The organism is Actinoplanes hulinensis (assembly GCF_019429605.1).
GTDB lineage: Bacteria > Actinomycetota > Actinomycetes > Mycobacteriales > Micromonosporaceae > Actinoplanes > Actinoplanes campanulatus.
Genome location: NZ_JAHXZI010000027.1, coordinates 71,142 through 116,785 on the forward strand (window position 1 = coordinate 71,142; position 45,644 = coordinate 116,785).

43 protein-coding genes and 1 tRNA gene are annotated in these 45,644 nt (G+C 71.7%); 18 read left to right on the plus strand and 26 right to left on the minus strand.

What is annotated here, in order from left to right; genetic code table 11:
* Positions 1 to 224: 224 nt before the first annotated feature.
* From KZ829_RS37365 to KZ829_RS37405, 9 genes are all read right to left on the minus strand, one after another.
* Complete coding sequence (locus KZ829_RS37365; RefSeq protein WP_220148555.1) at positions 225 to 2,993, minus strand: DUF5682 family protein; 2,769 nt, start codon at positions 2,991 to 2,993, stop codon at positions 225 to 227.
* A complete protein-coding gene (locus KZ829_RS37370; protein WP_220148556.1) occupies positions 2,990 to 4,102 on the minus strand; it encodes an ATP-binding protein in 1,113 nt (370 codons plus the stop codon). Before KZ829_RS37370 ends, KZ829_RS37365 begins: the two co-directional genes overlap by 4 nt.
* Positions 4,103 to 4,119: 17 nt before the next feature.
* Complete coding sequence (locus KZ829_RS37375) at positions 4,120 to 5,451, minus strand: VWA domain-containing protein (RefSeq protein WP_220148557.1); 1,332 nt, start codon at positions 5,449 to 5,451, stop codon at positions 4,120 to 4,122.
* A 73-nt stretch (positions 5,452 to 5,524) separates the two neighbouring features.
* Positions 5,525 to 6,895 carry a hypothetical protein gene (locus tag KZ829_RS37380; RefSeq protein ID WP_220148558.1) on the minus strand — a complete coding sequence of 457 codons (1,371 nt, stop codon included), beginning with the start codon at positions 6,893 to 6,895 and terminating at the stop codon, positions 5,525 to 5,527.
* The gene (locus KZ829_RS37385) at positions 6,895 to 7,395 is read right to left on the minus strand and encodes a hypothetical protein (protein ID WP_220148559.1); all 501 of its coding nucleotides are present in this window, start codon (positions 7,393 to 7,395) and stop codon (positions 6,895 to 6,897) included. Before KZ829_RS37385 ends, KZ829_RS37380 begins: the two co-directional genes overlap by 1 nt.
* A 93-nt stretch (positions 7,396 to 7,488) precedes the next feature.
* Positions 7,489 to 7,788, minus strand: a complete 300-nt coding sequence (locus KZ829_RS37390) for a hypothetical protein (protein ID WP_220148560.1) — start codon at positions 7,786 to 7,788, stop codon at positions 7,489 to 7,491.
* 14 nt (positions 7,789 to 7,802) lie between these two features.
* Positions 7,803 to 8,960, minus strand: coding sequence for a WXG100-like domain-containing protein (locus KZ829_RS44735; RefSeq protein WP_308285825.1), 1,158 nt, complete (start codon positions 8,958 to 8,960; stop codon positions 7,803 to 7,805).
* On the minus strand, positions 8,957 to 9,280 hold the full coding sequence (locus tag KZ829_RS37400; RefSeq protein ID WP_220148561.1) for a type VII secretion target: 324 nt from the start codon (positions 9,278 to 9,280) through the stop codon (positions 8,957 to 8,959). Before KZ829_RS37400 ends, KZ829_RS44735 begins: the two co-directional genes overlap by 4 nt.
* A 135-nt stretch (positions 9,281 to 9,415) precedes the next feature.
* Positions 9,416 to 10,939: a histidine kinase N-terminal 7TM domain-containing diguanylate cyclase gene (locus tag KZ829_RS37405; protein WP_220148562.1), complete on the minus strand. Its 1,524-nt coding sequence runs from the start codon at positions 10,937 to 10,939 to the stop codon at positions 9,416 to 9,418.
* A gap of 235 nt (positions 10,940 to 11,174) precedes the next feature.
* Between KZ829_RS37405 and KZ829_RS37410 the strand changes: the two genes are divergently transcribed.
* Complete coding sequence (locus KZ829_RS37410) at positions 11,175 to 11,906, plus strand: response regulator transcription factor (RefSeq protein WP_220148563.1); 732 nt, start codon at positions 11,175 to 11,177, stop codon at positions 11,904 to 11,906.
* The gene (locus KZ829_RS37415) at positions 11,903 to 13,354 is read left to right on the plus strand and encodes a sensor histidine kinase (protein WP_220148564.1); all 1,452 of its coding nucleotides are present in this window, start codon (positions 11,903 to 11,905) and stop codon (positions 13,352 to 13,354) included. Before KZ829_RS37410 ends, KZ829_RS37415 begins: the two co-directional genes overlap by 4 nt.
* Before the next feature lie 73 nt (positions 13,355 to 13,427).
* Here KZ829_RS37415 and KZ829_RS37420 read toward each other — a convergent pair whose 3' ends face one another.
* Entirely contained in the window at positions 13,428 to 15,572 is a 2,145-nt protein-coding gene (locus KZ829_RS37420) for an MMPL family transporter (RefSeq protein WP_220148565.1), read from the minus strand.
* 287 nt (positions 15,573 to 15,859) lie between these two features.
* Here KZ829_RS37420 and KZ829_RS37425 point away from each other — a divergent pair, with 287 nt between their 5' ends.
* Positions 15,860 to 17,023, plus strand: coding sequence for a monooxygenase (locus KZ829_RS37425; protein ID WP_220148593.1), 1,164 nt, complete (start codon positions 15,860 to 15,862; stop codon positions 17,021 to 17,023).
* A gap of 112 nt (positions 17,024 to 17,135) precedes the next feature.
* Here the strand turns inward: KZ829_RS37425 and KZ829_RS37430 are convergent, their stop codons facing one another.
* From KZ829_RS37430 to KZ829_RS37440, 3 genes are all read right to left on the minus strand, one after another.
* Positions 17,136 to 17,840, minus strand: coding sequence for a response regulator (locus KZ829_RS37430; protein WP_220148566.1), 705 nt, complete (start codon positions 17,838 to 17,840; stop codon positions 17,136 to 17,138).
* Positions 17,841 to 18,221: 381 nt separating this feature from the next.
* Positions 18,222 to 18,293, minus strand: a tRNA-Val gene (locus tag KZ829_RS37435).
* A gap of 52 nt (positions 18,294 to 18,345) precedes the next feature.
* Positions 18,346 to 18,720, minus strand: coding sequence for a TIGR02611 family protein (locus KZ829_RS37440; RefSeq protein WP_220148567.1), 375 nt, complete (start codon positions 18,718 to 18,720; stop codon positions 18,346 to 18,348).
* A gap of 309 nt (positions 18,721 to 19,029) precedes the next feature.
* On the opposite strand from KZ829_RS37440, the gene KZ829_RS37445 reads away from it, so the two are divergent.
* The 4 genes from KZ829_RS37445 (at position 19,030) to KZ829_RS37460 (ending at position 21,296) form a co-directional block, all read left to right on the plus strand.
* Positions 19,030 to 19,461 carry an SsgA family sporulation/cell division regulator gene (locus KZ829_RS37445; protein ID WP_014446635.1) on the plus strand — a complete coding sequence of 144 codons (432 nt, stop codon included), beginning with the start codon at positions 19,030 to 19,032 and terminating at the stop codon, positions 19,459 to 19,461.
* Between the two features lie 190 nt (positions 19,462 to 19,651).
* Complete coding sequence (locus KZ829_RS37450; RefSeq protein ID WP_220148568.1) at positions 19,652 to 20,536, plus strand: AraC family transcriptional regulator; 885 nt, start codon at positions 19,652 to 19,654, stop codon at positions 20,534 to 20,536.
* A gap of 66 nt (positions 20,537 to 20,602) precedes the next feature.
* Entirely contained in the window at positions 20,603 to 21,058 is a 456-nt protein-coding gene (locus KZ829_RS37455; RefSeq protein WP_183215729.1) for an RrF2 family transcriptional regulator, read from the plus strand.
* Positions 21,059 to 21,113: 55 nt separating this feature from the next.
* Positions 21,114 to 21,296: a DUF4236 domain-containing protein gene (locus KZ829_RS37460; protein WP_220148569.1), complete on the plus strand. Its 183-nt coding sequence runs from the start codon at positions 21,114 to 21,116 to the stop codon at positions 21,294 to 21,296.
* Here the strand turns inward: KZ829_RS37460 and KZ829_RS37465 are convergent.
* Positions 21,293 to 22,183, minus strand: coding sequence for a hypothetical protein (locus tag KZ829_RS37465; RefSeq protein ID WP_308285827.1), 891 nt, complete (start codon positions 22,181 to 22,183; stop codon positions 21,293 to 21,295). The genes KZ829_RS37460 and KZ829_RS37465 overlap by 4 nt on opposite strands.
* Positions 22,184 to 22,258: 75 nt before the next feature.
* Between KZ829_RS37465 and KZ829_RS37470 the strand changes: the two genes are divergently transcribed.
* The 3 genes from KZ829_RS37470 (at position 22,259) to KZ829_RS37480 (ending at position 26,450) form a co-directional block, all read left to right on the plus strand.
* A complete protein-coding gene (locus tag KZ829_RS37470) occupies positions 22,259 to 23,830 on the plus strand; it encodes a fibronectin type III domain-containing protein (protein ID WP_246636917.1) in 1,572 nt (523 codons plus the stop codon).
* A 93-nt stretch (positions 23,831 to 23,923) separates the two neighbouring features.
* Positions 23,924 to 25,498 (plus strand): GGDEF domain-containing protein, encoded by a 1,575-nt coding sequence (locus tag KZ829_RS37475; protein ID WP_220148571.1) that lies wholly within the window; start codon positions 23,924 to 23,926, stop codon positions 25,496 to 25,498.
* Between the two features lie 430 nt (positions 25,499 to 25,928).
* Complete coding sequence (locus KZ829_RS37480; protein WP_220148572.1) at positions 25,929 to 26,450, plus strand: mycothiol transferase; 522 nt, start codon at positions 25,929 to 25,931, stop codon at positions 26,448 to 26,450.
* A 135-nt stretch (positions 26,451 to 26,585) separates the two neighbouring features.
* On the opposite strand, the gene KZ829_RS37485 is transcribed toward KZ829_RS37480, so the two are convergent.
* From KZ829_RS37485 to KZ829_RS37500, 4 genes are read right to left on the minus strand one after another with little or no spacing between them, the layout of a single operon-like run.
* Entirely contained in the window at positions 26,586 to 27,428 is an 843-nt protein-coding gene (locus tag KZ829_RS37485) for an endonuclease/exonuclease/phosphatase family protein (RefSeq protein ID WP_220148573.1), read from the minus strand.
* Between the two features lie 43 nt (positions 27,429 to 27,471).
* Positions 27,472 to 28,944: a phosphatase PAP2 family protein gene (locus KZ829_RS37490; protein ID WP_220148595.1), complete on the minus strand. Its 1,473-nt coding sequence runs from the start codon at positions 28,942 to 28,944 to the stop codon at positions 27,472 to 27,474.
* Positions 28,945 to 28,980: 36 nt separating this feature from the next.
* Positions 28,981 to 30,045: a YihY/virulence factor BrkB family protein gene (locus KZ829_RS37495; RefSeq protein ID WP_220148574.1), complete on the minus strand. Its 1,065-nt coding sequence runs from the start codon at positions 30,043 to 30,045 to the stop codon at positions 28,981 to 28,983.
* Positions 30,042 to 31,013, minus strand: a complete 972-nt coding sequence (locus tag KZ829_RS37500; RefSeq protein WP_220148575.1) for a diacylglycerol/lipid kinase family protein — start codon at positions 31,011 to 31,013, stop codon at positions 30,042 to 30,044. The genes KZ829_RS37495 and KZ829_RS37500 overlap by 4 nt, the downstream gene beginning before the upstream one ends.
* 87 nt (positions 31,014 to 31,100) lie before the next feature.
* On the opposite strand from KZ829_RS37500, the gene KZ829_RS37505 reads away from it, so the two are divergent.
* The 3 genes from KZ829_RS37505 to KZ829_RS37515 are packed head-to-tail and all read left to right on the plus strand — an operon-like array spanning position 31,101 to position 32,961.
* On the plus strand, positions 31,101 to 31,601 hold the full coding sequence (locus KZ829_RS37505; RefSeq protein WP_308285828.1) for a DUF1990 domain-containing protein: 501 nt from the start codon (positions 31,101 to 31,103) through the stop codon (positions 31,599 to 31,601).
* Positions 31,598 to 32,374 (plus strand): MBL fold metallo-hydrolase, encoded by a 777-nt coding sequence (locus KZ829_RS37510; RefSeq protein WP_220148577.1) that lies wholly within the window; start codon positions 31,598 to 31,600, stop codon positions 32,372 to 32,374. Before KZ829_RS37505 ends, KZ829_RS37510 begins: the two co-directional genes overlap by 4 nt.
* Positions 32,371 to 32,961 (plus strand): DedA family protein, encoded by a 591-nt coding sequence (locus tag KZ829_RS37515; protein WP_220148578.1) that lies wholly within the window; start codon positions 32,371 to 32,373, stop codon positions 32,959 to 32,961. The genes KZ829_RS37510 and KZ829_RS37515 overlap by 4 nt, the downstream gene beginning before the upstream one ends.
* Here the strand turns inward: KZ829_RS37515 and KZ829_RS37520 are convergent.
* Positions 32,939 to 33,853: a serine hydrolase gene (locus tag KZ829_RS37520; protein WP_308285829.1), complete on the minus strand. Its 915-nt coding sequence runs from the start codon at positions 33,851 to 33,853 to the stop codon at positions 32,939 to 32,941. The genes KZ829_RS37515 and KZ829_RS37520 overlap by 23 nt on opposite strands.
* 134 nt (positions 33,854 to 33,987) lie before the next feature.
* On the opposite strand from KZ829_RS37520, the gene KZ829_RS37525 reads away from it, so the two are divergent.
* A complete protein-coding gene (locus KZ829_RS37525; RefSeq protein ID WP_220148579.1) occupies positions 33,988 to 34,701 on the plus strand; it encodes a hypothetical protein in 714 nt (237 codons plus the stop codon).
* Positions 34,702 to 34,709: 8 nt separating this feature from the next.
* Here the strand turns inward: KZ829_RS37525 and KZ829_RS37530 are convergent, their stop codons facing one another.
* The 3 genes from KZ829_RS37530 to KZ829_RS37540 all read right to left on the minus strand — a co-directional run bounded on the left by KZ829_RS37530 (position 34,710) and on the right by KZ829_RS37540 (position 37,756).
* The gene (locus tag KZ829_RS37530; RefSeq protein ID WP_220148580.1) at positions 34,710 to 35,858 is read right to left on the minus strand and encodes a cytochrome P450; all 1,149 of its coding nucleotides are present in this window, start codon (positions 35,856 to 35,858) and stop codon (positions 34,710 to 34,712) included.
* Positions 35,859 to 35,971: 113 nt separating this feature from the next.
* Positions 35,972 to 37,012, minus strand: coding sequence for a S1 family peptidase (locus KZ829_RS37535; protein ID WP_220148581.1), 1,041 nt, complete (start codon positions 37,010 to 37,012; stop codon positions 35,972 to 35,974).
* Positions 37,013 to 37,231: 219 nt separating this feature from the next.
* Positions 37,232 to 37,756, minus strand: a complete 525-nt coding sequence (locus KZ829_RS37540) for a winged helix-turn-helix domain-containing protein (RefSeq protein ID WP_220148582.1) — start codon at positions 37,754 to 37,756, stop codon at positions 37,232 to 37,234.
* Between the two features lie 192 nt (positions 37,757 to 37,948).
* Here KZ829_RS37540 and KZ829_RS37545 point away from each other — a divergent pair, with 192 nt between their 5' ends.
* The gene (locus KZ829_RS37545) at positions 37,949 to 38,431 is read left to right on the plus strand and encodes an NADPH-dependent FMN reductase (RefSeq protein ID WP_220148583.1); all 483 of its coding nucleotides are present in this window, start codon (positions 37,949 to 37,951) and stop codon (positions 38,429 to 38,431) included.
* A 4-nt stretch (positions 38,432 to 38,435) separates the two neighbouring features.
* Here KZ829_RS37545 and KZ829_RS37550 read toward each other — a convergent pair whose 3' ends face one another.
* From KZ829_RS37550 to KZ829_RS37565, 4 genes are read right to left on the minus strand one after another with little or no spacing between them, the layout of a single operon-like run.
* Positions 38,436 to 39,065, minus strand: a complete 630-nt coding sequence (locus KZ829_RS37550; RefSeq protein ID WP_220148584.1) for a response regulator transcription factor — start codon at positions 39,063 to 39,065, stop codon at positions 38,436 to 38,438.
* Positions 39,062 to 40,216, minus strand: a complete 1,155-nt coding sequence (locus KZ829_RS37555) for a sensor histidine kinase (RefSeq protein WP_220148585.1) — start codon at positions 40,214 to 40,216, stop codon at positions 39,062 to 39,064. The genes KZ829_RS37550 and KZ829_RS37555 overlap by 4 nt, the downstream gene beginning before the upstream one ends.
* A 5-nt stretch (positions 40,217 to 40,221) precedes the next feature.
* Positions 40,222 to 40,647: an ABA4-like family protein gene (locus tag KZ829_RS37560; RefSeq protein WP_220148586.1), complete on the minus strand. Its 426-nt coding sequence runs from the start codon at positions 40,645 to 40,647 to the stop codon at positions 40,222 to 40,224.
* Complete coding sequence (locus KZ829_RS37565) at positions 40,644 to 41,543, minus strand: hypothetical protein (RefSeq protein ID WP_220148587.1); 900 nt, start codon at positions 41,541 to 41,543, stop codon at positions 40,644 to 40,646. The genes KZ829_RS37560 and KZ829_RS37565 overlap by 4 nt, the downstream gene beginning before the upstream one ends.
* Before the next feature lie 111 nt (positions 41,544 to 41,654).
* Between KZ829_RS37565 and KZ829_RS37570 the strand changes: the two genes are divergently transcribed.
* The 3 genes from KZ829_RS37570 (at position 41,655) to KZ829_RS37580 (ending at position 44,621) form a co-directional block, all read left to right on the plus strand.
* On the plus strand, positions 41,655 to 43,082 hold the full coding sequence (locus tag KZ829_RS37570; protein WP_308285831.1) for a hypothetical protein: 1,428 nt from the start codon (positions 41,655 to 41,657) through the stop codon (positions 43,080 to 43,082).
* Positions 43,079 to 43,624, plus strand: coding sequence for a nucleotidyltransferase family protein (locus KZ829_RS37575; protein ID WP_308285832.1), 546 nt, complete (start codon positions 43,079 to 43,081; stop codon positions 43,622 to 43,624). The genes KZ829_RS37570 and KZ829_RS37575 overlap by 4 nt, the downstream gene beginning before the upstream one ends.
* Before the next feature lie 193 nt (positions 43,625 to 43,817).
* On the plus strand, positions 43,818 to 44,621 hold the full coding sequence (locus KZ829_RS37580) for a pectate lyase (protein WP_308285833.1): 804 nt from the start codon (positions 43,818 to 43,820) through the stop codon (positions 44,619 to 44,621).
* Positions 44,622 to 45,644 lie beyond the last annotated feature (1,023 nt).

Genomic DNA, 45,644 nt, shown 5'->3' on the forward strand with positions numbered 1-45,644 from the left:
GGCCCCGCCCCCCGCCCCCGCCGGCCCCCCCCCCGGCGGCCGCGCCCCGGTTCCCCCCCCCGCCGCCTGACCGGCATTCGCCGGTCAGGCGGCTCTCCGCAGCTACGCCGGCCCGATGGTCGGCCGCTCTTTCGCGGGTGCGCCGGCCCGATGGCCGGCCGCTCTTTCGCGGGTGCGCCGACCCGATGGCCGGCCGCTCTTTCGCGGGTGCGCCGGCCCGATGGTCAGGCGCCGACCAGGTCGGCGACGGCGTTCGCCGCTTCGGGGTACGCCGTGAGCAGCGCCGCCGCCACCGCTTCCTCCCCGCCCGCCCCGGAGAACGACTCCGCCGCGACCGGTGTCCACTCCCCCTCGCAGCCGAGAAGGGCCGCCACCGCGTCCACCGACGGCCGGCCGGCCGCCCGGAGGACCGCGGCGGCGCTCGCCGGGCCCGCCGACACGACGGCGGGCCGGGCACGGGCCGGCGCCTTCCACGGCGGGATCCACGAGTCGAGAGCCGCGAGTGTGCCCGGGAAGGTGCGGCCCGCCTCCCTGGTCAGCACCGGCACCAGCTCGGCGGCCTGCTGCCGCAATGTCATGATCAGATTGGGCAGCCAGGGCAGCAGCACCGGGTCGGGCAGTTGCCCGAATGCCCGGGACAGGGTCTCCACCACGAACGGCGCCAGCCTCGGCACCGGTTCGAGAGCCTGCACGAAGCCGCTCACGTACTGCGGGACGGCCGGCACCACCAGCGGGTTGCCGAGCAGCTCACCGACCCGGGCCCGCAGGTCGGCCAGCGGCAGTGCGCCCAGCTGGTGCAGCGCCGCCCAGAGCAGGGCCACCTTCGCCGGGGACTCCGGGTGCGACTGCCGGACCGCGATCTCCAGCTGGGTGCGGTCGCAGCCCAGCGACAGCGCGAGGCTCTCCATGCTGAACAGGAACCCGAGCATCGCCCCGACCTGCCGCACCCCGGTCGCCTCGTCGACGAAGGCGGTCGGCAGCAGGGTGCAGTAGTGCGCGTACCCCGTGGTCACGAAGCGCTCGCACCACGCCGGAAGCACCGGCGCGGTGGCGCGGTAGTGGCCTAGCAGCCGGCGGATCCGGCGGAGCACCGCGGGCGCGTCGTCGACCGTGCGCTCCGCCGACAGCAGCTCGATGGCGCGGGTGCCGAGTTCGTCGGTCAGCCGTGGGCTCTCCAGGAACAGCAGGGAGTCCTCCACGGCCTTGAGCGCGATGGCCGCGGTCGCCTTCGGGTCCCAGGCCTCCCGGCGCAACCGCTGTTCGAGGACCTGCTCGACGGTGACACCCTCGTAGCCCAGCTCGATGACGGCACGCTGGTGGCGGCCGAGGTCGAGGTCCCAGCTCTCCTGGAAGTGCTTCTCGCCGAGCCGGCGGCTGCCCATGATCGGGCGGATCGCCTGGCCGGGCAGCAGGTACCGCAGCATCCAGAGCAGCTGGGAGCAGGCGGCCAGCTCGGGACGGGCGTTCAGATCGAGCAGCGCCCGCTGGATGCTGCGCTGCTCCAGGTTGAGGCCGAGCGGTTCGAGCCGGTCGAACACGTCCCGGGCCAGCGGGGGCATCGCCTCGTAGCCGACCCGGCCGATCCGGTCGCCACCGAGCAGGATCTCGCAGAGCCGCCGCACGTCGCGCCGGCCCGGCACAGTGTCCTTCTCGATGCAGGTGACCGCGGCGTCCTGGAAGTCGTACGGCGTCGGCCGCGCCCGCCCCCGCATACCGGCCAGCAGGATGGACGTCTCGAAGACCGCGATCGCGTCGGCGGTGCTGGCGAGATAGCCGTTGCGGCGGGCCAGCCGGACGATGTCGACGCACCAGCCCCGCAGCTCCTCCTCGTCCAGCCCGTCCAGCACGGGCGGGCCGGCGAGGTAGCCGCTGAGGTGGTCGGTCACCGGGCCGGGCGCCGCCGCCGGAATGGGTAGCGCCTTCTTCCGGCCGCTTCTCTGACCCTCCAGTTTGAAGGGGGTGAGCCGGTGCTTCGTGAGCTGCTTCTGCCAGGTCGCGGCCGCGATCGACACCGAGCCGGGCGCCAGCCCGAACTGCGCCTCGATCGCCGAGTGGCTGGACGGGATCAGGCCGTAGAGCCAGGTGGTGCCGGTCCGCGGGCTGATCGCGAAATCCGGTGTGCCCGGGGCGGAGCCCGCCTCCGGGACCCGGCTGGCCGCGTGGAAGGCGCCGCAGATGTAGAGGCAGTCGGCCGGGTCGGCGCCGGTGGCGGCGAGATGCTCGCGGATCCGGGTCCACATGTAGCGTTCCCGGTCCTCGTCGCTCGCGTAGCGCCGGGTGTCGTGCGGGGCCAACCGCCGGAACAGGCTGCCGACCAGCACCATCACCTGCCGGTAGGTCTCGTGGTCGGCGCCGGCCAGGGGCTGCTCGACATACTGGTCCCACCACTCGGACCAGTGCCGGACCCGGCCGTGGTGCAGCAGGTGCTCCTCCAGCTCGGCGAAACGGGGCCGCAGGTCACCGATCTCCACACCGACCGCGTCGCCGTGCAGCGCCTCCTCCGGCTCACCCGAGCCGGCCGGGGTCACGTCGGGTTCCCACTGGAAGACGTGGTCGGTGGACCGGTCCACCAGGACCAGCTCCACCCCCGGCGTCTCCAGCGCGTAGGAGACGGCCTGGTACTCGGCTGACGCCTCGGTGATCGGCGCGATCACCGACAGCGGCGCCGACTCCTTCGGGAAGCCGTCGAGCTCGGAGGCGAAAGCCTGCAACGCCACCGGAAGCCGGCAGTTGCGCAGCTCGGTGAGCAGCGGCTGGAGGTCCTCGCACAGCTCCAGGTAGACGACTTTGGGCTGCTTCTCCCGCAGCCGCCGGAGCATGGCCAGAGCGGAGGCCGGCGAGTGGTGGCAGACCGGGAAGATCTCCAGCGGCTCCCGCAGCGCGTGGTCGACGTCGTCGACGATCCCGGTGAGGATCTCCGGAAGCGCCGCCGGCCCGCCGCCGAGCGCCTCGGCGGCGGAGATCAGCTGTTCACGCAGCGAATCGAAGGTCACGACAGGGTCGCAATCGCCTGGCGGCCGCCCTCCAGGAACCCGGTCCACTCGCCGCTCTGCTCACGGCTGCGCGGCTCGATCACGCCGTGCCAGTACTTGTTGAGAATGGCCAGATCCTCCGGGCTGCGCCGGGCCAGCGAACCGACCAGCGACCCGGCCAGCGCCTCCGCGGTCAGCGCGCTGGCGCCGAAGAAGGTGCTGTGCAGGATGGCGTCCTCCAGGACGCCGATCTGCTCGGCGGTGGAGAGCGCCGACTCCAGCCGCTCGTCGTCGCCGGAGGCCGCGGCGGAGGCGGCGCGCAGGTCGGCGAAGCTCTGCAGCAGCACGTCGAGCAGGGTGGGCGGGACCTCCAGCTCGATGTTGTGCCGGCGCAGCAGCTCCTCGGTCCGGAAGCGGACGATCTCCGCCTCGCTCTTCCGGTTCGTCACCACCGGGATGCGGACGAAGTTGAAACGCCGCTTGAGCGCCGACGACAGATCGTTGACGCCGCGGTCCCGGCTGTTCGCGGTGGCGATGACGCTGAACCCGGGCTTGGCGAAGACGATGTTGTCGTCCTCCAGCTCCGGAATCGACACATACTTCTCGGAGAGGATGGAGATCAGCGCGTCCTGGACGTCGCTGGTGGACCGGGTCAGCTCCTCGAAGCGGCCGATCACGCCGCCCTCCATGGCCGTCATGATCGGCGACGGGATCATCGAGGCGCGGGACTGGCCCTTCGCGATGACCATCGAGACGTTCCACGAGTACTTGATGTGGTCCTCGGTGGTGCCGGCGGTGCCCTGCACGACCAGGGTGGAGTTGCGGCTGATGGCGGCGGCGAGCAACTCGGCGAGCCAGCTCTTGCCGGTGCCCGGGTCGCCGATCAGCAGCAGCCCCCGGTCCGAGGCGAGGGTGACGATCGAGCGCTCGACGAAGCTGCGGTCGCCGAACCACTTCGGTGCGATCTCCCGGTCCAGGCCGTCGGCCCGCTCCGAGCCGAGGATGAACAGTCGCACCATCTTCGGGCTGAGGCGCCACGAGAACGGCTTGGGGCCGTCGTCGACGGACTCCAGCCAGTCCAGCTCCTCCGCGTACTTGACCTCGGCCGGGGCACGCAGCATGTCAGACATCGAGAAAGTCCTTAACTTTAGGCGACGAAGTTTTTGAGCTCGGTGACGAGCTTGCGGATGTGACCGGAGATCACCGGCGTGCCCAGGTCCTTGAAGCGCTGCCGGAACCAGGGGTTGACGCTCTCGGTGCCGGAGCTGTTGACCGAGCCGACCGGGATGAACTTGACCCCGGAACGGTGCACCGCCTCGATCCCCTCGAACAGCGGCTGGGACCGGTCGAACTCGTAGAAGTCGGAGATCCAGACCAGCACGGTGTTCCGCGGATCGGCGATCTTGGGCCGGGCCAGGGCCATCGCGACCGGCCCGTCGTTGCCGCCCCCGAGGTTGGTGCGCAGCAGCACCTCGAACGGGTCGTGCACCCACGGGGTGAGGTCGAGCGCCCGGGTGTCGTAGGCGATGAGGTGCACGTCGACCTTGGGCAGGCCCGCGAAGATCGAGGCGAGAATGGTGCAGTTGACCATCGAGTCGACCATCGACCCGGACTGGTCCACCACCACGATGAGGCGGGCCGGCTCGATCCGTTTCGCGGTCTGCCGGTAATAGAGCCGGTCGACGTAGAGCCGCTCGTCCTCCGGGCTCCAGTTCGGCAGGTTCTTCCAGATCGTGCGGTCCAGGTCGAGATTGCGGTAGACCCGTTTCGGCGGGACGGACCGGTCGATCGTGCCGGCGCTGGTTTGGGCGACCTGGGTGCGCAGCACCGCGGCCACCTCGTCGACGAACCGGCGGATCAGCGCCTTGGCGTTGGCCAGCGCCGTGCCGTCCAGATTGTCCTTGTCGCGCAGCAGCTGCTCGATCAGCGACATGCTCGGGGTGAGCTGCCGGGCCAGCCGGTTGTCGGCCAGCACCTCACGCAGCCGCATCCGGCTGACCAGGTCGCCCTCGATACCGGCCAGCGCCGCGCCGAGACCGGAGTCGTCGCCCGCGGCCCGCCCGCGAAGCTGCCCGGGCTCACAGCCCATCGCCCGCTCGAACCGGCCGGCGTCGGCCTGCCAGCGCTGCAACTGCTCGGCGGTGACGTTGCCGGCGCCGGTCCCGAAGACGTTGAGCAGCAGTTTCGACACCAGGGCGGCGCGCCGGACCTCGCCGTCGCGGTCGTCGCCGGGGTCGCTCATCAGCCCGTCGAACTCCGGCTCCAGCGCCGGAAACCGCTGAATCACGGTGTCCACCGAGACGGCCGGATCGAGCAGCGCGGCCGGCAACCCCAGGTCGCCGACGATCGCCATGCTCGCCGACTCCAGAGCGGTCTGCTCCTCCGGGTCGAACAGGCGGGACAGCAGCCGCCAGTAGAGGATCTGACGACGGCTCTCCTCCGTGGGCGCGCCCGATGATTCGCTCGCAAGCTCCCTCATGCCGTCACCTCCGCTTCGCTCCGGCGCCGCCATGAGTTCAAGACTGAGCCCGATGATTCGCTCGCAAGCTCGCTCATTTCCGCAGCAGCCTTCCCGCGCGCTCGCGCAGGACGTCGACCGCGGTGCCGGCGGCGGCCTCGGCCTTTGCCGCCCTGGCGTCGGTGGGGCCGAGCGCCCAGTCGGCGGTGTGGGCGGTGACCGGCTTCTTCCGGACCACCGCCTGGACCGCGAGCGGCTGCACCGCCCAGCGGCCGGCATCCCACCGGAGCAGGCCCAGGCAGGCGGTCGAGGCGGCGACCAGCGCCGGGGTCAGCGGACCGGCTTCGGGCAGCCGGTCCACATCGACGGCGAGGGTGACGCCACCGGCCAGCTCGAACGACTCCGCACCGGCCGTGTAGCCCTCCAGCAGCACCGGCTCGGCGATGACGGCCGGATGGCGGTCCAACGGGGACACCGGCGCGGCGGTCGCCTCGCCCAGGCGGACCCGGGCCGTCGCGAACGGGTCGGCCGGCTCGCCCAGGACGGCCCGTGACTCGTCCCAGAGCAGATCGCCGGACGGGGTGAGCGGCATGCCGGCGATCTCGACCACGCGGTGCCCGGCCAGGGCGGCCCGGAACACCGGGAACGCGGTGAGCATGCGCCACGCGGACGGGCCGCTGATCGTGTCGACCTTGGCGGCCGCCACGCTCGCCCGGACCAGCCGCACCTGCCCGCCGGGCGTCTCCAGCAGGCCGTGGGCCTGGACGCGGAACACCGTGGGGTGCTCGTGCAGGTCGGCGCCGAGCAGCAGGAACCGGCCGTCGACCGGGGTGGCCGGCTGTTCGGGGAAACCGTCCTGGGACAGGAGCACGGACCTGGTCCACAGGTCCGCCCAGCGGCGCACCGGGACCCGGTCGAGGGTGGCGACCGGCGCGGCGCCGCGCAGCTCGGCGGCGAAACCGTCGAGCAGGACGGCGAGCCGCCGGGTGGCCGGGTCGGCGAGCAGCGCCTGCACGGTCTGGGCGGCGCCGCCGGCCAGCTCGTGGTCGACCCCGCGCCAGCCGGCGATGGCCAGCTCGCGAAGCCAGGACCGGCCGCCGGCGAGCAGGCCACCGGACGGCGACGAGCCGCCGGGGGCGGCCCACCGCTCACGGGACCGGCCGAGCGCCTCGTCGAGCCCGGCGAGCAGCGCGTCGTGTGCGGCGCCGAGCAGAGCGGCGCGGGCCCCGGCCAGCACGGCCAGATGCTCGTCGGCGACCGCACCGGCGATGATCTTGCCAACCGAATCGGCGACCCGGTCGGCGAGCGGCGAGCCGGCGAACGCGGCGGCGAAGGCCTCGCACGCGGCGGCCCGCTCCTCGTCGATCCGGGCGAGGCCGTGCACCAGGGCGTCGTCGAGGCCGTCGATGAGGCCGAGCGCCTCGGTGAGGCCGGCCGGGACCGCCCGCAGGGCGTCAGCGAGCATCAGCGCACCGCCCCGGCAGCGGGGAACCACTGCAACTCGGGCAGCGGATCGGTGCTCGGGGGCACCTCCAGATACGCCAGGTGGCGCAGGAAACCGCTGAACACCTCGGCGGCGCGGTTGGGCGCGGTCGTCGTGTGCAGCCCGGCCCACAGGTCCTCGGTGTCCTCCGGCAGCGTCACCTTCAGATAGCGGGCGACGCGGGCCAGACCGTACTGTGCGACGGCGGCGTCGGCGAGAGCACGCAGGTGGTTGCAGGCACGCGACCCGCCGGACAGGCCACCGCACGGCCGGTTGTTGTTGGTGTTGCAGCTCAGGCCGTGGTCGCCGGCGGTGATGGACGAGACGTAGACACGCTCCACATCCGACCCGCTGGAGACCACCCCCTGGAGCCGGCCGTCGGCCAGCTCCACGAACGGCACCTTGGCCAGCTTGCGCGGCCGGGCGGGCGCGATGACGGGCGCTGCGCTGCGCCGCTCATGGACGGCACCCCCGTTGGTCACAACCAGACCTCCTCAGAAACAGGTGCCGAAGTTGTATCCCACGGGTACGACAAAACCGGATCGCCGCAGCGAGGCGCCCGGTCGCCGGGGTCGTCAGCCGAGCCGGCCGGCCATCTCGGCCAGCTCGCGGAGCCGGTCGAGCACCGCCGCCTTCCCCTCCCCACCGGGCAGGTCCCGGTCGCCGGCCGGCACCAGCTGGTCGCGCAGCAGCTCGACGGCTTGGGCACGGGCGCCCGGGGGCAGCTCGGCCAGCCACAGCGACCCGAGGTTCTCCCGGGAGATCTCCCGCAGGTAGGCGGCCGCCTCCGGGTCGGACAGCCGGTCGGCCAGGAAGTCGACGGTCCAGTAGAACAATCCGCCGCCGGCGCTCCAGTCCAGATCCGGTCTCAGCACCAGTAGTCCCGCCATCACTTCCCCACCAAGAAGACGCGCGGGCCCAGCCCTCGCTGCTCGATGAACCGCTCCACCATGGCCTTCTGTTCCGGCGTAAACCTTGACACATCGACCGGCACCAGGTGGGCTTTGCCCAGATGCCGTTCGATCTGGAACTGCAGTTGGGGCCACTGCCGCTCGAAGTAGCGGCTGTCGAAGTTGCCGACCGCGTCGTACGTCTTCCCGCTCTCGTCGACCCAGTCGGCGGACGAGCCCTTCTCGGCGCGGGTGAGCCGGACGCCGGTCTCCGCCTCGATCCGCTGAGCGCTCTCCGACTCTTCCGGACGATGTCTGCCGACGGCCGGATCGTCACCGAGGTCGTGGATCCGCTTGTCCTCACCGTCCTTCCCCGGCCGCGGCGGCGGGTCGGCGCCGCCGTCCGGCAGCCGGTTGAGCTTGCGCAGTTCCCCGATCAGGTCGTCGAGACGCCGCACCCTGGGCAGAAGGTTTCGCAGGCTGGCAATGAGGTCGTGCACCCAGCGGGCGATCCGCGCGGCCCAGGAGGCGACAAGCGTGCCGACCTGCTCGACCACCAGCGGCGTCGCCGCGCCGAAGGTGGCGGCCACCTCGGCGGCGTAGGTGACAAGCCGGGACACCAGGGTGGCGATCGCGTCCCGGACCAGCTCGCGGACCCCGGCGACGAGCAGGCCGGCGCCCTCGGTGAGCGCGGCCATCGTGCCGGACGCCGCGGCCAGGGCGGTCAGTGTGCCGTGCTGCTCCCGGGCGGTCGCGCGGTAGGCCTCCCCGGCCGAACCGGCCCAGCCGGCCACGTCCCCCCGGACCGCGTGGTCGAGCCGGCCGGCCTCCTCCTCGAGAGCCTCGGCAATGTTGCGCCAGGTCCGCGCATACGCCGTGATCTGCGCGGGATCACCGGCGAGCCGGTCGAGGGTGTCCCGCAGCGGCTCGACGTGCTCGATGATCCAGGAGACGCCGTACTGCAGGAGCACCCCGATCGGGTCGGAGACCAGGGCCAGACTGTCGAGACCGGCGCTGACCCCGCCGAGGCCGGCCTCCACCCAGTCCCGGCCGCGGACGCCGGCGGCGATCATCTCGATGTCCTCGACGATCCACACCCCGGCCCACGGGTCGGGCGGCTGGTCGACCCGCTCGGCGACGAGTGTGCCGTCACTCACGACCCGGCCCGCCGGGCGGCGGCCACGTCGGCGGCCGCGTAGCGCTCGCCGGTGGCGCGCACCCGCGCGGCCGATCCGAGCAGTGACTCCTCGGCCACCCGGATCCCGTCGGCGAGGGCGTCGTGCAGCCCGTTCAGCATTCCTGGGACCAGGGCGCACAATTCGCCGTACGCCTGAGCGCCGAGCCGCACCGCCTCGGACGCCTGCCCCACGTCACCGAGCACGTCGGCGATCACACCGATGTGCCCGGCGTGGCTGATCAGATCCGCGGGCGTCACCGACACCGCGTCGTTTCCCCGGTCGACCACAGCTTCCCCCATCCGCACCTATGACATCTAGGAAGCTAGATGCCTCGGACGGCCCTCTTCAACGCCCTTCTGAAACCTGTGGATAACTCAGGTTTCAGCAGCTCAGAGGGGTGCGGGAGCGGGAGGCAAGACCGGCGACGGCCCGAGCTACCCGATGATCGACAGCGTGGGCTCGGCGGCCAGGACCTGGTTGCGGCCGGCCCGTTTGGCCCGGTACAACGCCTCGTCGGCGAGGCTCAGCAGATGTCCGGGGCCGCCGGTGGCGGTCAACTGCGCCACGCCGGCGCTGAACGTGACGTTCAGGGTGCCGAATGGTGTGTCGACCGCCCGGGCGGCGCACTGCCGGCGCCACCAGTCGGCGCGTTCCGCCGCGGCCTGCGCGCCGATTCCCGGCAGCACCACCACGAACTCCTCGCCGCCGTAGCGGGCCACCATGTCGCACTCCCGGACCGAGCCGGTCAACTGCCTGGCCACGTCGACGAGCACCTGGTCGCCGACTGCGTGCCCGTACCGGTCGTTGATGGTTTTGAAGTGATCCACGTCGATCATCACGATCGACAGCGGCTGGCCGTCGGTGGCGGCGCGGGCCTGTGCCTCCAGCACGGCGGTCAGGTGCCGGCGGTTGTGCACCCCGGTGAGGCCGTCACGCGTGGCCTGCTCGGTCAGTTCGGCGCGGAGCCGCTCCAGCTCGGTGATGTCCCGGATCACGACGACGGTGCCGGGACAGCTGCCGTCGGCCGACTCGATCTTGACGACCCGGAAGTCGTACACGTCGCCCGAGGCGCCGTGGATGGTGGTCTGACCGGCGTCGGCGACCATGGTGGTGAAGTGCGGGCCGGCGATCTCCTGCCACCGCTTGCCGATCACGTTGCCGCCCGCCGGGTTCACCGCGGCGAGAAGTCTGGTCGCCGCCGGGTTGACGTCGAGGAACCGGCCGTGGGAGTCCAGCACCATCACGGCGTCGCTGAGCGCCGCGATGACCTGCGCATAGGTGACCGGCACCCGTTCGGAGTTCACGCCGGAGCGGTCGGTCCACCACCAGACGACACCGGAGACCAGGAACAGCACCGGGGTCAGATCGAACCCCTGCATGTCCACGACGATGAACACGGTCACCAGGTTGCCCACCGTCGGCGCGAGCGCGCCGACCAGGAACCACCGGTACACCCGCCGCTGGCCACGGACCGCCCGGCGCATCGCCCGGATCACCAGCACCGTGCCGAAGCCCATCATGGCGTAGCCGTACACGACGTGGGCCCAGTACGCCGGGCCGTGCTGCACGGCGATCCCGAGGGCGGCCACCTCGGCCTGCCGGTAGAAGAGGTGATGCCACGGATCGGTGGCGGTGACGGCCACGAGCAGCACCGGGTGGATCAGCATCAGCGGGATCCGCGGCGGCCGGCGCCCCGCGGAGACCGTGGTGTGCCAGAAGAAGCCCACGATGACCAGCGCCACGCCGGGGAAGATCGCATAGTTGAGACCGAGCGCCAGCCCGCGCGTCGGCGCCACGAGGACGCCGGCGTTGGCCAGCGCCCATTCCGCCGCGCCGCCCATGACGAGGCTGAGCGGAAGGGCCAAGGGTGTCTCGGACCGCCGCCGGTACGTCAGTACGGCGTACAGCAGTGCAATCAGGCCGGCTCCGGTGTAAACGGCGACCATTGCGAGCGGCATCCTCCGCTCCCTCCCACGGTTGGCACCGGTACGAATCGGTACCGCCATGGGTGAGTTGAGGAGTCGCCCGCCGTGGGTGCGAAACAGGAACGGCCCGTCACCAACCTACTTCCGGAATGCCAGGCCTCGCCGTCCCGTCGGTGGTCAGACCTGAGCTCAGGCATCCGCAAGAGAACGGCTCGTGGGCAGCACAGAGGCGACGGCTCTAATCCTGGCTTCAGGTTGACCGGGGAGAATGAGCGGCAAAGCATCGACTGGAAGGGGGCGGGCCGGCGTGCGGATCCTGATCGCGGATGATGACGCGGCCATCCGTGAGTCGCTGGAGCGGGTGCTCCAGGTCGAGGGCTACGACACCAGCACCGTCGCCAACGGTCTCGCCGTGCTCGACGGGGTCGATGGGGCGGCCGGTGACACGCTGGATCTGCTGATCCTCGACGTGATGATGCCCCGCCTCGGCGGGTTGGAGACCTGCCGGCGGTTGCGGGCCGCGGGCCGGGATCTGCCGGTGCTGATGCTGACCGCCCGTGATCAGGTCTCCGACCGGGTCACGGGGCTGGACGCGGGCGCCGACGACTACCTGCCCAAGCCGTTCGCCACCGAGGAGTTGCTGGCCCGGGTGCGGGCCCTGCTGCGCCGACGCACGACCGCCGACGGGGAGTCGCAGATCCTGTCGTTCGCCGACGTCCGGCTCGATCCCGACAGGTTCGAGGCGTGGCGTGGCGGGCGGCCGCTGCGCCTGACCCGGACCGAGTTCTCCCTCCTGCAAGTTCTCTTGCGCAACGCCACCCGGATCTTGACCCGCGAGGCGCTGTTCGAGGCGATATGGGGCTTCGACATGAGCACCACCGCCAACAACCTCCAGGTATACGTGAGCTACCTGCGCCGCAAGATGGAGGCCGAGGGTGAGCCGCGATTGATCTACACGCTGCGCGGCCTGGGATACACGTTGCGGGAGACTCCTCCGTGAGCAGGCACCCCCGCCGGGAACCGCGCCGGCTGACCCGATGGTGGCGCCGGCGGTCCCTGCGGACCAGGATGACGGTGATCGCGGCGACGGCCATCGCGGTCAGCGTGTTCGCGGCCTTCCAGGTGGCCAGCGAGCTACTGGACTGGGAGCTGCGGGACACCGCCGAGAATCAGCTACGCGCCGACTCCCGCGTCCTGGCGACGAACGCGCAGCGCGCCGGTCTGGCGCGGGTTCAGCTACCGCCGTATCCGGGATCCGGTCGGCTGGTGCGGGTCATCCTGCCCGACGGCTCGACCCGGACGCCGGCCGGCCAACCCGAGCTGCCCCCGGTCAGCGAGCACGCCGGGCGCGTGGCGCGGGGCGCGTCAGCCGACCTGATGGAGTCGATGGACAGCGACGACGACGGCTACCGCATCTACACGCTGCGGGCGGGCGACGGCGCGGTACAGGTGGCCCACGTCCTCGACGACAGCCCGATCAACCGGTTCGGGTTGGGCATGCTGCTGATCGGGCTGTTCTGCGTGGTCGGCGGCGCCCTTGTCGGGCGGACCGTGGCGCGGACCGGACTGGCACCGATCGACCGGCTGACCGCCGCCGCCGTACGTGTCGCGAACACCCAGGATCTCGACGCCGACATCCCGGATGAGGGCGGTGGAGAGATCCGGCGGCTGATCCAGGCGATCAACGACATGCTCGCCGCGCTCCGGGACTCCCGGCGGGCCCAGCGGCTGCTCGCCGAGGACGCCGCCCACGAACTCAAGACCCCGCTCACCAGCCTGCGCCTCAACATCGAGCTGCTGGTCCGGCTCGACCGGCGCGGCACCCTCGACACCGCTCTCTCGGCGGAGAGCCGGACCCGGCTGCTCAACGATCTCGGCGCCCAGGTGGCCGAGTTGAGCACCCTCGCCGCCGAGCTGACCGACCTGGCGCGCGGCGACGCAAGCGACGAGAGCACCGAGCTGCTCGACCTCGCCGACGTGGTGGTGGCCGCCGCGGCCCAGGCGCGTTCCCGCGTGCCCGACCTCGAGGTCGCGCTCGACGTGACCTCCGTGTGGGTGAGCGGGCGTCCCGCTGCGCTCCAGCGAGCGGTCCTCAACCTCGTCGACAACGCCGGCAAGTGGTCCCCCGCGGACCAGCCGGTCCAGGTCCGGCTCCGTGCCGAGGGCGCGTCGGCGGTGCTCGAGGTCGACGACGCCGGGCCGGGCATCGACGCCGCCGACGTACCGCGGGTGTTCGACCGGTTCTACCGTGCCGACAGCGCCCGGGCGTTGCCGGGATCCGGTCTCGGGCTGTCGATCGTGCAGCGGGTCGTCCACGCCCACGGCGGCCGGGCCACCGTCGCCCGCTCCGCACGCGGTGGCGCGCTGCTTCGGGTCGACCTTCCGGCCGCGGCACCGACCGCACCGATCGCGCGGCTCACCCCCGGGGAGGACACCGCGGTGCGCTGACCCCCGGCGCCTGGCGCAGGAGATCCGGGACGGGCCTGGGTCCCCGTCCCGGATCTCCTCCGTGCCGCCGCGCTCACCGTTGCAGCGCGAGCTCCTCTTCGTCGGCGAGCGGCTGTGGCCCGTTCGGCGGCTCCGCCCTCGGCCGGGACAGCCGACTCGGCCACCAGATCCGCCGACCGATCAGCAGGGTGACGGCGGGCACCAGGACCGACCGCACCAGCAGGGCGTCGAGCAGCACGCCGAAGGCGACCAGGAACCCGACCTCGATCAGCATCACCAGCGGAAGTGTGGTGAGGACCGCGAACGTGGCCGCCAGGACCACGCCTGCCGAGGTGATGACGCCACCGGTGGCGGAGAGGGCTTTGAGCATGCCCTGTCCGGTGCCGAGACGCACGGTCTCCTCCCGGGCCCGGCTGGCCAGGAAGATGTTGTAGTCGACGCCGAGCGCCACCAGGAACAGGAATGCCAGCAGCGGCACCGAGTAGTCGATGCCCTTGAACCCGAGGATCGTGTCGAAGATGAACACGCTGCCGCCGAAGGCCGCGGCGAATGAGACGATCACGGTGGCCATCAGGATCAGCGGGGCCACGATCGCGCGCAGCAGCAGCCCGAGAACGATCAGGACGACGGCGAGCACCAGCGGGATCACCAACTTCTCGTCGCGGCTGGTGGTGACCTCGGTGTCGAGGTTCTCCGCACTCGGCCCGCCGACGATCGCCTGCGCCCCGCTCACCGCGTGGACGGCGGTGCGTACCCGCTTGATCGTGTCGTACTCCGCGACGGTGTCCGGCGCGTCCGTCGGGAACACGGAGATGTCGGCCCAGCCACCGACGGTCTGACCCGGGATGGCCACGGCCACACCCGGAGTGCCCTTGACGATGTCGAGCACCCGCTCCTGGTACGCCGGCCGCGTGAAGACCGTCATCGGCTGGCCGCCGAGTTCCGGGAAGTGCTGCCGGAGAACGGTGAAGCCGGTGACCGACTCCGGCGCCGACAGGAACTGGTCCTGCTCCCGCAGGGCGCCGGTGTTGCCGACCAGCCCGATGGCGAGCACGCCGAGGATTCCGAACGAGCCGAGCGTCGCCACCCATCGACGGCGGCTGATGGCGATGCCGAGCCGTCCCCACAGCCCCGGCTTCTCCTCCACGGCGGTACTGAACCGGGGGATGGCCGGCCAGAAGATCCGCCGGCCGAGCACCACGAGCACCGCCGGGAACAGCGTCAGCATGGCCACCAGCGCGCACAGGATGCCGGCTGCACCGATCGGGCCCAACCCGCTGGTGCTGTTCAGGTCCGCGACGAGCAGGCAGAGCAGGCCGGCGACCACGGTGGCCGCGGACGCGACGATGGCCGGCGCCGCGCCGCGTAGCGCGTGGACCATCGCGACCCGGACGTTCTCGTGGTGGTGCAGCGTCTCCCGATATCGAGCGATGAGCAGCAGCGCGTAGTCCGTGCCGACGCCGAACACCAGAATCGTCAGCAGCGCCGAGTTCTGGTCGTTGACCACGATGCCGAAGCCCTTGACGAGCAGGTAGACGGTCGCCATCGCAGTCAGTGCGGCCGCGCCGACGACCACGAGCGGGATGAACCACAACACCGGGCTGCGGTAGGTGAGGATGAGCAGGACCGTGACGACGACGACGGTGGTGAGGAAGACCTGCAGGTCGATGCCGTCGAAGACGGCGTCCATGTCGCCGTCGACCGCGGCCGGGCCGGTCACCTCGAGTTCCAGGCCGGCGGGTCGGTCTTTCGCGGCGTCACGCAACGGGCCGACGATGGTTTCCGGTCCGCCATAGGTCGTGCTCACGTCGAGGGTGAACATCATCGCCTTGCCGTCGGTGGAGAGTCTCGTCGGTGGGCCGTCGTCGTCCTCGCCGGCCGCCGCCTTCGGCGGGTACCGCCTGGCAAGGGTGTCGTAATGGCGCTCGACCGTCGCGCGGTCGGCGTCGGTCATCCCGCCGGCGCGGTGGTAGACGAAGACGAACGTGTTGTCCTCGCCGCCGGGAAGACTGTCCTCCAGGACCGCCACCTTGGTGGACTCGGCACTGGCCGGCAGGGTGTCCACGGCTCTGTCGGTGGTTACCGAGCTCAACTTTCCGCTCAACGGCACCATGACGGCCGCCAGCGCCACCCACAAGCCGATCACCAACCACGGCACCCACCGGCCTGCCAGCCGACCGGGCGGCGCTTCCCTGGACGGCACTGCGTCGACTGCCATCAATAGCCTCCTACATACGCGTTACGTCGCTCGTCTGAGGCCGACTTCTTACCGAGCGAATCTGAGACGACCGTTAAAGCGGCGCTCAGCCCGGGTGTTCTGCAGTAGGCGCGCCCAGCCGCGTACCACGGCGCGGGTGCCGAACGGCGCTCCGGAGAGTAGTACCGCGGTACCGCCCCTCTCACGAGAATGAGGACCGCAGTACGACGAAACGGGACGGCATCGGACCTAGCTTTCGAGCCATGACGAAACCTGATAGGCCACGGTGGAGATTAGGGGCGGGCACCATGGTGCTGGTGACGGCGTTCGCTGTCGTCGCCGCCTGCGGGTCGGACACCGGCAACAGTGCGGCGCCCGCCGCGACCGGCCCGCACAGCGCGCACGCGGGCGGGTCGTCGGCTCCACCACAGCCGCTGCGCGCCGGCGAGCGGTTCGTCGACCTGAGGATGGCCGAGGCCTACACGCCCGCGCCGCCGGAGGGCGGCGGCTCGGACGAGTACCGGTGCCAGATGATCGATCCGGGCCTGAACAGGACCGCCTTCCTGACCGGGACCCAATTCGCACCGGAGAACGTCGCCATCGCGCACCACGCCATCGTGTACGCGGTGCCACCGGGCGGCGCTGCCGCGGTGCGCAAGCAGGACGCGAAGACCCCTGGTCTCGGCTGGCAGTGTTTCGGCGGGACCGGCGTGGCCGGCGCCGAGGTCGAAGAGGGGGACGCGGCGTGGGTGGACACCTGGGCGCCGGGCGCCACGGAGACGCTGCTCGACCAGGACGCCGGCTACAAGCTGGAGCCGGGCAGCCTGCTCGTCCTCCAGATCCACTACAACCTTCTCGCGACCGACGGCAGGCCGACCGGGTCGGACCGTTCGGCGGTGCGGCTGCGGCTGACGGACGGCACGCCGCAGACCCGGGAACTCGAGACGTGGTCGGTCGACGCGCCGACCGACCTGCCCTGCGCCGCCGACGAGTCGGGTCCGCTCTGTGACCGGGCGGCCTCGATCGCGGACGTGACGAAGCGGTTCGGGCCGGACGTCGGCGAAATGGCGGACCGTCAGGTGGAGGAGTGCGGCCGGGGCGTGCCGAAGCCCGGTAACACCCAGACCTGCGACCACAAGGTGGAGGCGCCGATGACGCTGTTCGCCGGTTTCGGCCACATGCACATGCTCGGGCGGGCCTTGAAGGTCGAACTCAACCCGGGCACGCCGAAGGCCGAGGTCGTCCTGGACGTGCCGCAGTTCGACTTCGACAACCAGCGGCTGGTGAAACTGCCGTCGCCGGTGGAGGTCGGTCCGGGGGACACGCTGCGGGTGACGTGTACACACGACGCAGGGCTGCGCAAACAGGTGCCGCAGCTGAAGAAGCTGCCGCCCCGCTACGTGGTGTGGGGCGACGGCACCAGCGACGAGATGTGTACGGGCATCATGACGGTCTCCCTCCGCAAGTCCTGAGAAAGCGTCGAACGTGTGTGAGCTCGCTGAGGTCAACCGAGCCGAAAAGCAGCTACGGGCTCACACACGTCGACACTGAACGGGCAGTGACGTGGGCCCGGAGCGGCTGAAACTACGGTCGCGCCCTCGACGGACGCGCGAGATGAGGTGCTGGACCGGGCCGGGTGAGTCTCAGCTCGTAGGCGAGGATGACGGCCTGGATCCGGTCCCGTGCACCGATCTTGGCGAGGACCCGCCCGACATGGGTCTTCACCGTCGACTCCGACAGCGTGAACCGTTGCGCGATCTCGCCGTTGGTGAGGCCATGGCCGATGGCGACGAGGATCTCGCGCTCACGGTCGGTCAGGAAGTTCAGCCGGGGATCCTCCCGCACGGGCCCGCAAAAATCATCGTCGAGCCGGTCGGCGAAAGCGTCGAGCAGCCGCCGAGTCAGCGCCGGCGCGATCACCGCGTCCCCGGCGGCGACGGCCCGGATGCCGGCGAGCAACTCCTCCGGGCGGATGTCCTTGAGCAGGAAACCGCTCGCCCCGGCCCGCAGTGCGGCGAAGGCGTACCGTTCCACGTCGAACGTCGTCAGCACCAGGATCCGCGAACGCCCACCGGCTGCGACGATGCGCCGGGTGGCCTCGATCCCGTCGACGCCCGGCATGCGGATGTCCATCAGCACCACGTCGGGACGCAGCTCGGTGATCCGCCGAACGGCCTCGGCGCCGTTCGCGGCCTCGCCGACGATCTCGGTGTCGGGGGCGCTCTCCAGCAGCATGCGAAACCCGAAGCGCTGCAGCGGCTGGGCGTCCACCACGAGCACAGAGATCATGAATGGCTGCCTTTCAGGGTCGGATGGACGGTCCAATAACCGTCCGGTGGGGGCCGACGCTGACCCGGCCGCCGTATACCGCGGCGCGTTCGGCCATGCCGGTGAGGCCGGGACCCGCGTCACCCGGCGATGCCCTTCATACCGAGCGAACCTGAAACGACCGTTAGAACGGCGCTCAGGCCGGCTGGCCGCCGGCGCGTGTCCGTCGGCAAGTGGGCCGCTGTCCCGCACGACGATATGGATCTGGCAGGAGTCGACCGCCAGGCCCAGAGCGAACGATTCTGATCTCGGAGTGGTCAGCCGACCTGCTCCCAGAATTACGACGAAAGGCCCACCGCAATGAATCATCGCGGCAGGCCTTTTCGCATCTCAACGTACTCGTGGGCGATACTGGGATCGAACCAGTGACCTCTCCGGTGTGAACGGAGCGCTCTCCCGCTGAGCTAATCGCCCTCAACGAGATGGAACTCTACTAGACGGCGCCCGAGCAGCGCGACTCAGGGGGTCACCGCCACCCGACGAAGTCGAGTGACCAGGTGAACAGATTGAGGTCGAAGCTGAGCAGGACGCTGAGCCAGACCACGAAGCTGATGAAGATCATGCCGACCAGGCCGATCAGCGCGCGCACGCCGAGCGTCTGCCGGCCGACCCAGTGGGTCCAGCTCTGCACGTGCCGCTTGGTGAAGGCGAGCAGCCCTCGAGCCCAGTGGAACTCGACGGCGAGAATCGCCAGCCCGAGGATCACGATCGCCCAGCCGGGGCCGGGGAACGGGATCAGAACGATCCCGACGGCGACCACCAGGCCGCCGAGCGCACCGATGCCGATCTTCAGAGCGAGCCGACCGGTGGAGTTGGAACGGATACGGTCAAGCACACGCACGTCTGAGAACCCCGTCGTCCGGTTTTACACCCATTTCATCCCCCAGTGTCCGGGAGCCCCGTCACTACCCGGGAGGAATGGACGTTACCGGAGTAAGTCAACCGCTGGACCACTGACGCCGGGCGGAACCGAGTACTCAGGCAGAACAGGACAAGATATCGCTTCTCGTCCTGCGCGGAAGGGTTTTCGGAACCGTCTTCCCACTACTGGGTGAGATCAGCGTATGGCGGAGCGTAATGACAGGGATCACCTGAGTATGGGAAACGCGGGGTTCACCAGCCTCGCAGCGGTGCCGGGGGGAGTTCGTCCATGAGTACCATTCGTCCAACGACCGTCGAGGTCGAAACCTCGCTGCGGCTCGTAGCGCCTGACGCGACGGCACTGCCCGTGCGCGCCAGCCTGCGTTACGACCCAGCCGACCCGTACGCGGTCCACGTGTTGTTCCACGCAGAATCAGCCGGTGGGGAAGCCGTGAGCTGGTCCTTCGCGCGAGAGCTGCTCGTGACCGGGCTCGACGAGCCGGCCGGGATCGGCGACGTCCGGGTGTGGCCGTGGGCCACGCCGCGTGGCGACTTCGTCGCCCTGGCCCTGTCGTCGCCCGACGGCAACGCGCTGTTCGAGGTGCCGCGCAGCGTCCTTGTCCGCTTCCTGCGGCGCACCTACGTGGTGGTGCCCCGCGGCCGGGAGTCGGACCACCTGGACGTGGACGCCGCGGTCAACCGACTACTGGCGGGCCGATAAGCGATAACAGGGAGACCCGTGCGGACACTGCCGGTCCGCGCGGGTCTCCCTTTGTCCGATAAATTAATGGATCTCCGAAAAGAAATCGGAATCGGACGTATAGCGAATACCGAGCTGGAAATCGGACATAAACCTCAGTCGGTGCGCTAGTGGATGCGCGGGCACGCATCGACGACTACCGTCAGGCGCGATGCCAGCACTCATTCATCACACCGAGCCGGCGCCCACCTGTCTTCCACCGGACTGGTCGGGTATCGGTGGCTGCGTCCTGCCGGTGGCCGCCGGCGCTGCCACCGGCCTGCTGAGGTGTCACGCCCTCGTCCTCACCACGACCGGCCCGCTGCTCGCCGAGATCGACTTCGCCGAGCATCTGTGCGGCCCGGGCACCCTGCTCTGGATCCGTCCGGGACAGGCTGCCCGCTTCTCCCGCCCCGGAGACGGCGACGATCCACTGACGATCGTTTTCCGACCAGGGTTGTTCGGCCCGGAGGAACTGCCGGGGCTGAGTCCCGACGATCCGTCCGGCCCGGCCCGGGAGCCACTCACCCCGCCCGGCCCGGCGGTCTTCCGGGACGTCTTCGCCCACCTGGCCGCCGACGCGGCCGGCCCGCCCGGCCCGGTCGCCGCAGCGCTGCTGCGGCACGAGCTGGCGGCCCTGCTGCTGCGGATCGCCACCCTCGATCCGGGCTCGGCGCTGCGGGCACACGTCGAGAGCCGGACGTTCGAACGGTTCCGGCGCCGCCTCGAGGAGCGCTTTCCGCACACCCGCCGGGTCGAGGACTACGCGGCCGAGCTGGGCTGCTCGGTGCGTACCCTGACCCGGGCCAGCCTGGCGCTCACCGGGCGCACCGCGAAGCAGGTGGTCGACGACCGGGTCGCCCTTCAGGCCCGGCGGATGCTCGCGGCGACCTCGATGTCGGTCGCCGAGGTGGGCCGCGGCCTGGGTTTCGGCGAGCCGACGAACTTCGGGCGCTTCTTCCACCGGGAGACCGGCCTGAGCCCGGGGCAGTTCCGCGGGCGGTTCATCACCGGCCAGCCGGCCGCCATCCCGGGGCAGAGATCACCAGCCGATTGACCCCTAATTCCCACAATCCCCTGGGGTATGTGCATCCGGGATGCGGGGCCGGGGCATGATAGTCAGGTGCAGATCTCCGCGCGCGGCGACTACGCGGTCCGGGCCGCCCTCAGTTTGGCGCAGGCCTACCCCGCACTGATGTCCGCTCAGGCCATTGCCCAAGACCAGAACATGCCACGCAAGTTCCTCGAAGCGGTCCTAGCCGACCTGCGCCGTGCCGGTGTGGTGCGGGCGCAACGGGGCGCCGAGGGCGGCTACACGCTGTCGCACCCCCCGCGGGACGTGACCATCGGTCAGATCCTGCGGGCGGTCGACGGACCGCTCGCCGGCGTGCGCGGCCTTCGCCCGGAGGAGACTCAGTACACGGGCGCCGCCGAGAACCTGCCGAACCTGTGGGTGGCGGTGCGCGCGGCGGTCCGTGAGGTGGTCGACGAGGTCAGCCTCGCCGAGCTGATCAGCGGGCGGATGCCGGCTCACGTGCGCAAGCTGACCACCCGCCCGGATGCCTGGCAGCCACGCTGACGTTTGTGAATCCGGCCGATCGGGAACCGATGCGCCATCAGAAAGGAGCTTTCCGATGGGCATCGTCTACCGCAGCCGGAAGAAGATCGGTCCGCTGGTCCTGAACTTCACCGAGAACGGCTACTCGTCCTGGAGCCTCAAGATCGGGCGCTGGTCGTGGAACTCCAGGACCCGCGCGCACCGCGTCGACCTGCCCGGCCCGCTGTCGTGGAAGCAGGACAAGAGCCGCTCCCGCTAGGACGGTTCCCGCTCGATCACCACGTCGCCACCGAGCCGTCCGTGCGCGGGTTCCCGGGTGACCGTGCCCGCGTCGATCATCGAGTGCAGCACCCGGGTCGCGTCGGCGGCGCGGTAGACGGTCTCGGTGAGGGCGAAGGTGCGCAACTCGGTCACGGTCGCCCGGCCCACCTCGCCGAGGTGGGCCAGCAGTTCACGGCGCAGCGGTCCGGGATCGGGACGGAGCGCGATGTCGATCAGGTGGCGCTCCGGATCGGCGGGATCGCGTAGGCGTACCCCGGCGAATTCGTCGACCGCCCAGAGCGCCTCCTTGAAGCTCTCCAGGCTCTTCGCGGAGGTGGTGGCGAAAGCCACCACCTCTCCGGGCTCCGGCCCGGTGGCCAGCTCGGCCGCCGTCACCAGCGGAAATCCCAGGCCCCGATAGGGGTCGACCGGGCTGCCGGGCGGCAGCGCCAGCAGCACCTCGGCCGGTTTACCCGCCGCGATCGCGCCGACGGTGGTCACCGCGGGCGGTTCACCCACGGCCGTCGCGTCGAGAAACCCCAGCAGCGGTACGCGCACCGCGCCGGCCGCACGCAACGCCACCGGCAGCCGCTCGTCCGTCCCGCCGCCCACCGGAAGCACCGTGAGCCCGGCCCCCGCGCCGGCGTCCCGTTGCGCCGTGGTGAGCCGCTCCCCCACCCCCGTGATGTCGGCGCCCACCGCCACCATGGACAGTTCCCGCCCGCGGGACAGGCCGGGCAGGTCGGCCAGGACCCGGACCGCCGCCTCGGCGGCCACCCCACCGTCCGCGTCGGCGTAGCCGTGCACATAGGTCGCCCGGCGGGCGTGATGAAGCGCACCCGCGGCCCATGCCTGCAGGTGGCGGACGAGTAGTTCACGTTTCACAGCGCCGATTGGGGACATACCGCAGTTTCTACCCTGTCCACTTAGCTACCGGAAACTTGTACCCAGGGTGTTCGCATGAGCACTATGGGATACATGTCCCCTCCGCTCGCGGAACTGACCGCCCAGGCGCAGACGCTCACGTCCGCCGGCGACCTCATGGGCGCCCGGGCCGTCCTCGACGACGTCCTCCGCGGCGCCGACGCCGATCCCCGCCGTGCCACCGCCGACCTCGCGGTGGCCGCCGCCCTGCACGCCCGGGTCCTGATCGCCCTCGGCGACCCCGAGTCGGCCCGGTTGTGGGCCGCCTTCGCGCACTCCGCCGAGGAGCGGCTGCACGGCCCGCGCGACGAGCGCACCATCGCGGCCGCCGCCATGCACGCCGCGGTCCTCCAGCGGATCGGCCAGCACGGCCGGGCCGCCTCCGTCTACCACGACCTGATCGGCGAGCTGGCCCTGATGGACGGCCCCGACTCGCCGCGGGTGCTGGCCGCCGAGGCCGACCTGGCCACCGCCGAGCACGCGGCCGGCCACTGCGGCACGGCCCGGGCCCGGCTGGCCCGGGCCTGGCGGCGGCACAGCCGGGTGCACGGCGACGCCGCACCGGCCGGCATCAAGATGCTGGCCCGGCTGGGCGCCATGGAGCGCGAGTGCGGCCGCGACGAGGAGGCCCGTGGGCATCTGGAGCTGGCCGGCGAGCTGAGCGCCCGCCATCTGCCGGCCGACCACCCGCTGGCCCGGCAGGCGGCCGCGCTGGTCAGCGGCGCGGCATCCGGCCGGCACACCTGCGGCACCCGGGACTCCTCCGGCGGGCGCCCGTTCCGGCCGTTCCCGCGCCGGCCCACGGTGCCCGACACGACCGGGGCCCGGCCGTCGGTGTTCCCGGCCGAGGCGCCCGGCCAGCCGCCGCCCGACGACCGGCCCACCGATCCCAACGGCACGGTCTACCCGGTTGCGGCCGACGAGCTCTACGACGACATGCCACCGGCGGACAACCGCGAGACCGATCCCAACGGCACCGTCTACCAGCAGCCGCTCTATCTCAGCGACGTGCACCGGCTGCCCGGCGATCTGACCGGCCGGCACGCCCGGGCCGACACGCCGCCGCCGCTGCCCGGCAACCGTGCGCCCGACTACGGCGACGACGGCCGTCCCCTGCCGGTCGGCACCGCGCCGACCGGCACCCGCAGCGATCCGCCGAACTCACGGCGCCTCCCGGTCCGTGCCGACCGGCCGGCCGGATCCCGCGTCGCCCACCCGCTGCTGCTGGCCACGGTGCTCGCCGCCGGGGTGGCGGCGGCCGCCGTCGTGGTCATCCTGACCCTCCCCGGAGCGGACGGTGCCACCCAGCCGACCACCCGGCCGGCCGTCCAGGAGCCGGTGAAACCCTCCACCGTGCCGGGGGCCCCACAGAACGTGCGGTTGCGCGACAACGGCGACAGCGTCTCCCTCCAGTGGGTCTACCCCCGCGACGCCACGGAGGCGGTGCTGATCACCGGAGGCCGGGCCGGGCAGCCACCCGTCAAGATCGCGGACCTGCCGGCCGGGGCCGCCGACTACGTCGTCTACAGCCTCAACGAGAAGCCGGACTACTGCTTCACCGTCGCGGTGGGCGACGCGGCAGCCGCGCCGGTCTGCACCCGCCGTTGACACCGCACCCGTTTCGCAACCGATCGGGATCCTTTCTGCCACCGTGGCACCGGACCGTGATCTGTCACGGGGCGACTACAGGAAGTAGGGACAGTGACGACGGAAACGGCGAGCCGGGTTCCCACCGAGCCTCATGACGAGCTCGGCGCCCTCGAATCCACCCTGGCGGAACTCGAGTCCCGGCCCCCGTCCCAGTTCCGGTCGCTCTGGGAGCCCGCCATCGAACTGCGCCGGCGGGCCACCGAACTCGGTGCCGAGGAGATCGCCCAGCGCGCCGCCCTGATCCAGGCCGGGGTGCTGCTCCGCAAGGGGCGCACCGGCGAGGGCGGACAGCTCGCCCACCAGGTCCGGGCCTGGGCCGAGCAGCACGACGAGCGGTACCTCCTGGCCCGCGCGCACCGCGAGCTGGCCGTGTTCTACCGGCACGTGGGCGACTATTCGGACGGGCTGACCCACGCCGTGCAGAGCGTCGCCTTCCTCACCGACGACGTGCCGCCCCACCTGCGCGCCCGGCACCTGATGACGCTCGCGGTCTCGCTGGACGACACCGGCGCCCACGAGGACGGCAAACGCCGCTCCCAGGAGGCCCTCGCGCTGTCCGCGGCGGCCGGCGACCACGAGATGATGATGTCGCTGCTCAACAACATGGCGTACACCGCTGTGGAGGTCGGCGACGAGCCGGAGGCCCGGATGCTGGTCGGGCAGATGCGCGAGATCCAGGACCGGACCGGGGTCCGGTTCACCGCCAACGAGCTGGACACCATGGCCCAGGTCGAGCTGATGGGCGGCTGCTACGCCGCCGTCGAGGAGCTGCTCTCCCCGGTGCTCGCCGACCTGGTCGCCGCCACCGAGGGCGACGCGGTGGCCGAGTGCCATCTCACCCTGGCCCAGACCCGCCGCCTGGCCGGCCGGCACGACGACGCGCAGGCCGCCCTGGACGCGACCCGCCGCCTCTGCGCCGAACGGGGCCTGGCCGCCATCGGCGCCCGGGTCCGGCAGGAGCAGGCCGCACTCTTCGCCGGCGCCGGACGGTTCGCCGAGGCGTACGAGGAGCATCGCGCCTTCCACGCCGCGGCCACCGCCCTCCAGTCGGTGCAGCGCGACGCCCGGGCGCGGGCGTTGCAGGCCGTCTTCGAGGCCGACGAGGCCCGCCGCGACAGCGAACACTTCCGCGAAATGGCCCACCGGGACGCCCTGACCGGCCTCCACAACCGCCGCTACGTCAACGAGCGAGTGCCGGCCCTGCTGCTGGAGGCGGCCGCCCGCCAGTTGCCACTGTCGATGGCCATAATCGACCTGGACCACTTCAAACGCATCAACGACACCCTCTCGCACACCACCGGCGACATGGTCCTCCAGCACGTCGCCGAGCTGCTGGAGGAGTCCGCCCCCGGCCCGGCCGTCGCCGCACGCATGGGCGGCGAGGAATTCCTGCTGGTCCTGCCGGGCGTCGACGCCGAGGAGGCCGCGATCCGCTGCGAGCGCCTCCGCCTGCGCATCCGCGCCCATGGCTGGGAACCCATCACCGGCACCCTCCAGGTCACCACCAGCATCGGCGTCACCACGACCGCCGAAGGCCGCGACACCTTCTCCGCGCTGCTCTCCATCGCCGACCGCAACCTCTACACCGCCAAGCGAGACGGCCGCGACCGCGTCGTCGCGGACTGACGCACTGCCGGTGGTCACCCTTTCCCTTTTCCGGTACGAGCGGCGACCGGTCCCCTGGGTACCACGCGAGCCAGGCGCCGGGTCACGGCCGTAACGCGCCCACCGGCGCGTGGCGCGGCGAGACCTCACCCCCCTCCGGGGCCGTCCCTGCGCCTTCCATCAGCAGGCACACCCAACGGCGCCGCCCTCACCCACCGCCGGCCACCCACCAGCGCCTGGCCGCGCACGCCCCACCGCCCGCACACGGCCGCCGCGCGCGGGCAGACGCGCGCGCGGGCAGACGCGCACGCGGGCAGACGCGCACGCGGGCAGACGCGCACGCGGGCAGACGCGCACGCGGGCAGACGCGCGCGCGGGCAGACGCCGGCGGGCACCAAGCGCGGGCAGGCGGACGCCGAAAAGTGTCAGAGGGTGCTGACATCATCGGGGCATGCTCGATGACGCGCCGATCGTCTTTCCGTCGCCCACCATCCCGGCCGCGGGGCGGGCCGAGGTCTTCGTCCGCTACCTGGACTATTTCCGGGAGAGTCTGCTGGCCAAGACGTTTGCGCTGCCCGAGGCCGAGCTGCGCTCCAGCCGCCTGCCCAGCGGGTGGACACCGTTGGAGCTGGTCAAGCACCTGCGCTTCGTCGAGCTCCGCTGGATCGAGTGGGGCTTCCAGGGCCGTGACGTCGGCGATCCGTGGGGCGACCGACGCGACGACCGCTGGCATGTCGGCCCATCGGAGACCCTGGCCGACCTGGCGGCGGCGCTGCGTGCCCAGGGCGAGCACACGACTGCCGTGATCACCGGCAGCGATCTGACCGCGGTCGGGCAACCGGGCCCCCGTTGGGGCGGCGCCGACCCAGCCAACCTGGAGCGGGTCCTCTTCCACCTGCTCCAGGAGTATGCGCGCCATCTCGGCCACCTCGACATCGTCGCCGAGATCGCCGGCGGCCCCACCGGCGAGTAGCCAACGTCTGACGCATGCTCTGGCAGCGCGGGCGATCGCGATCTTGGACGATGGGCCACCGAATTCGGTGGGGAAACGTCCAACATCGCGAGGGGTTGGGGTGTGGGCTGTTGGGCGTGCGGTGAGGGGTGCGGGTCAGAGGCCGAAGTCGGCCTGGAGCGGGTAGTGGTCGGAGGCGTGGGCGGTCAGGTCGTCGCGGATCACCTGGAGGCGCCGGGCCCGGGCGGCCAGTGGTGGGCTGGCCAGGAGGTAGTCGAGGCGGACGGGGGCGAATTCGTGGCCCGCGTAGGCGGTGGGGACAGTGTGGCCGTCGCCGGCACCGGCGGTGCGGCCGTCGCCGGTGCTCACGGTGCGGCCGTCGCCGGTGCTCACGGTGCGGCCGCCACCGGTGCCGACGGTGTGCCACAGGTCGGTGAAGCCCTCCTCGTGGAAAGCCGCCAGGGCCCTCGTGTCGGGACGGCCGCCGGGGGTCAGGTGCCGTCTGCGGTAGAGGGCGGGCAGGGTGGCCAGCGCCGCCGTGTGGTCGCCGGCCGGGTCCAGGCCGTTCATGTCTCCGGCGATGAGGGTCAGGCCGTTCGGGGTGGCGTAGCGGGCGGCCAGCCAGCGGGCCTCGCGCATCCGGCGGTAGGGCGAGAACGGGTTGAGATGGACGCTGACGACCGTCAACGGGCCGGCCGGGGTGGGCACCACCGCCACGGCCGCGGCGTGATGCAACCGCCAGCTGATCCGGGTGCGCCGCACGATCCGCAGCGGCTCGCGGACCAGGACGGCGACCGGCTGGGCGAGGACGGAGGGGGACAGGTGGGCGGTCATGTCCAGGGCGGTGGCGAGTTCCCGGAGGCGGCGCCCGCCGTACCTGTGGAAGCCTTGAAGTTCCTGGAGGGTGACCACGTCGGGGCGCGCCTGGTCGATCACCTTGATGATCGATGGCAGGCGGTCGCCGCCGCCGTTCTTGATGTTCCAGGTCAGCACTCTCATCCGGCCGCCTCCAGACGGTCGCCGCCATTCCAGGTCAGCGCCCTCATCCGACCGCCTCCAGGCGGCGGCCGTCGATGGCCTGGGCGGCCTCCTCGGCGGCCTCGGCGGCGGTCTCGGCGTGCGCGTTGGGACGGACCGTCCACCAGAGCACGGTGATCCAGGCGGCGGTGAGCAGCAGGGCGCCGAGGAAGTCGGTGGGGTGGTGCATGCCGCGGTACATGCGGGAGAGCGCCACGCCGAGCGGCATGATCACGGCGAGGGCCGGGAAGATCCAGCGCCACGGCTTGCGGACCCGGGCCATCACGATGATCGCGATGACGGCCCAGAGGCACATGGTGGCGGCGATGTGACCGGACGGGAACGACGAGGTCGGCATCTGGCCGTCGAGCTGTTCGACGGGCGGGCGCGGGCGATCGACGGCGGCGGCCGCGCAGAGGAAGAGGGTCAGTTCGCCGATCATGGTGAGGGCCAGGAAGAGCACCGGCCGCCACTGCCGCCAGAGGGCCAGCGCGATCGGGCAGAAGATCAGCGAGATGATCAGGATGGCGTGCGTGTCGCCGGCCTTGCTCCACATCCAGCTCAGGTGGTCCAGGGACGGGGTACGGAAGCTCTGCAGCCACGCGGGGACGGCCTCGTCGAAGGCGGGGGTCCAGCGGGTGACGGTGTAACCGGTCAGGTAGAGCAGGCCGAAGACGAAGACCCAGCCGACCAGGATCTCGGCGCCCTTGGCCCACGGGTGTGGCAGCACGGCGCCCTCGGCGGGGGCCGGGCGCAGGTCGGGGCCGGACTCCGGTTCCAGACCGTCGGTGATCGGCGGGGTGGGGCGGCCGGCTTCGCGGCGCCATATCCGGAAGGCGTAGGCGGTCACGCTGATCCAGGCGAGCCCGAGCATCCAGCCGCCGAGCACGTCGGAGAGGAAGTGCACGCCGAGGGCGATCCGGGTGAAGCCGACCGCGGCGACCAGCACCGCGGCCAGGCCGATGAACCAGGGCCTCCACCGGCGGCGGACGGCGGGCAGGAGGACCAGCACGATCATGCCGTAGACGACCATCGAGCCGAGCGCGTGGCCGCTCGGGAAGCTGTTGCCGGGGGCCGAGGCGACCGGCACCTCGACGACCGGGCGCAGCCGCCCGATCAGCGCTTTCAGCGACGGGTCGAGGATCAGCGCCCCGGCGCCGGTGACCAGCAGGTAGATCGCCGGGCGGGGGCGGCGGCGGACCAGCAGCAGCGCGGCCAGCAGCACGACGAGCGGCACCAGCACGCCGCGCCCGCCGAACGAGGAGACCTGTTCCAGGACCGCGACCACGGCGTCCGAACCGGAGGCCCACCGGTTCAGCCCGTCGGCGACGGCCCGGTCCAGGTCCTGCAACGGCTGCCAGTGGAACCGGACGAGCAGCAGCAGGACACCGAAGGTCAGGCCGATCGCGGCCACCACCAGCAGGCCGAGCACGCTGCGCTCGGCGAAGCGACGGACCGGCGCCCAGCCGGAGCGTTCCACCACACGGTTGTCATCGATCACGGCGTACTCCAACGAATCGGGGTGCGCCGTTCCTTACCCGGACGGCTCGGCCGTCACACCGGGCTTCCGCTGGGTGGGCACCCGTGGTGCCGGGTCCTCCGCGGCCGGGTCGGTCTCCGGGAAGCCGGTGACCGGCTCCTCCGGCGCCGGCTCCCAGCGGTCCTCCAGTGCGGGGCGGTGCACGCCGACCCGGCGGGCCTCCAACTGGGCGGCGAAGGCGAGGCCGAGGAAGAGGGCGATGCCGGTCAGGTTCGCCCACAGCAGCAGCGCCATGATCGCGGTGAGCGGCCCGTACGTCGCCCCGAACCCGTCGCTGACCCGGATGTACCCGGCCAGCAGCAGGCTCGCCAGCCACCACAGCACGGTCGACACGACGGCGCCGAACAGCAGCCAGGACAGGGCCGGCTGGTTGCGGCGGACCGAATGCCGGAAGAGCAGGCCGACCGCGAAGACGATGAGCGCCAGGCTGAGCGGCCAGCGGATCACGTCCCAGGCCACCCGGGGCGCGTGCGCCAGCCCGAAATGTCGTTCCGCCGACTCGCCGGCCGCCCGCCCGGCCGCCAGCAGCAGGAAGCCGAAGAGCGCGGGCAGCCCGGCGACGAGTGCCAGGATCGCGGCCCGCAGGTATTTGCCCAGCGCCGGACGGTCGCGTTCGACCCCGTAGATGCGGTTGGCGCCCCGCTCGATCTGGGCCATGGCGCTGGTCAGCGCGAACAGGCCGGTGATCATGCCGAGGGCCAGCGCCAGCTCGCCGGCCTCCTCGGTCCGGTCGTCGGCCTTCAGCAGTTCGGTGACCAGCGGCTCGCTGGCGCCCGGGGTGAGGGCGATGACGGTGTCCGCGACCACCTGGCCGCCGTCCTCGACGCCGAGGTCGGTGGCGAGCCCGGAGAGGGCGATCAGGAACGGCACGATGGCGAGGCAGAGCTGGAAGGCGAACGCCCGGGAGTGGCTGAACCCGTCGCCGTACCGGAACCGGACGAACGCGTCGTGCAGCAGCGGCCAGCGGCCATAGTGCCGCAGGGCCAGGAACGCGTCGTCGGCCGACAGCTTGTCACCCGGCATCATCCGGGTCTCCGGTACGGGTTCGGTGCTGCTCAAGCCTTCTCCTCCGCCGCTTCCCGCACCGGTTCGGCACGGCGCGCGGCCGCGCCGGCGTCGTACGCCAGGTCCGGGTCGGCGTCGGGCTGCGGCACACAGAGCAGCAGAGCCTTCGGCCGGACCTGGATCTTCATGACCTTGCCGGGTGCGATGGTGTCACCGTCGAGCTGACGGGCCCGCGCCCGGTTGCTGTAGATCTCCACCCGCTGTGCGGTATAGGTCTCCATGAGCGGCACCCGCTCGCGCCGGCTGAGCACCGCCCAGACGAGCGCCGCCCAGTGGGCCAGGTTGGTGGGGCTGAGGATGGCCACGTTGAGCTTGCCGTCGTCCGGTTCGGCCTTGCTGAGCAGTCGCACCCCGCCCTGGAGGCGGCCCACGTTGCCGACGATCACGGCGGCCGAGCGGCGCGGCATGGGCGGGCCCCCGTCCAGCCGGATCCGGACCCGCATCGGCCGGTCCAGCAGGTGCTTGGCGGCGCCGCCGAGGTACGCCAGCCAGCCGATCCGCTTCTTCGCCTTCTCCGAGGTGTCCTCGAGCATCTGGGCGTCGAAGCCCATCCCGGCCATCACCACGAAGCACCGGTCGTCGATGGCGCCGACGTCGATGCGCCGCCGGCCGCCCTCGAGCGCCACCTCCAGCCCGGTGGCCGGGTCGTTGCCCAGCCCCAGGTTGGCGGCGAGCAGGTTGCCGGTGCCGGCGGGCAGCACGGCCAGGGCCACGCCGGTGCCGGCCAGCGCGGTGACCACCGCCGTGACGGTGCCGTCGCCGCCGCACGCGAAGACCAGCTCGGCCCCGTCGGCGACGGCACGTCTCGCCTGGCCGCGGCCGGGGTCCTCGGGCGTCGTCTCGTACCAGGTGGGTTGCGGCCAGCCGGCCCGGCGCAGGCCCTCGTGGAGGGTGCGCCGAAGGTGATCGGGATCGGCCACCTTGGTGGGGTTCACCACGACCGCGGAGCGGGGTCCAGTCACGTCGCTCAGTGTGCCGGAGTCATGTCACGGCGGCGACTCGACGGCCACTCCGGGCCACGGAAGGCCGAGGAAGGGCACACTGCACGGGTGACCGAACTGACCTACCCGCATGTCGGGTTCACCCGGACCGGGCGCCTCCCGTCCGGCTACCGGCATCTGCGCTACCGCACCCGGATCGGGACCGGCGAGGAGGTGCTGCGCCGGGCCGGTGAGGCGATCCTGAGCTTCCGCATGCACCGGGCCATCGGGACGCGGATCACGGCGGAGGTGGACCGGGCCGCCACCGGGGTGCCGCTGACCGTCGGGATCGGGCCGCTGCGGGCGCCCTGCGAGGTGGTCTGGACGGTCGAGGAGGACGATCGGATCGGGTTCGCCTACGGCACCCGGCCCGGGCATCCGGCGACCGGCGAGGAGGCGTTCCTGGCCGAACTGGACGAGCACGGCGAGGTGTGGTTCACGGTGACCGCGTTCTCCCGTCCGGCGAGCACGTTCATGCGGCTGGCCGGGCCGTTCGCGGTGGGATTCCAGCACGCCTACGCGCGGCTGTGCGGCTCGGCGGTGCGCCGCCTGGGTACCGTAGGGCGGTGAGCACGACCGAGGTCACCTGGTGGGGGCACAGCACGGTGTGGCTCGCCGATTCCGGCACGACCCTGCTGACCGATCCGGTGCTCACCGGCCGCCTCGCCCATCTGCGGCGGATGGCCGGCCCGTCGCCGCGACTGCCCGGCGCGCCGGACGCGGTCCTGCTCTCCCACCTGCACGCCGATCACTTCCACGTCGGATCGCTCCGCGCCGTACCGGGAAAGCCGCTCCTGATCGTGCCCCGCGGAGCCGCCGCCTTCACGGCGAGGGTGATGGGCGCGGAGGCCGGGAATCGGTGTGTCGAGCTGGCGCCCGGTGAGTCGACCGTGGTCGGCGGCGTGCGGGTCCGGGCCGTTCCGGCGCGGCACGACGGCGGCCGTGGCCCGTGGTCGAGGGACCGGGCGATCGCGATCGGCTTCGTCGTGGAGGGCGCCGCGCGGACGTGGTTCGCGGGCGACACCGGCCTGTTCGACGGGATGCACGAGCTGGGCCCGCTGGATCTGGCGCTGGTCCCGGTCGGCGGCTGGGGTCCGACCCTGGGCTCGCACGGGCATCTGGACGCGGCCGACGGTGCCGAGGCGCTGCGCCGGGTGAAGGCGTCGTGGGCGGTGCCGGTGCACTACGGCACGCTGTGGCCGATCGGGATGGGCCGGGTGCGGCGGCACATGTTCGACGGGCCGGGCGAGAGGTTCGCCGAGCACGCCGCCCGGGTGGCGCCGGAGAGCCGGGTCCGGGTGCTGGCCCACGGCGAGAGTCTCAGCCTGGAGCCGGCCACGTGATCAACACGCTGGGAGCGCTCGGCTGGCTGTTCCTGGTGGTCGCGTTCGGGGCGATCGTGCCCGTGGTGCCGACCGGGGCGGCGGTCAGCAGCGCCGCGGCGTACGCGTTGCACGAGTACCCGTACGCCATCGGTCTGGTGGTCGCGGCCGGCGCCGCCGGCGCCTACACCGGCGACCTGGTGATGTACGCGATGTGCCGGTACGGCGGCGAGCAGCTGGCCCGCCGGCTGCACTGGCTCAACGACGAGGAGCGGCTCAACGCGGTCCGGGCCCGGTTGCAGCGCAGGCAGGTCACGGTGCTGCTGGTGTCCCGGCTGATCCCGGGCGGGCGGGTGCCGGTGCTGCTGGCGGCCGCCTTCGCCGGGGTGTCGTGGCGCACCTTCGTGATCGCCAACCTGCCCGCCTGCGTGCTGTGGTCGCTGGTCTACTCCACGATCGGGCTGCTCGGGGCGTCGATCTTCCCCGAGCCATGGCAGGGTGTGCTCGCCGCGATCGTGGTGATCCTGGTGGTGAACCAGTCGATCACCTGGATCTCGCGGTGGTGGGGGCGGCGGGCGGCGCGCGCTAGTACTTCAAGTACGTCCTAGTCATCTTGCCGACCTTCTCGACCAGCGCCATCCCGCCGTTCATGGTCTTGTTGGTGTGCGACAGGACGGCGATCGACACGTCGGTCTCGTCCCCGGTGACCTGGCCGACGGTGTTGATGATCCACAGGTTGCTCTCGGTGGAACGCGGGAGCCAGCCGTTCTTGACGGTGGCGTCCTCGCCGGTCTTCGCCACCGCGGGCACACCCCAGTCCTGGTCCGGGGAGACCGTGCTCATCAGCTTGTGCGCGTAGGTGCGGGACGCCTCGGACAGCTCGCTCTCGTCGTCGACCAGTTGGTCCAGCAGTTTCACCTGGTCCTTGACGGTGGTCCGGGTGAGGCCCCAGGAGCTGTTGACCTTGGTCTGGGTGAGGCCGAGACGCTTGTTGCAGGCGGTCAGCCCGGTGTACCGCCCGATCTTGCCGAACAGCGAGGTGGTGGACGCGTTGTCGCTGTACCGGATCATCTTGTCGGCCAGTGACTTCTCGCTGGTGGTCAGCTTGCGGCCGTCGTCCTGGGCGGTGAGCAGCAGGCAGGCGAGCACCTGCACCTTCACCACGCTGGCGGTCTCGTACTTCTCCTCGCCGCGGAACGCGTACGTCTGCCCGGTCTTGCGGTCGAAGACGGCGACCGAGAACTCCGGTTTGCCGGAGGCATACGCCTTGAGGGCAGCGTCGAGCGCTTTGACCCGTTTGGCCCGCTCGATGGCGGCCAGTTCCTCGGGGGTGGGGCCGGTCGGCGTGGGCGAAGCCTTCGGGGCGTCCTGGAACGAGCCGGCGAGCGGGCCGGTCCCGCCGCCCTCGCCGTCGCCCAGCATGCCCTTCGCCACCAGGACGGATCCCCCCAGAATGCCGGCGGCGGCCACCATCAGAATCAGATTTCGGGTACGTCGCACCCATGCATACTGCCGTGCCGGTGCCCTCTGTGGCTCACCGGAATCCTGTGGATTCCCGACTTTCGACGCTCGGCTTCCATACCGGTACAGTCCGTCACGGTTTAGCGGGTGCGCCCGCGGCGCACAATGGAGGCATGGTCTCTCTCGTGTCCTCCGCCGTCCAGGCGACCGTGGCAGCCGCCGGCAAAGTGATCGAGACAGCGGCCACGGCCGCGACCATCCCGGTGCGGGCGATCGGTCTGATCGGCCAGACCGAGCTGTTGATCAACCGGATGACCCTGGCCGTCGCCCAGGCCGAGGACCTGATCAAGCGGGTGACCGCGGTGGCCGCCGCGGCCGAGCAGACGGTGGCCGAGGCGCGGGCCCTCACCACCGCGGCGACCCTGGCCGTGGACGAGGCGGCGACGGTCGCGACCACCGCCGGCGACCTGATCCGGCGAGTGTCGGTGACCGCCGAGGCGGCGGGCATGGTGGTCGGCGACGCGGCCACCGCCCTGGGCGAGGTCAGCGCCATCGCGACCCGGGCGAAGTCCGTCGCGGGCGAGGTCGAGGTGCTCGTCGGCGACTACTCCCCCACGCTGCGTGACGCCGCCCCGCTGGCCGCCCATTTCGTCGCCGAGCTGACGCCGGACGAGGTGACCGCCGCGATCCGGATGATCGACGAGTTCCCGGCCCTCCAACGGCACCTGGTCCACGACGTGATGCCGCTGCTCGGCAAGCTCGACCAGGTCGGGCCGGACCTGCACAAGCTGCTCGAGGTGACCGAGGACCTGCACCTCGCCATCGCCGGGCTGCCCGGCCTCAAGATGCTGCGCCGCCGCGGCGAGGAGCGGGCCCACGACGCCTAGAAACCGGTCTACACAGCCAGGATCATTCCCTTCAATTCATAGGAGGCGATGTCCGGCCGGATCGCCACGGTCGGCTCCTGGATCATCCGCAGGCCCGGCATGGCGAAGAGCTTGCTGAGGAAGATGTCGGTCTCCTGGATGGCGATGTGGGCGCCGGGGCACTTGTGGGCGCCGTCGCCGAAGGAGAGACCGGCCCCGATCTGCCGTCCCGGGCACACCGCGCCCGGCTGCTCACCGGCCTCGGTGGCGTCCAGGTTCGCCGCGGCCACGCCGACGTCGACGCGCGCCCCGGACGGGATGGTGACGCCGCCGACCTCGACGTCGGCCGTGGTCCACCGCAGCAGGTCGGCGACCACCGGTTCGAGCCGGAGGATCTCGTGCAGGATCGCGGCCCGCTCGTTCTGGTCGCCGGTGGTGTAGCGCTCGCGCAGCGTCTCGTCGGTGAGCAGGTGCCAGGCCGCGACGGTGATGAACTCGCGGGTGGTGACCATGCCGGCGGCCGCGAAGGTGACGCACTCGCCGAGGATCTCGGCGGTGTTGCAGCCCTCGTCGATCAGGTGCGAGATGAGGTCGTCGCGGCGGGACCTGCGGCGGGCGGCGACGGCCGGGCGGACGTCGCGCCAGAGGAACGACATCAGGACGAAGTTGTTGAAGGCCTTCTGCCGGACGGCGGACAGCCCGCGCGCGTTCGGGTCGGGGATGGCGAAGAACCGGTCGAGCCGCTGGGGCATCCCGGGCGGGCTCTCGGTGAGGCCGACGACCTCGGCGGCGACGGCGACGGCGAGCTGGAAGGAGAGCGCCGACAGGTCGGCGGCGCCGCGCCGCCGAAGCACCTCGCACTGTTGGTCGGCGAGACGGTGCATCAGATCCCGGTACGCCGACTCGACCCGTTTCGGGGTGAAGTACCGGGCGGTCTGCCGGCGCTGTTCCCGGTGTTCCGGCCCGTCCCGGTAAAGCATCGGAAGCCGCATCCGGCCGGCGTGACGCAGCGCGTTCTCGATGCCGAGCCCCGCCTGCCGGGTGTCGGTGTGCCGCAGGAACGCCCGGGCCGTGGGGTAGTCCTGGATGTGCCAGACGCCGTCGGCGCCGGCCCGAACCGGACAGCCCGGCGCCCGGTCGCCCCGGTCCACCTTGCGGTTGTTGTCGACTGTGGTCATCCATGAATTGTGATACATGACACCCGCCCCCGATCAGGTGATCGGAGGCGGGCGCCCGTTCCGGCCCGGCTCTGTTCGGAGAGCGAACGGTCGCTTCACGCCGGGCCGTGGGATCAGAAGACCGAGACCCCGTACGCGCTGAGGGCCTCGACCACCGGCTGGAAGTAGGTCACGCCACCGCTGGTGCAGTTGCCACTGCCGCCCGAGGTGAGACCGTGCGCGGTGGAGCCGGAGTACAGCGAGCCACCACTGTCACCGGGCTGCGCGCAGACGGTGGTGCGGATGAGCCCGGACACCGAGCCCTCGGCGTAGTTCACCGTGCTGTTGAGCGCGGTGACCCGGCCGGAGCGGGTGCCGGTGGTGGAGCCACGGCGGTAGACGGTGGCGCCGACCGCCGGGGTGGCGGCCGAGGTGATGTCGATCGAGGTGCCGACGCCGCCGGTCTTGGTGATCGTCGTGTTGGTGTAGCGGACGATGCCGTAGTCGTTGCCGGGGAAGCTGCTGCCGGCGGTGGTGCCGAGCGTCACCGAGCCGTTGTTCCAGGACGTCGTGCCACGGGTGCAGTGGCCGGCGGTGAGGAAGTAGTTCGTGCCGGCGCTGTTGCGCACGTTGAATCCGAGCGAGCAGCGGCCGCCGCCGGAGTAGATGGCGTCGCCACCGGAGATCTTGATGGTCATCTTGCCCGGGACGGACTCGATGCGGGCGGCGTCACCGAGCTTCGCGACGGTGGCCTGGACGGCGGCCAGCTTGGCGCCGGTAACCGTCTCGTCGATGCTGACGATGACCTGGTTGCTGACCGGGTCGATGGCGAACGCCGTACCGGGGGTCTTGAGGTTGACTTTCAGGCTCTCGTCGGCGGCCGCCAGGGTGGCGCCGCTGCGGGCCACGTAGCGGGCGGTCGCGCCGGCCGCGGTCACCTCGGCGGCGGTCGCCGCGTCGGTCACGTTGACCACGATCTTGCCGGAGGCGTCGATGTATGAGCCGGCGTCGCGGGCGCCCAGACGGGCGTCGAGGCCGGAGGCCAGAGCGGAGGGGGCGAAGGACGGGTCACCGGCAACCGGGGCGGCCGTCGCGGGTGAGGCGGCGAGTCCACTGGCGACGAGGATGCCCGCGGCCAGGCCGACGATCGGCCGGCGCAGCTTGGGGTTGAGCACGGTTCCTCCCTGGGGGAACGGGGGTGGCACGCCGGTCCGGCGCGCCCGTGCTCGCAAGTATTTAAATTGATCTATCTAATTGCAAGAACTGTGAACGATCACCGATTGCCGGCCAACGGCACTCTGACCAGGTAAAACGATCGCGTCATACCGCGGGCCTATAACCCTTTCGGGATGAACGTCGTTGACCGGCACGGCACCTACATCGACACACGGGCGTCACCCGTGGTCGACGACGGTGATCCCGGCGTCGTCGGCGAGGCGGTAGCCCAGGCCGTACACCGTGGTGATCAGCTCCGGGTCGTCGAGCTTGGTGCGCAGCCGGCTGACGTGCACGTCGACCGTGCGGTTGGTGGTGTGCCGGTGACCCCAGACGTGGGTCAGCAACTGGGCACGGCTGAACACCTGACGGGGGTGCCGGGCCAGGAAGAGCAGCAGGTCGTACTCCAGTCGGCTGAGCTCGAGCGGACGGCCGCCGCGGAACGCGGTACGCGCGAGGGGGTCGAGCCGGAGCCCGCCGGCGGGCACGGCGACCGGCTCATCCACCTCCACCGCGGAGGCCGCGTGCACCAGCTCCCGCAGCGCGGCGAGCACCCGCTCCCGGCCACCGGCACCGCCCGCGATGCTGATCGTCACGGTCACCGGCTCGTCGGCGCCGGCCACCGGCGGCGGGTCGGGCACCGGACGGAGCAGGACCGGGCGGGAGTACGTGGCGTGCGGATGTGCGACGGCGAGAGCTGACATGACTGTCTCCTTCCCAGGGGGAGCACCTCCCGATTGCGAGTGGCGCTCCGCAAGGATACATTTCCTATCTGTTAGATAGGCATCCGGGCAAGCAGTGTCGGGCGTCATATTCGCCATGGTGAAATTCTCCTACTAATTCTCTAGGATATGTGGGAGCCTCGTGCAGGCCAGATTCGAGAGAGGTGCACCGACATGACGGGAATCGTGGTGATCTCCGGCAACCCCCGGGCCGGGTCCCGCACGTCCACATTGGCCATTGCGGTCGGTGAGGCGATCGCCGGGCAGCTCGGATCGCCCCAGCCGCACGTGATCGAGGTCGGCTCGCTCGGCGCCGGCCTGCTCACCCCGGGCGACGAGGCGACGAAGGCGGCACTCGCGGTGATCTCCGAGGCGAACCTCCTGGTCGTCGCGACACCCACCTACAAGGGCAGCTACACCGGAGTGCTCAAGGTGCTGCTCGACCAGCTGCCGGCGCAGGCGCTGGCCGGGAAGCTGAGCGTCCCGGTGGTGACCGCCGGCGTCGCGCCGCAGGCCGCCGCGGCCGAGGCCGTCCTGCGACAGCTGCTGGTCGAGCTCGGCGCCATCGTGGTCCGGCCGGGCCTGCCGGTGCTGGAGGCCGACCTGGCCGAGTCCGCCGTGATCGCTCAGAAGTACGCGGCCGCGCTGGACTGGTGACCCATCAGGACCGGTGGGCGAGCAGCGCCAGGCGCACCCGGTTCGGGCTCCCGGTCTTGGTCATCAGCGCGGTGATGTGGGTCTTCACCGTGGTCACCCCGATGTGCATGCGCTCGGCGATCTCGGTGTTGCTCAGACCCTCGCCGACCAGGCCGAGCACCTCCTCCTCGCGGGCGGTCAGGCCGGCCGTCCGGGGGCGGGGCGCCTCCGGACGGGCGTCGACCGCGCGGCGCACCAGCCGCCGCAGCACCTCGCCGCTGAACGGGCTCTCCCCGGCGGCCACCTGCCGGATCCCGTTCAGCAGCTCGTCCGGCGGGGCGTCCTTGAGCAGGAAACCGCAGGCACCGGCCTGGAGAGCCGGGTAGAGGTGGTCGTCGTCGCCGAAGGTGGTCAGCACCAGGACCCGGGCCGCCGGCCGGGCGCCGATGATCCGGCTGGTGGCGGTGATCCCGTCGACACCGGGCATGCGCAGGTCCATGACGATCACGTCGGGCAGCAGGCGGGCGGCCAGCTCGACCGCCTGCCGGCCGTCCCCGCCCTCGCCGACCACCTCGATGCCGTCCGCCGCGTCGCACAGCATCCGCAGCCCCGCCCGGACCAGCTGCTGATCGTCCACCAACAACACCCGGATCATGACGCCTCCCCGGGCAGCACCGTACCCACCCGCCAGCCGTGCCCGGCCGGCCCGGCCGTCAGCACGCCGCCGAGCACCTCGACCCGCTCCCGCATCCCGGTCAGGCCGTGCCCACCGCCGGGCGGCGTCTCCGGCCGCGCGACCCGGGCGCCACCGTCGTCGGTGACCTCCCAGTCCACATCGGCGCCGGACACCGACACCCGCAGCCGGGCGGTGGCCGACGGGCCGGCGTGCTTGGCGACGTTGGTGAGCGCCTCCTGAGTGAGCCGGAGCACGGCGAGACCGCGGACCGCGTCCAGGCCGCCGACCGCCGGGTCGATCTCCGCCTCCACGATCACCCCGGCCCGGCGGGCCGTCTCCACGGCGCCGTCCAGCGCGGCGGGCAGGGCGGACGGCTCGATCGCGGTCAGGGCGGCGTCTCCCCGTACGCCATCGGGGTCTCGCAGCACCGCGACCAGCCGCCGCAGATCCGCCAAGGCCGCCGTCCCGGTCCGATGGACGTCGTCGAAGACGGCGGCCGTCTCCGGGCCGATCCCGGGCAGCACGTGGCGCGCCACCCCGACCCGCAGCACCATCGACGCGACGTGATGGGCCACCACGTCGTGCAGCTCCCGGGCGATGGCGCTGCGCTCGTCGGCGCGGGCGGCCCGCTGCTCCGACTCGGCCCGGCGCATCGCCTGCACGGCCAGCTGCTGGTTGGTCCGCCCGACCGTGCCGAGCAGCACCGGCAGGCCCAGGTTGGCGGCCAGGCCGACGATCGCCTCGGTCACCGAGTCGCCCGACCCGGGCAGCCCGAAGATCAGATAGACGGCGGCCACCGCCCCGGCGCCCACTCCGACCCAGGCGAACCGCGGCGCCCAGAAGGCCAGCTCACCGAGCGCCCACGCGGTGCCGACCTGGTTGATCGTCGCGTCGTCGAGAATGCTCAACGCCACCGCGAACAGCACGGTCTGCACCGCCAGGTTGACCGGCTGCCGGTTGTGCAGCAGCAGGCCGAGCGCGAACGCCGCGACCGCAAGGGCCCACTGCGGACCGGTCGGCGGAGTCTCCGTCCGGCAGGACACCAGCAGGTAGGACAGGCCGCTGAGCTCCAGCAGGATCATCCGCGGCAGTGTGTCGCGAACGTTGAACAGCCGACCCGCCCAGCCCATGCCGATCAGCCTAGGCGCTGCGGCCACTGCGGGCGCACCGCGAGGTAGGCGGCCAGCCCGAGCGGCCCGAGCATGATGGTGAGCAGCAGGATCGGCGCCATCACCAGCGCCGGCACGCCACGCTCCCGGCTGTCCAGGTAGGACCAACGGCCGACGAACAGGTCGAAGGCGATCATGTGGGCCCAGCCGGCGGCCGCGCCGTCCGCGGAACCGAGCAGTTCACGCACCCCGCTCAGGGTCGGGTCGCTGACCCCGGCCCACACCGCGCCGAGGTTCGACACGACCAGCACCGCGTAGATCGCCACGATCGGCAGGACGATCAGCGGGCTCCGCACGATCCGGTGCGTCCACGACCATCGCGGCAGCAGGATCATCAGTGCCCAGAACGGTACGGCCAGCAGGAACGTCAGGTCGAACAGCAACTCGGTCACGTCGTCCTCCGGACCACGGCGATGCTCGCGACGGTGGTCACCGCGGCGAGGGCGGCCAGCGCGGCCAGGGTGGGACCATCCGGTTGCAGCAGCGGTTGCGCCCGCAGCGCCTGCCAGGTCAACAACAGCACGAGTACGGCGTACGCGCACCCGAGGATCAGCATGAGACGGGCCCGCGCGCGCGGCACCCAGCCGGTCCACCGCCCCATCGCGTAGGCCAGCAGCGGCAGCGCCTGGAGGGCGTGCAGCCCGACGAAGTGGCTGATCCGCAGGTCGCCGCCGTTGGTGCTCCAGCCGGTGATCGGCATGCCCGGCCCGCCGTCCTCGACACCTACCGAGTGCGCCCCGATCGCGCCGCCGTCGGTCACCTGCGAGGTCATCAGGAAGCCGAGCGCCATGCCGAGCAGTGAGACGGCCAGGCCCAGCCGGATCGCGTAGGCGGCCACCCGGTCCGGGATCCGCTGCCGCAGCGTCACCACCCCGATCACCACCTGTGCGAAGAACAGCACCATGATCGAGGTGCCCATCGCCGACCAGAGGATCGCGTCGAACGGTGTCGCCACGTTGTAGTGGCTGGTCGTGCCGCGGGCCACCTGGGTCACGATGATCGCGAGCTCCGCCACCGCGACGCCGACGATGACGATCCCGGACCATTCGGCCGCGCGGCTGCGGCGCGGCAGGACCGCCAGCATCCAGGCCAGCGTCCAGGCGTAGAGGACGAACGAGACGGCGAACTTGAACGGCTTCAGCCAGATCGGCACGCCGGTGAGGATCCGGTCGTCGGCGACGATCCCGACGGCCGAGACGAGAGCCAGCACCGCGGCGGCCACGGTGAGCCAGAGCAGCGGCCGGTTCCAGCGGACCGGGCTGCGCACGAGCGAATCGACGAGGGTCATGCCCTCAGGCTCGTCCCGGGAACGGCCCGGATCGCCCGACCGGCGGCCGATGTGATGGCCGCTGGTCGGAGCCCTTCTCCTACCGGGGTAGGAGGCGGTAATACTGGCGCGGTGGATCACAGCCCTGGCCTGACCGACTTCCCCGCGGACGAGAGCGGACGGCGCAGCAGCATCGCGTTCGGCCGGTCCGTCGTCGCCGACGCCCTGCGCCATGTCGACCCGGCGGCCGCCGCGGCCGCCGAGCGGGAGAGCGACTGGCGGCGCGGCTACCTCCGGCACTTCCGGGCCCTCGTGGAGACCGGTCTGGCCGCCGACGGGTCGGTCGGCTACGAGATCGCCGAGGCCGGTCTGGCGTCGGTGCAGGCCCGCGTCCGGTACCGCCGCGACGACGGCGACTTCACCCTGGCCCAGGCGCTGCTGGCGACGCCGGACCGGCCCCTGGACACGGTCGAGGTGAAGGGGTCCGGCGAGCCGGAGCGGGAGGTGGTCCTGCCGTACCGGGGTGAGCTGCTGCGCGGCGACGGGCTGCGGCGACGGCTGGACGCGTGGGTGGCCGCCGGCGTCATCGAGGAGTCATGCGCCGAGGCTGTCCGCGAGGTGGCCGGCTCCCCGGACTGGCTGGACCTCAGCGACCAGACCCTGGTCGCGCTCGGTGCCGGCACCGAGATGGGCCCGGTCGCCTCGGTGCTCGGCTGGGGCGGCACCGTCGTCGCCGTCGACCTGCCCCGCCCGCACCTGTGGGAGCGGGTCGAGGGGATCGCCGCACAGAGCGCCGGGCGGCTGCTCGCCCCGGCCGCCGGCCCCACCCCCGGGGCGGACCTGCTCCGGGACCTGGCCGCGGTGGCGCAGTGGCTGCTCGGCATCGACGGGCGGCTCGTCCTCGGCAACTACGTGTACGCGCCGGGCTCGGCGTACCCGCTGCTGGCCGCCGCCGTCGACGCGCTCGGCACCCACCTGCGGCACCACCGGCCGGACACCGCGCTCGCCTTCCTGGCCACCCCGACCGACGTCTACGCGGTCCCGGCCGACGCCGTCACCCACGCCCGCGAGCGGTACGCCGCCCGGTCCCGCCGCGCCCGTGCGACCGCCGCCCTCTCCGGTGGCCGTCTGCTGCGCCCCAACTACCCGTGCGACGTGGCCCCCGGCCTCAACGACAGCCTGGTCCCGCAGCAGGGGCCGAACTACGCGCTCGCCAAGCGCATCCACCGCTGGCGGGCCACGGTGACCCGCCGGGACGGGGTGGTGAGCTTCGCGGTGGCGCCGCCCACCCGTACCCGGTCGGTTCTCCAGAACCGTCTGCTGGCCGCCGCGTACGCCGGAGCGCACCTCTTCGACGTGGAGACGTTCGAACCGGCCACCGCGAGCCGGCTCATGGCGGTGCTCCTGGTCCACCAGCTCCGCAACCCCCGGGCGGCCTCCCCGGCGGCCTGGCAGGACGAGGCGGCCGGCGCGGCACACGGTGGACTGTGGCGGGCCGCCTACCATCCACGGACCGCGCTGCCGCTGGCCGCGGTCCGTGGCCTCGTGCCGCCCCGGTGATCGCCGGTCTGCTGCTGGCGGCCGGCGCCGGCCGCCGGTACGGCATGCCCAAGGCCCTGGTCCGGCACGGCGACCGGCTGCTCGTGCAGCACGCCGCCGGGGTGCTGCGGGCGGCCGGCTGCGACCGGGTCCTGGTGGTGCTCGGTGCGGCCGCCGACGAGGTCCGGGCGGCCGCACCGGATCTGCCTTCTACGGTGGTCAACCCGGATTGGGAGTCCGGGATGGGCTCCTCACTTCGTACCGGGCTCGGGGTTCTGGCGGAAACCGATGCGACGGCCGCCGTGGTGCTGCTCGTGGACATGCCCGGGGTCAGCGCCGAGGCGGTCCGGCGGGTGCTGGCGCACGCGTCGCCGTCCGCCCTGGCGCAGGGTGGCTACGGCGACCGTCGCGGGCATCCGGTGCTGCTCGGGCGCGACCACTGGGCCGGGGTGGCGGCGAGCGCGGTCGGGGACCGGGGCGCCCGGGACTATCTGCGCGCCCACGACGTGCTGGTGGTGCCGGTCGGGGACGTCGCGGACGACACCGACATCGACGTCAAGTGACCGCCCTGTTGCCTAAAATTACCGGCAACCTTTCCGGGCTCTCCACACACTTAGACAGTAGAAAGCAATTTTGTATCCGCATTAATGGATGGTTACTTAATTGATTTCCGGCAGTTGACAAATGACGTCGAAGCAATTCACGATGGTCGCGCTCCCATTCCCCGGGGAGCGTTTCCCCGACGAAAGGCTTCGCGTGTTCAACAATCTGCGGAAGCGGTGGCGGGCCGGCGTGGTGGCCATCGCCGCCCTCGGACTGGGGCTCGGCGCCGTGGTCTACACGCAGGGCGCCTCGGCCGCGACGTGGCCGTCCGCCACCGGCTCGGTCGCGCTCACCGCCGGCAAGTCGGTGTCCGGCACCCTGGACGGCGGCCTGAAGCGCTACTACGGCAGCGGCGCGCTCGGCACCGGTGACCAGGACGAAGGCCAGGACCCGCTGTTCATCCTGGCGGACGGGGCCACCCTGAAGAACGTCATCATCGGCTCCCCCGCCGCGGACGGCGTGCACTGCCTCGGCTCCTGCACCATCTCCAACGTGTGGTGGGAGAACGTGGGCGAGGACGCCGCCACGTTCAAGGGCGGCTCCAGCGCCAAGTACACGGTCACCGGCGGCGGCGCGAAAGGCGCCGACGACAAGGTGTTCCAGCACAATGGCGGCGGCACCCTGACGATCAGCGGTTTCACGGTCAGCGATTTCGGCAAGCTGTACCGTTCCTGCGGCAACTGCAAGACCCAGTACAAGCGGGCCGTCGTCGTGAAGAACGTGGCCGTCACCTACCCGGGTTCGAGCCTGGTCGGCATCAACTCGAACTACGGCGACACGGCCACCTTCTCCGGCATCACCATCACCGGTGACAGCAGCAAGAAAATCTCCATCTGCGTCACCTACAAGGGCAACAACACCGGCGCCGAACCCACCAAGCTGGCCACCTACAAGGGCAGCACCGGCGGCGACGGCACCTACTGCAAGTTCACCACCTCGAACATCACCTACAAGTAGGAAACGGCTCCCGCGGCCGCCACGCCGAAGCGCTCCCCCAGCGCTTTCCCCCGGCGTGAGCAGCGCGGAGCCACCGGTGAAACGGCCGGGCCCGGTGCCAGACGGGTCCGGCCTTTCCCATTTCCTTTTCGTACGGACGTGCCGAGTCCCGTGGCATCAACGCGACCCGCTGCAACTCAGGCCCGTGCCGCGCCCGCCGGGCTTTGAGCGGTCGGTCACCCTCCACAACCGCCCACCCCAAAGGCCGGCGCCCCTCTCACCCACCGCGCCCCACCCAGCCACAACACCCCTCACCCACCGCAACCCCGCACCCACCGCGACCCCGCACGCCCGCAACACCGCACGACCGAGACGCCTCTCACCCACCGCGACCCCGCAACACCGCACGACCGAGACACCTCTCACCCACCGCTACCCCGTACGCCCGCAACACCGCACGACCGAGACACCTCTCACCCACCGCGACCCCCGCACGCCCGCACGCCCGCAACACCGCACGACCGAGACACCTCTCACCCACCGCGACCCCGCACCCTGAGGCACGCCAGGCACCCATCGCGCACCTCACTGCCGTAACGCCGCTCACGCACCCGACCACTGCGGCCGCATGACCCCCGCCAGGCGCGATCTTGGACGAACGACCACCCTCAGCGGTAGGAAAACGTCCAAGATCGCGAGGGGGCGGGAGACACGGGTGGTTAACGGCTGACACCACCACCGCCCGGCGCGATCTTGGACGATCAGCCACCCCCAGCGGTCGAAAAGCGCCCAAGATCGCGGCAGGCGCGGCAGGCGAGCGGCTGACACCACCACCGCCCGGCGCGATCTTGGACGATCAGCCACCCCCAGCGGTGGGAAAACGTCCAAGATCGAGGGCGCGAGGGGCCTGTCAAGATAACGGCTCTGGCGCAGAAACGGTGGTCGGCCTATGCGAGCAGGATTCGGTGCCGTAGCAGGTCGAAACCGGCACGGCCGTACATCTGCCGTTTCAGGAACTTGACCTTGGTGTTGGCGCCCTCGATC

Excerpts from the sequence above, each read along its gene's own strand:
- KZ829_RS37450 (WP_220148568.1), top strand. The coding sequence starts at position 19,652 with ATGCCAGCACTCATTCATCACACCGAGCCGGCGCCCACCTGTCTTCCA.
- KZ829_RS37380 (WP_220148558.1), bottom strand. The coding sequence starts at position 6,895 with ATGCTCGCTGACGCCCTGCGGGCGGTCCCGGCCGGCCTCACCGAGGCG.
- KZ829_RS37485 (WP_220148573.1), bottom strand. The coding sequence starts at position 27,428 with ATGAGAGTGCTGACCTGGAACATCAAGAACGGCGGCGGCGACCGCCTG.
- KZ829_RS37370 (WP_220148556.1), bottom strand. The coding sequence starts at position 4,102 with ATGTCTGACATGCTGCGTGCCCCGGCCGAGGTCAAGTACGCGGAGGAG.
- KZ829_RS37460 (WP_220148569.1), top strand. The coding sequence starts at position 21,114 with ATGGGCATCGTCTACCGCAGCCGGAAGAAGATCGGTCCGCTGGTCCTG.
- KZ829_RS37375 (WP_220148557.1), bottom strand. The coding sequence starts at position 5,451 with ATGAGGGAGCTTGCGAGCGAATCATCGGGCGCGCCCACGGAGGAGAGC.
- KZ829_RS37410 (WP_220148563.1), top strand. The coding sequence starts at position 11,175 with ATGAGCGGCAAAGCATCGACTGGAAGGGGGCGGGCCGGCGTGCGGATC.
- KZ829_RS37430 (WP_220148566.1), bottom strand. The coding sequence starts at position 17,840 with ATGATCTCTGTGCTCGTGGTGGACGCCCAGCCGCTGCAGCGCTTCGGG.
- KZ829_RS37555 (WP_220148585.1), bottom strand. The coding sequence starts at position 40,216 with ATGGGCTGGGCGGGTCGGCTGTTCAACGTTCGCGACACACTGCCGCGG.
- KZ829_RS37400 (WP_220148561.1), bottom strand. The coding sequence starts at position 9,280 with ATGGGGGAAGCTGTGGTCGACCGGGGAAACGACGCGGTGTCGGTGACG.
- KZ829_RS37470 (WP_246636917.1), top strand. The coding sequence starts at position 22,259 with ATGAGCACTATGGGATACATGTCCCCTCCGCTCGCGGAACTGACCGCC.
- KZ829_RS37420 (WP_220148565.1), bottom strand. The coding sequence starts at position 15,572 with ATGGCAGTCGACGCAGTGCCGTCCAGGGAAGCGCCGCCCGGTCGGCTG.
- KZ829_RS37445 (WP_014446635.1), top strand. The coding sequence starts at position 19,030 with ATGAGTACCATTCGTCCAACGACCGTCGAGGTCGAAACCTCGCTGCGG.
- KZ829_RS37530 (WP_220148580.1), bottom strand. The coding sequence starts at position 35,858 with ATGACCACAGTCGACAACAACCGCAAGGTGGACCGGGGCGACCGGGCG.
- KZ829_RS37425 (WP_220148593.1), top strand. The coding sequence starts at position 15,860 with ATGGTGCTGGTGACGGCGTTCGCTGTCGTCGCCGCCTGCGGGTCGGAC.
- KZ829_RS37540 (WP_220148582.1), bottom strand. The coding sequence starts at position 37,756 with ATGTCAGCTCTCGCCGTCGCACATCCGCACGCCACGTACTCCCGCCCG.
- KZ829_RS37480 (WP_220148572.1), top strand. The coding sequence starts at position 25,929 with ATGCTCGATGACGCGCCGATCGTCTTTCCGTCGCCCACCATCCCGGCC.
- KZ829_RS37550 (WP_220148584.1), bottom strand. The coding sequence starts at position 39,065 with ATGATCCGGGTGTTGTTGGTGGACGATCAGCAGCTGGTCCGGGCGGGG.
- KZ829_RS37565 (WP_220148587.1), bottom strand. The coding sequence starts at position 41,543 with ATGACCCTCGTCGATTCGCTCGTGCGCAGCCCGGTCCGCTGGAACCGG.
- KZ829_RS37545 (WP_220148583.1), top strand. The coding sequence starts at position 37,949 with ATGACGGGAATCGTGGTGATCTCCGGCAACCCCCGGGCCGGGTCCCGC.
- KZ829_RS37525 (WP_220148579.1), top strand. The coding sequence starts at position 33,988 with ATGGTCTCTCTCGTGTCCTCCGCCGTCCAGGCGACCGTGGCAGCCGCC.
- KZ829_RS37405 (WP_220148562.1), bottom strand. The coding sequence starts at position 10,939 with ATGCCGCTCGCAATGGTCGCCGTTTACACCGGAGCCGGCCTGATTGCA.